Raw genomic sequence first — 57,671 nt, 5'->3', positions numbered from 1 at the left:
CCTGGGGCTTTATTAATGCGCATCGGAATGCGTTTGCTGCTGGGGTACTTCCTGATCGTCGCCATCGCCGCATGGTTTGTGCTGTCGATCTTTGTTCAGGAAGTGAAGCCCGGCGTGCGCAGGGCAACCGAGGGCACGTTGATCGATACCGCGACCTTGCTCGCCGAAGTTGGGCGTGAGGATCTTCTTTCGGGCAATGCGCAGCAGGGCAGACTGGCGCAGGCCTTTTTACAGCTCCATCAGCGGCCTTTCCGCGCCAATATCGGCGGCATTCATAAGGTGCGCAACGAGTATCACGTCTACATGACCGATGCGCAGGGCCGCGTCGTGTTTGATTCTGCCGGCCTGGCCGTGGGGCAAGATTACTCTCGCTGGAACGATGTCTGGCTGACGCTTCGCGGCCAATACGGCGCGCGCAGTACCCAGAGCCATCCCGACGATCCGGAGAGCACGGTGATGTATGTTGCCGCACCGGTTGTTGAGCAGGGCAAGATTATCGGCGTGCTGTCGGTGGGGAAACCGAACAGCGCGATGGCACCGGTGATTCACCGCAGCGAGCGACGGATATTGTGGGCAGGCGGGGCGCTGCTTGGCATTGCTTTACTGATCGGTTTTCTCGTCGCCTGGTGGATCAATCGTTCCATCAGTACGTTATCGCGCTATGCCGACTCGGTGACCACTGATACGCCTCTCCCGCTGCCTAATCCAGGCAGTAGCGAACTGCACAAGCTGGCTCAGGCGCTGGAAAATATGCGTATTCGCCTTGAGGGGAAAAACTACATTGAACACTATGTCCATGCGCTGACCCACGAGCTGAAAAGCCCAATAGCCGCCATACGCGGCGCGGCAGAAATCCTCACCGAGCAGCCGCCGCCGCAGGTGGCCGCGCGGTTTATCGATAATATTCTGGTGCAAAACGCGCGTATGCAGTCGCTGGTTGAAAAACTGCTGACTCAGGCGCGGCTTGAAAATCGGGTCGAGATTACGCCCCAGGCCGTCCGCGTCGACCTGCTGTTTACACGGCTTGCCGACGCGCGTTCGGCGCTATTGGCGGCAAAAAAGATTGCGCTGACCCTCCAGCCCGCTTCGCTTCTTGTTGAAGGCGATCCCGACCTGCTCGAACAGGCGCTCGGTAATTTACTGGATAATGCTATCGATTTTACCCCACAGGGCGGTGCCATTGAACTGGCGGCCCAGGAAGAGCAGGGGCAGATACGGCTGATCGTCACCGACAGCGGAAGCGGGATCCCGGATTATGCGCTGGAGCGTATTTTTGAGCGCTTTTATTCCCTGCCGCGCGAGAACGGGTTGAAAAGTAGCGGACTCGGGCTGGCGTTTGTTCAGGAGGTGGCGCGTCTGCACCACGGAGAGATTACATTGCGTAATCGTGATGAAGGTGGCGTGATAGCCACGCTGACACTTCACCGTCCCTTCACATAACTTCAAACTGGCCCCACACAGCCTGGTTACGCTCTCCACATCACAAAGGAGTCGTAATGATGAAATCCCCCCTGTTCTGGAAAGTAAGCACCCTGCTGGGGTGCATCCTGCTGTTGTTAGTCCCACTGTTTATGGTGAGTAACCTCATTTCAGAGCGTGAAAGCTACCGCAACGATGTCGAAAATACGCTTCGCCAGAGCACCAGCGGGCCGCAAAAATTGGTCGGCCCGCTGATTGCGATCCCGGTAACCGAGGTTTTTTACAAGTTAGAGGATGAGAAAAAAGTCGAGTACAAGAAAAGCTATATGCATTTTATCCTGCCGGAGTCTCTGCGCGTTGAGGGTAACCAGCGCGTTGAGTCGCGAAATATCGGCATCTATGACGGACAGATCTGGAATACCGACCTCAACATAAAAGCCCGATTCAACACGGAAAAAATGACGCAGCTGAAAGGGGAGTCGATGACCCTGGGGCAGCCGTTTATCGTTGTTGGCGTGGGCGATGCTCGAGGCATTGGCACGGTGAAAGTCTCCAGTATCAACGGCGAGACGCTAAGTGTGGAGCCGGGTACAGGCGTGTATGGCGCGCTTCCCGGTATCCATATCCCGCTGACTGACAAAGCGCTGGAATTAAAAACGTTTGCTATGGATATTTCGCTGAATCTGACGGGAACAGGAAGTTTTGCCGTGGTACCTGTAGGACGTAGCAGTGAAATGGCGCTGAACAGCAACTGGCCGCATCCTGGCTTTATGGGTAATTATCTGCCGGTGAAGCATAAAATTGGTGACGCCGGTTTTCAGGCGAACTGGCAGAGCAGCTGGTTTGCGAACAATCTTGAGAGCTGGTTCAACGGAAGCGAGTCGCCGTCATGGGAGTCAATCCCCGCCTTCAGCGTTACGGTAGCCACGCCCGCCGATCAGTATCAACTGACTGATCGGGCGATCAAGTACGCCATTTTGCTGATTGCGCTGACGTTTATGGCCTTCTTTGTTTTCGAGACCTTAACCGGGCTGCGCCTGCATCCGATGCAGTATCTGCTGGTGGGGCTGTCGCTGGTGCTGTTCTATCTGGTGCTGTTGGCGCTATCAGAACATGTCGGGTTTACGCCAGCCTGGATAGTTGCAAGTTTGGTTGGTGCGGCAATGAACGGAATGTACCTGCAGGCCGTGCTGAAAAGCTGGAAGCGCAGCGGACTGTTTGTGCTGGCCTTGCTGGGGCTGGACGTGGTGATGTGGTTCCTGCTGCGCTCGGAGGATAGTGCACTGCTGTTGGGGTCTGCGGTTCTCGCGCTGGCGCTGTTCGCCGTCATGTACCTGACTCGTCATTTCGACTGGTATTCGCTTTCACAGCCGAAGCGACCTGCGCCGCCCGCAGAGCCTGATAACGACACAATGCGGATCTGGAAATAAAAAAACGGCGCAAATGCGCCGTTTTTTCATGCGTTAACTGCGGGATTACTCCTGCAGATCACCGCAGAAACGGTACCCTTCGCCGTGGATGGTGGCGATGATTTCCGGCGTATCAGGCGTCGATTCGAAATGCTTACGAATACGACGGATGGTCACGTCTACGGTACGGTCATGAGGCTTCAGCTCACGACCGGTCATTTTCTTCAGCAGTTCTGCACGGGACTGAATTTTGCCCGGATTTTCGCAGAAGTGCAGCATCGCGCGGAATTCGCTGCGCGGCAGCTTATACTGCTCACCGTTCGGGCTAATCAGCGAACGGCTATTGATATCAAGTTCCCAGCCGTTGAATTTGTAGCTGTCGACGCTACGACGCTCTTCGCTGACCGTGCCCAGGTTCATGGTGCGGGACAGCAGGTTGCGTGCACGAATGGTTAACTCGCGAGGGTTGAACGGTTTGGTGATGTAGTCATCCGCACCGATCTCCAGGCCAAGAATTTTATCAACTTCGTTATCACGGCCCGTCAGGAACATTAACGCGACGTTCGCCTGTTCACGCAGTTCGCGCGCCAGCAGAAGACCGTTTTTGCCCGGCAGGTTGATATCCATGATCACCAGGTTGATATCATTTTCAGAAAGGATCTGATGCATCTCTGCGCCATCGGTCGCTTCAAAGACATCGTAGCCTTCTGCTTCGAAAATGCTCTTTAACGTGTTGCGTGTTACCAACTCGTCTTCAACGATAAGAATGTGCGGGGTCTGCATGTTTGCTACCTAAATTGCCAACTAAATCGAAACAGGAAGTACAAAAGTCCCTGACCTGCCTGATACATGTCGCAAATTAACATGATCGGCTTAACGTGACTAAAGTACGTAATTGCGTTCTTGATGCACTTTCCATCAACGTCAACAACATCATTAGCTTGGTCTTGGGTACTTTCCCTTTGGACCCGACAGTGTCAAAAACGGCTGTCATCCTAACCATTTTAACAGCAACATAACAGGCTAAGTGACACCAGACACCCAATAAAACTACGCTTCGTTGACATATATCAAGTTCAATTGTAGCACGTTAACAGTTTGATGAAATCATCGTAGCCGAATGCTAGCCTTTGTCACAATTTTTCAATAAACCAACTAGTTGCGGAGATTGATTTATAAACAAAGCGAATCCAATCAGAACAGGGTATTCACGTTGCCATTATCATTATAAAACATAGGGATAATAGGCTTCTGTTAACATTCTAACTGATTGTTCAGACACAAAATAGTTTAGCGTCTTTAATTTGTTATGAAACGCTATTTCGGTGATTTGTGTTGCAAATTTGTAAATTCGTGCTGCGTAATATGTTGAAGTGCATCACACTTTTCTCCGCTAAATGATTAAAAAGAGAGCATAAATGCATCTGTCGATTGTACTGGTCGCTCCAGCCAGAGCCGAAAATATAGGCGCTGCGGCGCGTGCCATGAAGACCATGGGTTTTACCGATTTACGTATTGTGGACAGCACTGCGCACCTGGAGCCTGCCGCCCGCTGGGTGGCGCACGGTTCGGGGGATATTCTCGATAATATAACGACTTACGCTACGCTTGCCGACGCGCTGCATGACATTTCATTTACCGTTGCCACCACAGCACGCAGCAGGGCGAAGTTCCACTACTACGCCACGCCTGCTGAACTGGTGCCCATGCTGGAAGAGAAAAGCCAGTGGCTTGAGAAAGCCGCGCTGGTATTTGGTCGTGAAGATTCCGGGCTCACCAACGAAGAGCTTGAGCTGGCGGACGTTCTCACCGGTGCGCCGATGGTAGCCGATTATCCTTCCCTGAATTTAGGCCAGGCGGTAATGGTCTATTGCTATCAATTAGCTTCCCTAATGCAAATCCCTCAATCCCAGACGGAAGCCGCCAATGAAAATCAGCTGGCCGCGCTTCGTGCTCGCGTAGAGCGTCTTTTATCGAGCCTTGGCGTTGCGGACGATCAAAAAATGGCCGACTGGCTACAGCAGCGCCTTGGACGTCTTGAGCAGCGGGACACCGCCATGTTGCACCGTTTGCTGCACGATATTGAAAAAAAATTGGCCGAGTAAAATGCTGTCATAAGTTTTTACTATGGCGAAATGGTCTGTCGTGGAGGGTTGCGGCTGGGGGATTCGGATGAAAATAAAACGTCATGCAGCGTGACGTGAACGTCCGTGGAATTGTGATCAAATTAAAAATTCATTGACTTAAGGTGCCCGATCCTTTAACCCTAAAAGAATACAGCACAGACAGATAATAATGACAGAGTACACAACATCCATGAAACGCATCAGCATCACCACCATTACCACAACCATCATCATTACCACAGGTAACGATGCGGGCTGACGCGTACAGGAAAAACAGAAAAAAGCCCGCACCTGAACAGTGCGGGCTTTTTTTTCGGCTAAAGGAAACGAGGTAGAACCATGCGAGTGTTGAAGTTCGGCGGTACATCAGTGGCAAATGCAGAACGTTTTCTGCGTGTTGCCGATATCCTGGAGAGCAACGCCAGGCAGGGGCAGGTTGCGACCGTGCTCTCTGCCCCGGCAAAAATCACAAACCATCTGGTGGCGATGATTGAAAAGACCATCGGTGGCCAGGATGCACTCCCGAACATCAGCGATGCCGAGCGTATCTTCGCCGAGCTGCTGCAGGGGCTGGCAGAAGCACAGCCTGGTTTCCCGCTCGCGCAGCTGAAGTCTTTCGTTGAGCAGGAGTTTGCTCAGATCAAACATGTGCTGCACGGCATCAGCCTGCTGGGCCAGTGCCCGGACAGCGTCAACGCGGCGCTGATCTGCCGGGGCGAAAAACTTTCCATCGCCATCATGGCGGGCGTGCTGGAAGCGCGCGGCCACAACGTTACCGTGATCAATCCGGTTGAGAAATTGCTGGCAGCGGGCCACTACCTCGAATCTACCGTTGATATTGCCGAATCAACCCGCCGTATTGCCGCGAGCAAAATCCCCTCTGACCATATGATCCTGATGGCGGGCTTTACCGCCGGGAATGAGAAGGGCGAGCTGGTTGTGCTGGGCCGTAACGGCTCCGACTACTCTGCCGCCGTGCTGGCCGCCTGTTTACGCGCTGACTGCTGTGAGATCTGGACTGACGTCGACGGCGTCTATACCTGCGATCCGCGCCAGGTGCCGGACGCCAGGCTGCTGAAGTCGATGTCCTACCAGGAAGCGATGGAGCTTTCCTACTTCGGCGCCAAAGTGCTTCACCCGCGTACCATCTCCCCGATTGCCCAGTTCCAGATCCCATGCCTGATTAAAAACACCGGTAACCCACAGGCGCCAGGCACGTTGATTGGTGCCAGCAGCGATGAAGATGGTCTGCCGGTGAAAGGCATTTCCAACCTGAATAATATGGCAATGTTCAGCGTCTCCGGTCCGGGGATGAAGGGGATGGTCGGCATGGCGGCGCGCGTTTTTGCGGCCATGTCACGCAACGGTATCTCGGTGGTGCTGATCACCCAGTCCTCTTCCGAATACAGCATCAGCTTCTGCGTGCCTCAGGTCGACTGTCTGCGCGCCCGCCGCGCGCTGGAAGAAGAGTTCTATCTGGAGTTGAAAGAGGAACTGCTGGAGCCGCTCTCTATTCAGGAGCGCCTGGCGGTGATTTCCGTGGTTGGCGACGGTATGCGCACGCTGCGCGGTATCTCCGCCAAATTCTTTGCCGCGCTGGCGCGGGCCAATATCAACATCGTGGCAATTGCCCAGGGCTCGTCCGAGCGTTCAATCTCCGTGGTGGTGGATAACGATGACGCCACTACCGGCGTGCGCGTGGTTCATCAGATGCTGTTCAACACCGATCAGGTTATCGAGCTATTCCTGATTGGCGTGGGCGGCGTCGGCGGTGCGCTGCTGGAGCAGGTGAAGCGCCAGCAGGAGTGGCTTAAGAAAAAGCACATCGATCTGCGCGTCTGCGGAATTGCGAACTCGAAAGCGCTGCTTACTAACGTTCACGGTCTGAACCTGGAGAACTGGCAGGCGGAGCTGGAAGAGGCGAAAGAGCCGTTCAACCTGGGGCGCCTGATCCGTCTGGTGAAAGAGTATCACCTGCTTAACCCGGTTATCGTTGACTGTACCTCGAACCAGGCGGTGGCCGACCAGTACGCCGACTTCCTGCGCGAAGGCTTCCACGTGGTGACGCCGAACAAAAAGGCCAACACCTCGTCGATGGATTACTATCACCAGCTGCGCCTGGCGGCGAGCAAGTCGCGCCGCAAGTTCCTGTACGACACCAATGTAGGCGCCGGCCTGCCGGTCATCGAGAACCTGCAAAACCTGCTGAACGCGGGCGACGAATTGCAGCGTTTCTCCGGCATCCTCTCCGGCTCCCTGTCGTTTATTTTCGGCAAGCTGGATGAAGGGATGAGCCTGTCGGAAGCCACCCGTGCCGCGCGCGAGCTGGGCTACACCGAGCCAGATCCGCGCGACGATCTCTCCGGGATGGACGTGGCGCGCAAGCTGCTGATCCTGGTGCGCGAAACGGGCCGCGAGCTGGAGCTTTCGGATATCGTGATTGAGCCGGTGCTGCCAGCCGAGTTTGACACCAGCGGCGATGTAAGCACCTTTATGGCGAATTTACCTCAGCTTGACGATGCCTTTGCCGCACGCGTTGCGAAAGCCCGTGATGAAGGTAAGGTATTGCGCTATGTTGGCAACATTGAAGAGGACGGCGTATGCCGGGTGAAGATTGCCGAAGTGGATGGTAACGACCCGCTTTATAAAGTCAAAAACGGCGAAAACGCCCTCGCGTTTTACAGCCACTATTATCAGCCATTGCCGCTGGTGCTTCGCGGCTATGGCGCAGGGAATGATGTGACGGCGGCGGGCGTGTTTGCCGACCTGCTGCGTACCCTGTCATGGAAGTTAGGAGTTTAAGATGGTTAAAGTATATGCCCCGGCTTCCAGCGCCAATATGAGCGTCGGATTTGACGTGCTTGGTGCGGCGGTGACGCCGGTGGATGGTTCGCTTCTGGGCGATACGGTAACGGTTGAGGCGGCAGAAAGCTTCAGCCTGAATAACGTCGGCCGTTTCGCCAGTAAGCTGCCGCCTGAACCACGCGAGAATATCGTTTATCAGTGCTGGGAGCGCTTCTGTCAGGAGATCGGCAAAAACGTGCCGGTCGCCATGACGCTGGAAAAAAGCATGCCGATTGGCTCGGGACTGGGCTCCAGCGCCTGCTCGGTAGTCGCCGCCCTGGTTGCGATGAACGAGCATTGCGGCAAGCCGCTGAACAATAGCCGTCTGCTGGCGCTGATGGGCGAGCTGGAAGGGCGCATCTCCGGCAGTATTCATTACGATAACGTGGCGCCGTGCTTCCTCGGCGGCATGCAGCTGATGATTGAAGAAAATGGCATCATCAGCCAGCAGGTGCCAGGGTTTGATGAATGGCTGTGGGTGCTGGCGTATCCGGGCATCAAGGTGTCAACCGCGGAAGCGCGTGCGATCCTGCCTGCGCAGTATCGTCGCCAGGACTGTATCGCCCACGGGCGTCATCTGGCGGGCTTTATCCACGCCTGCTACACCCGTCAGCCGCAGCTGGCGGCGAAGCTGATGAAAGACGTCATTGCCGAGCCGTACCGTACGAAGCTGCTGCCCGGCTTTAACGAGGCGCGACAGGCTTCAATGGATATCGGCGCGCAGGCGTGCGGCATCTCCGGCTCCGGCCCGACGCTGTTCGCCCTGTGCGATAAGCCAGACACCGCGCAGCGCGTGGCGGACTGGCTCTCTAAACACTACCTGCAAAATCAGGAAGGCTTTGTTCATATTTGCCGTCTGGACACGGCTGGCGCACGAGTACTGGGATAACGAATGAAACTCTACAACCTTAAAGATCATAACGAGCAGGTCAGCTTCGCGCAGGCGGTGACTCAGGGGCTGGGCAAAAATCAGGGGCTGTTTTTCCCGCACGACCTGCCGGAATTTCAGCTGACCGAAATCGATGAGCTGCTGAAGCTGGACTTTGTCACCCGCAGCACCAAAATTCTGTCTGCGTTTATTGGCGATGAAATCCCGCAGGAGCTGCTGGAAGAGCGCGTGCGTGCGGCGTTTGCTTTCCCGGCTCCGGTTAAGCAGGTTGAGCCTGACGTCGGTTGTCTGGAGCTGTTCCACGGCCCGACCCTGGCGTTTAAAGACTTCGGCGGCCGCTTTATGGCGCAGATGCTGACCCACATCAGCGGCGATAAGCCGGTGACCATCCTGACCGCCACCTCCGGTGATACCGGTGCGGCGGTGGCACACGCGTTCTACGGCCTGAAAAACGTCCGCGTGGTGATCCTCTATCCGAAAGGCAAGATCAGCCCGTTGCAGGAAAAACTGTTCTGCACCCTCGGCGGCAACATTGAAACCGTGGCGATCGACGGCGATTTCGATGCCTGCCAGGCGCTGGTCAAGCAAGCGTTCGATGATGAAGAGCTGAAGGCCGCGCTGGGGCTGAACTCGGCGAACTCCATCAACATCAGCCGCCTGCTGGCGCAGATCTGCTACTACTTCGAAGCGGTGGCTCAGCTGCCGCAGGAAGCGCGCAATCAGCTGGTAGTTTCCGTACCAAGCGGCAACTTCGGCGACCTGACGGCGGGGCTGCTGGCGAAATCTCTCGGTCTGCCGGTGAAACGCTTTATCGCTGCCACCAACGCCAACGATACCGTGCCGCGCTTCCTGAAAGACGGCAAATGGGCGCCTAACGCCACGCAGGCGACGCTCTCCAATGCCATGGACGTGTCGCAGCCGAACAACTGGCCGCGCGTGGAAGAACTGTTCCGCCGCAAGGTGTGGCGTCTGGGTGACCTGGGCTACGCTGCGGTGACGGACGAAACCACCAAAGCCACCATGCGCGAGCTGAAAGCGGTGGGCTACACCTCTGAGCCGCACGCGGCAATTGCTTACCGCGCGCTGCGCGACCAGCTTAACCCGGGTGAATATGGCCTGTTCCTGGGCACCGCGCATCCGGCGAAGTTCAAAGAGAGCGTGGAAGATATTCTGGGCGAAACGCTGCCGCTGCCAAAAGAGCTGGCCGAGCGCGCCGACCTGCCGCTGCTGTCTCATGAGCTGCCGGCGGATTTTGCGGCACTGCGGAATCTGATGATGACGCGCGCGTGATTTTGTTGCCCGGTGGCGCTACGCCTTACCGGGCCTACAACGACGAGATGACCGTAGGCCGGGTAAGCGCAGCGCCACCCGGCTTTTTTATGAAGAAATTAAGGAGAAAAATTGCAGGAAAAAAGCAGAAATTCCCAATAAATGCGGTCACTTAGCGTTTAGGATTGCAGAGAATAACATCCACCGTTCCCCTCGCGTACTCTCCTTACATCGGCCCACGTTGGGCAAGAAGAATAAGGAGTCACCTGTGTCTACACTAAAACCTGCACTCATTGCGCTTTCTCTGGTGCTGGTCGCCCCCATGGCGGTACAGGCATCTGAAATTACTCTCGTACCTGCGGTAAAACTGCAGATTGGCGATCGGGACAATAGCGGGCATTACTGGGATGGCGGCCGCTGGCGCGACCACGACTGGTGGAAGGCGCATTATGACTGGCGCGATAACCACTGGCGTCCGCATGACGAGCATCGCGATCGTGATGACCGACACGACCATCATCACGACGACCACCGTCCGGGCCCGGACTGGAAGCACCATTAACGCAAAACCCCGCCAGATGGCGGGGTTTAGTTTTACTGCTCGTGGCGCTTAAATACCAGCTCACCTTTCCCTGACGACGCCTCGTCAAAGAAATAGCCGTCGGTGTTGAATCCCATTAACTGCTCCGGCTTCGTCAGGCGGTTCTGAATGATGTAGCGGCTCATCAGGCCACGCGCTTTTTTCGCATAGAAGCTGATGACCTTGAACTTGCCGTTCTTCTCATCAAGGAAGACCGGCTTAACGATCTCCGCGTTCAGCTTTTTCGGCTTCACCGACTTGTAGTACTCATCGGATGCCAGGTTAACCACCACGTTATCACCCTGAGCATGCAGCGCCGCGTTCAGCTTGTCGGTGATGATGTCGCCCCAGAAATGGTAAAGGTCTTTGCCTTTGGCGTTTTCCAGGCGAATCCCCATCTCCAGACGATATGGCTGCATCAGATCCAGCGGGCGCAGTACGCCATACAGGCCCGACAGCATGCGCAGATGCTGCTGGGCAAAATCAAAGTCGGCTTCACTAAAATCTTCCGCCTGCAGGCCGGTGTAAACATCACCCTTAAACGCCAGGATCGCCTGGCGCGCGTTGGCGGGGGTGAAATCCGGGTGCCACTCGTGGAACCGGGTCGCGTTCAGGTCTGCCAGCTTGTCGCTGATGCTCATCAGCGAGGCGATTTGCGGCGCAGAGAGCTTGCGCGCTTCGCGGATCAGCTGTTGCGAATAGTCCAGCAGTTCTGGCTGGGTATAACGCTCGGTGGCGAGCGGGCTCTGGTAGTCGAGCGTTTTTGCAGGTGAAATCAGAATCAGCATATCCAGTCCTTGCAGGAAATTTAGAACGACTTTAACAAAAAATCGCCCTGAATTGATCGATAGCTGTTATCGCCGGGGCAAATCATCCCAGGTGCCGGGGGCAAGCTGTGACTGAATTTCGGGATAGCGTGCGGCATCAAATACCGGGGGAACGCCCAGCTTGCGCTGGCGAAGATAATCCCTGGCAATAAGGTTCACAACGGGCGAGAGCAGCAGGATCGCCGTCAGGTTAGTGATTGCCATTAGCGCCATAATGACATCCGCCAACTGCCAGACCAGCGGCATATTCAGAAGGGAGCCCGCGATCACCATCAGTACTACGCCCAGGCGAAGCAGGAGGATGGCCGGACGAGAGTCGTATTTCAGGAAGATAAGGTTATTTTCGGCGTACAGGTAATTCACCACAATCGAACTGAAGGCGAACAGCATCAGAATGAGCGAGACAAATCCCGAACCCCAGCCGCCGGTCAGGTTCACCAGCGCCTGCTGGAGAAGCTGTATTCCGTCGATATCCGAGTCATGCGCCACAGGACCGGCCAGCAGGAGGATCATGGCGCTGGCGGAACAGATAATAACGGTATCCATAAACACGCCTATCATCTGCACGATACCCTGCGCTGCCGGGTGCGGCGGCCAGGAAGAGGCGGCCGCGGCGGCATTGGGAGTGGAGCCCATCCCGGCTTCATTGGAGAACATGCCTCGCTGAAAACCTGCCATCAGCGCCTGGCTCAGGGTGTAACCCAGCGCGCCTGATGCCACCTCACGCCAGCCAAAGGCGCTTTTAAAGATGGTCGCAATCACGCCCGGAACCTGGTCGGCATGCAGCCCAGCGACGACCAGGCTCGCGGCAACCCAGAGCAGCGCCATGATGGGAACCAGCCACTGCATCAGGCGGGCAACGCCTTTCAGGCCGGCAGAAATGGTGAGCAAAACAAAGAGGGCTAAACCGATGCCGGTGATCCACTCCGGGCAGGAGAAGGTGTAGCGCAGGGCATGGGCGACGGAGTTTGACTGCACGGTATTAAAAATAAGACCGTACGCGAGCAGTAAAAAAAGCGAGAACAGAACGCCCATCCAGCGCATTCCTAAGCCACGCGCCATATACCAGGCCGGACCGCCGCGAAACTGCCCGTTTCTGTCTTTCTCTTTGTAGAGTTGCGCCAGCGAACTTTCGGCAAAAGAGGTAGCCATTCCGAGAAGCGCCGTGACCCACATCCAGAACACCGCGCCTGGCCCACCGGCGCTGATGGCCAGCGCAACGCCCGCCAGGTTTCCGCTACCGAGGCGGGCAGCCAGGCTGGTACACAGCGCCTGAAACGACGTTAATCCGCCCGGCTGGGGCGTGACGCTGTTTTTCAGACTTCTGCCAAACTTGCGAATATAGCGAAACTGGATAAACCCACTGCGTAGCGTAAACCAGATACCTGCTCCCAGAAGCAGGTAGATCATTATCGAACCCCAGAGGACTTCGTTAATAAAGAAAAGGAAATCAGGCATTAACGTCCCTCTTGTTGATGCCAACGTGAATATGTAAGCGCTACCACTGATTGGGCATGCTGTTGCTTAGCAGCCTGTTAATATTTTGAGTTTATCATACTCTGCCTAAGCGCACTGTCTGCGGTTGCGCTACCCCTCCGTCGTGTTATCATCAGGGCAGACCGGTTACATCCCCCTAACAAGTAAACCTGTCATTTTTCCGCTGCAGGCATGCTGTCGGTAGCGTGAATTATCCAGGGCACGTTAAAAGAGAAACACTATCATGACGGATAAATTGACCTCCCTTCGTCAGTTCACCACTGTCGTAGCTGACACCGGAGATATCGCGGCAATGAAGCTGTACCAGCCGCAGGATGCCACAACTAACCCTTCTCTGATCCTTAACGCCGCACAGATCCCTGAGTATCGCAAACTGATCGACGAGGCTGTGACCTGGGCGAAAGCACAGAGCAATGACCGTGCGCAGCAGGTTGTGGATGCTACCGATAAACTGGCAGTGAACATCGGTCTGGAAATCCTGAAGCTGGTTCCGGGCCGTATCTCTACCGAAGTGGATGCACGTCTCTCCTACGACACCGAAGCGTCAATCGCGAAAGCAAAACGCCTGATCAAACTGTACAACGACGCGGGCATCAGCAACGACCGTATCCTGATCAAACTGGCGTCGACCTGGCAGGGCATTCGCGCTGCCGAGCAGCTGGAAAAAGAAGGCATCAACTGTAACCTGACCCTGCTGTTCTCCTTCGCGCAGGCGCGTGCATGTGCGGAAGCAGGCGTGTACCTGATTTCTCCGTTCGTGGGCCGTATTCTGGACTGGTACAAAGCCAACACCGACAAGAAAGAGTACGCGGCGTCTGAAGATCCAGGCGTGATTTCCGTGACTGAAATCTACGAATACTACAAACAGCATGGCTATGAGACCGTGGTTATGGGTGCAAGCTTCCGTAACGTGGGCGAAATCATTGAGCTGGCTGGCTGTGATCGTCTGACCATCGCCCCTGCGCTGCTGAAAGAGCTGGCAGAAAGCGAAGGTGCTATCGAGCGTAAGCTGTCTTACACCGGCGAAGTGAAGGCGCGCCCGGAGCGCATCACCGAATCCGAGTTCCTGTGGCAGCACAACCAGGATCCAATGGCTGTAGACAAACTGGCGGACGGTATCCGTAAGTTTGCTATCGACCAGGAAAAACTGGAAAAAATGATCGGCGACCTGCTGTAATCATTCTGCGTGACCGGGCTCCCGGTCACGCGTCTTCTTCTGTCCTCTGTCTGAATTTTCCCTCTGCGTGTATCATTCCCTTTAATCAGTACTTTTTGAATGGAATGGATATGAATACCTTACGCATCGGCTTAGTGTCGATTTCTGACCGCGCCTCCAGCGGCGTTTACCAGGATAAAGGCATCCCCGCTCTGGAAGAGTGGCTGGCAAGCGCGCTGACCACCCCGTTTGAGATCCAGACTCGCCTTATCCCTGACGAACAGCCGATCATTGAGCAGACCCTGTGCGAGCTGGTGGATGAGATGAGCTGTCACCTTGTGCTCACCACGGGTGGAACCGGCCCCGCGCGTCGTGATGTGACGCCGGACGCGACGCTGGCTATCGCCGACCGTGAAATGCCGGGCTTCGGCGAACAGATGCGCCAGATCAGTCTACACTTTGTCCCGACGGCAATCCTTTCTCGCCAGGTGGGGGTGATCCGCAAACAGGCGCTGATACTGAACCTGCCGGGGCAGCCAAAGTCGATCAAAGAGACGCTTGAAGGATTAAAAGCCGAGGACGGTCGCGTCATCGTGCACGGCATATTTGCAAGTGTACCGTATTGTATACAGTTGCTTGACGGGCCGTACGTGGAAACTGACGATAAAGTGGTAGCAGCATTTCGTCCTAAAAGCGCACGCCGCGAGACAATCTCCTGAAATTTACTAAAATGTGACATTAGCGCCAGCCGCAGTAGCGTGTAAATGGATTTACGATATAGTAATTTTTTCTTTACGATTGCTGTAAAAAATAATCCACAACACATGCACAATGGTTCGCTATGTCACATAACACCCGACCTCTGAATCGACAGGACTACAAAACGCTTACGCTCGCCGCCTTAGGTGGCGCACTGGAGTTTTACGACTTCATCATCTTTGTCTTCTTCGCCGCCGTGGTGGGGGCGCTCTTCTTCCCGGCGGATATTCCGGAATGGCTGCGTCAGGTGCAAACCTTCGGCATCTTTGCTGCCGGGTATCTGGCACGTCCGCTGGGCGGCATCGTCATGGCTCACTTTGGCGATCTTGTCGGGCGTAAGAAGATGTTTACCCTGAGCATCCTGCTGATGGCGTTGCCGACGCTGGTCATCGGCCTGCTGCCCACCTATGCCTCCATGGGCATTCTCGCCCCGCTATTGCTGCTGCTGATGCGCATTCTTCAGGGCGCTGCCATCGGCGGGGAAGTGCCGGGGGCCTGGGTGTTTGTGGCGGAGCACGTTCCTGCACGCCGCATCGGGATCGCCTGCGGAACGTTAACGGCGGGGCTGACCGTCGGGATCCTGTTGGGGTCGGTGGTGGCGACGATAGTCAACACCAGCATGACGCAGCAGGCCGTGCACGACTGGGGCTGGCGTATTCCGTTCCTGCTGGGCGGGGCGTTTGGCCTGGTGGCAATGTACCTGCGCCGCTGGCTGCAGGAGACGCCGATTTTCCTCGAAATGCAGCAGCGTAAAGCGCTGGCGCAGGAGTTGCCGGTCAAAGCCGTTGTGGTGCGTCATAAAAAAGCGGTGGTGGTGTCGATGCTGCTCACCTGGCTGCTGTCGGCGGGCATCGTGGTGGTGATTTTGATGTCGCCGGTGTGGCTGCAGAAACAGTACGGTTTCGCCCCTGCCGTGACCTTACAGGCAAACAGTATTGCGACAATTATGCTCTGCTTTGGCTGTCTGGCCGCCGGACTAGCGGCGGATCGTTTCGGTGCCAGCCTGACCTTTTTTGTCGGCAGCCTGCTGCTGGCCGCGTCGAGCTGGGCGTTTTACCATCTTGCGGGCAGTCATCCTGAACAGCTGTTCCTGCTGTACGGCGTGGTCGGACTGTGCGTGGGCGTCGTGGGGGCTGTGCCTTACGTCATGGTGCGCGCCTTCCCGCCGGAGGTTCGCTTCACCGGGATATCGTTCTCTTATAACGTCGCGTATGCCATTTTCGGCGGGCTGACGCCGATAGTGGTCACGGTGATGATGGGGGTGTCGCCGATGGCGCCTGCCTGGTATGTACTCGCGCTCTCGCTGATGGGGCTGGGATTAGGCGTTTGGCTTCGTCAGGCGGGGGAATATCGTGCCCGCGAGGCGGGCACGACAGAGGGATCAGTGTTTTTCACCAATAGGTAAAATGGTGCGGTCAAACTGTTCGTTCAGCACTTCACCCATTGCCAGGTAGATAGCGCTTGCGCCGCACACCAGGCCAATCCAGCCTGCTACGTGAACGATGCCTTCGTTATCCGCCAGGTGGCCAATTGCCAGCAGAGCGAACAATACGGTCAGGCTCAGGAAGACGAACTGCAGCGCGCGGTTGCCTTTCAGGGTGCCGAAGAACATGAACAGGGTAAAGACGCCCCACAGGCCCAGATAGACGCCCAGAAAGTGGGCGTTTGCCGCGTCTGCCAGGCCCATTTTAGGCATCAGCAGGATGGCGACCAGGGTCAGCCAGAACGAGCCGTAAGAGGTGAAGGCGGTTAAGCCGAAGGTGTTGCCTTTCTTATATTCCAGCAGGCCCGCGAAGATTTGCGCGATACCGCCGTAAAAAATGCCCATCGCCAGGATTACGCCGTCCATCGGGAACATCCCGATGTTGTGCAGGTTCAGCAGAATGGTGGTCATGCCAAACCCCATCAGGCCCAGCGGAGCCGGATTAGCCAACTTAGTGTTGCCCATAAGTCCTCAAAAAAAATCATCATTAAAATGGTGAAATGGTTAAACCCGCGTCAATACTCCCTGACGGGGCGCGGCATCATAATGGGCGGCATCGACGCCGTCTATGATCTCATCAGGGTGAAATTAAAATTTTTTTTATGCTTGCCCCTTGATGGATGCCGTCGCGACCCCATCTTGTAGTCAACCGCAGTGTGTGGACCTGAAAAAAAATCAAATCTGGGCAGTTGAAAAAGCACGTTCTGCCCTTATTACAGGTACACAACCACATGTTGACTGAATTTTTAGTGGAGACGTTTAGATGGGTAAAATTATTGGTATCGACCTGGGTACTACCAACTCTTGTGTAGCGATTATGGACGGCACTACTGCACGCGTGCTGGAGAACGCCGAGGGCGATCGCACCACGCCTTCTATCATTGCTTATACCCAGGATGGTGAAACTCTGGTTGGTCAGCCGGCTAAACGTCAGGCAGTGACAAACCCGCAAAACACCCTGTTTGCGATCAAACGCCTGATTGGCCGCCGCTTCCAGGACGAAGAAGTTCAGCGTGACGTTTCTATCATGCCTTACAAAATCATCGCAGCAGATAACGGCGATGCGTGGCTTGATGTGAAAGGCACCAAAACGGCACCACCGCAGATCTCTGCTGAAGTGCTGAAAAAAATGAAGAAAACCGCTGAAGATTACCTGGGTGAGCCGGTAACTGAAGCTGTTATCACCGTTCCTGCTTACTTCAACGATGCTCAGCGTCAGGCAACCAAAGATGCTGGCCGTATCGCAGGTCTGGAAGTAAAACGTATCATCAACGAACCAACCGCGGCTGCACTGGCTTACGGTCTGGATAAAGAAGTCGGCAACCGTACTATCGCGGTTTACGACCTGGGTGGTGGTACCTTCGATATCTCTATTATCGAAATCGACGAAGTTGACGGCGAAAAAACCTTCGAAGTTCTGGCAACCAACGGTGATACCCACCTGGGTGGTGAAGACTTCGATACCCGTCTGATCAACTACCTCGTTGACGAGTTCAAGAAAGATCAGGGCATTGACCTGCGTAACGACCCGCTGGCGATGCAGCGCCTGAAAGAAGCCGCTGAGAAAGCGAAGATCGAACTGTCTTCTGCTCAGCAGACCGACGTGAACCTGCCGTACATCACCGCAGACGCGACCGGTCCTAAACACATGAACATCAAAGTGACCCGTGCGAAACTGGAAAGCCTGGTAGAAGACCTGGTGAACCGTTCTATCGAGCCGCTGAAAGTTGCACTGCAGGATGCTGGCCTGTCCGTATCTGACATCCAGGACGTTATCCTGGTGGGTGGTCAGACCCGTATGCCAATGGTTCAGAAGAAAGTGGCTGAATTCTTTGGTAAAGAGCCACGTAAAGACGTGAACCCGGACGAAGCGGTAGCTATCGGTGCGGCGGTTCAGGGTGGTGTATTGACCGGTGAAGTGAAAGACGTACTGCTGCTGGACGTTACCCCGCTGTCTCTGGGTATCGAAACCATGGGCGGTGTGATGACTGCGCTCATCAACAAAAACACCACCATCCCAACCAAGCACAGCCAGGTGTTCTCTACCGCTGAAGACAACCAGTCTGCGGTAACCATCCATGTGCTGCAGGGTGAGCGTAAGCGTGCGTCTGATAACAAGTCTCTGGGTCAGTTTAACCTGGACGGCATCAACCCGGCACCGCGCGGCATGCCGCAAATCGAAGTTACCTTCGACATCGATGCTGACGGTATCCTGCACGTGTCTGCGAAAGACAAAAACAGCGGTAAAGAGCAGAAGATCACCATCAAGGCATCTTCTGGCCTGAATGAAGCGGAAATCGAAAAAATGGTTCGCGATGCCGAAGCTAACGCGGAATCCGACCGTAAGTTCGAAGAGCTGGTTCAGACCCGTAACCAGGGTGACCATCTGCTGCACAGCACCCGTAAGCAGGTTGAAGAAGCGGGCGATAAACTGCCAGCGGAAGACAAAACTGCTATCGAAGCTGCACTGACCGCGCTGGAAACGTCTCTGAAAGGCGAAGACAAAGCGGATATCGAAGCGAAGATGCAGGAGCTGGCACAGGCTTCCCAGAAGCTGATGGAAATCGCTCAGCAGCAGCACGCACAGCAGCAGGCAGGCGCTGACGCTTCTGCGAACAACGCGAAAGACGACGACGTTGTCGACGCTGAGTTCGAAGAAGTTAAAGACAAAAAATAATCGCCCTGATGCAGGGTAATTAATCGGCACGGGCGTAGGAGAACTCTCCACGCCCGTGCTCGCATGTTAAGGGGCTTAAAAAAACCAATGGCAAAGCAAGACTATTACGAGATTTTAGGCGTTCCGAAAACTGCGGAAGAGCGTGAAATCAAAAAGGCGTATAAGCGCCTGGCCATGAAATTCCACCCGGACCGTAACCAGGGTGACAAAGAGGCTGAAGCAAAATTTAAAGAGATCAAAGAAGCCTACGAAGTCCTGACCGATGCACAAAAACGTGCGGCCTATGACCAGTACGGCCACGCGGCCTTTGAACAGGGCGGCATGGGCGGCGGTGGATTCGGTGGCGGCGGCTTTGGCGGCGGTGCGGATTTCAGCGACATCTTTGGCGACGTGTTCGGCGATATCTTTGGCGGCGGTCGTGGTCGTCAGCGCGCAGCGCGCGGCGCAGACCTGCGCTACAACATGGATCTCACTCTTGAAGAGGCCGTTCGTGGCGTCACGAAAGAGATCCGTATCCCGACGCTGGAAGAGTGTGACGTTTGCCACGGCAGCGGCGCGAAAGCGGGTACCCAGCCACAGACCTGTCCAACCTGTCATGGCTCCGGCCAGGTACAGATGCGCCAGGGCTTCTTCGCGGTACAGCAGGCCTGTCCGCACTGTCACGGTCGCGGTACGCTGATTAAAGATCCGTGCACCAAGTGTCACGGCCACGGTCGCGTTGAGAAAACCAAAACCCTGTCCGTTAAGATCCCGGCTGGCGTTGATACGGGCGACCGCATCCGTCTGGCGGGTGAGGGCGAAGCAGGCGAGCACGGCGCGCCGGCAGGCGATCTGTACGTTCAGGTTCAGGTGAAGCAGCACGCCATCTTCGAGCGTGAAGGCAATAACCTGTATTGTGAAGTGCCGATCAACTTCGCGATGGCGGCTCTCGGCGGTGAAATCGAAGTGCCGACGCTGGACGGTCGCGTCAATCTGAAAATCCCTGGTGAAACCCAGACCGGCAAGCTGTTCCGCATGCGCGGCAAAGGCGTGAAATCCGTTCGCGGTGGTGCGCAGGGCGATCTGCTGTGCCGCGTCGTCGTGGAAACGCCGGTTGGCCTGAACGACAAGCAGAAACAGCTGTTGAAAGAGCTTCAGGAGAGCTTTGGCGGCCCAACGGGTGAGAAAAACAGCCCGCGCTCCAAAAGCTTCTTTGATGGCGTCAAAAAATTCTTCGATGATTTGACCCGCTAATTCGTTAGCTGGTGTCTAACTTCAAAAAGCCCGGAAGCGATTCCGGGCTTTTTTTTGCAGTTATAGATCGGTAAAACTGAGTCTATACCCAATATTAATCTGTTTTTGCCGAGCTATTTGGCTTGGTATTATGGTTTTATCGAGGTATCGTTGTAAAAGAGAGAACATAAATGAAATTACTACACCGTTTCTTTAGCAGTGAGGCGTCCGGTGGTGTGATCCTGATTATTGCCGCGGCCGCCGCGATGGTGCTGGCTAACCTGGGCATGACCCGCGATCTCTATCACGCATTTCTGGAAACGCCCGTCGAGCTGAAGGTCGGAGCGCTGGAAATTAACAAGAACATGCTGCTGTGGATCAACGATGCGCTAATGGCGGTGTTCTTCCTGCTCGTTGGTCTTGAGGTTAAGCGCGAGCTGGTGCTAGGTTCGCTAGCCAGCCGCCAGCGCGCGGCGTTCCCGGTTATTGCCGCGCTCGGGGGGATGGTCGTTCCAGCGCTGCTCTTCCTCGCATTTACCTGGCAGGATCCTGTCGCGCGTGACGGCTGGGCGATCCCGGCCGCAACGGATATCGCCTTTGCGCTCGGTGTCTTAGCTCTGCTCGGCAGCCGCGTGCCGGTTGCGCTGAAAATCTTCCTGATGGCGCTGGCGATCATTGATGACCTGGGCGCCATTGTGATTATCGCGCTGTTCTACACCAGCGATCTGTCGATCCTGTCCCTGAGCGTGGCCGCAGGGGCGATTGCGGTGTTGGCGGTGCTGAACATCTTCAACGTTCGCCGCATCGGTATCTATATCCTGGTGGGGATGGTGCTGTGGACAGCGGTGCTGAAATCCGGCGTGCACGCCACGCTGGCCGGCGTGATTGTGGGCTTCTTCGTGCCGCTTAAGCCGCAGGACGGTAAGTCACCCGCTAAACAGCTGGAACACGTGCTGCACCCGTGGGTCGCCTTTATGATCCTGCCGCTGTTTGCGTTTGCCAACGCGGGCGTTTCCCTGCAGGGGGTCACGCTGGACGGGCTGACGTCTGTCCTGCCGCTGGGCATTATTGCCGGGCTGTTTATCGGTAAGCCGCTGGGGATCAGCCTCTTCTGCTGGCTGGCGTTGAAGATGAAGCTGGCATCGTTGCCGAACGGTACAACCTTTAGTCAGATCATGGCCGTCGGCATACTGTGCGGTATTGGATTCACCATGTCGATCTTTATCTCGACGCTGGCGTTTGGTGCAAACGCGCCAGAGCTCATCGTCTGGGCGAAGCTCGGCATTCTCATCGGGTCATTACTGGCGGCAGTGATTGGGTATACTTTGTTGAAGGTGAAGTTGTCCGGACAGGCCGTCCAGGCATAACGGAACACCGGGAGAAGGTCACTCTTCTCCCGATACACACTCAGGGAGCGAAGACGCGATGCCTCATTTGAATTACAACCATCTTTACTACTTCTGGCACGTTTACAAACAGGGCTCGGTCGTGGGGGCTGCAGAGGCGCTTTACCTGACGCCGCAAACCATCACCGGGCAAATCAAAGCCCTTGAAGAACGGCTGCAGGGTAAGCTCTTCAAGCGCAAGGGCCGTGGAATTGAGCCCAGCGAACTGGGTGAACTGGTTTTCCGCTATGCGGACAAAATGTTCACCCTCAGCCAGGAGATGCTGGATATCGTCAACTACCGCAAAGAGTCGAACCTGCTCTTTGATGTGGGGGTGGCGGATGCACTATCCAAACGGCTGGTAAGCGGCGTGCTGGATGCCGCTGTGGTAGAGGATGAACAAATCCATCTGCGCTGCTTTGAATCCACCCACGAGATGCTGCTGGAGCAACTGAGCCAGCACAAGCTGGACATGATTATCTCGGATTGCCCCATCGACTCCACGCAGCAGGAGGGGCTGTTCTCGGTGAAAATTGGCGAATGTGGCGTGAGCTTCTGGTGCATCAATCCACCGCCGGAGAAACCTTTCCCGGCCTGTCTGGAAGAGCGTCGCCTGCTGGTGCCGGGCAGGCGTTCCATGCTCGGACGCAAGCTGCTGAACTGGTTTAATTCGCAGGGGCTGAACGTGGAGATCCTCGGTGAGTTCGACGATGCGGCGCTGATGAAAGCCTTTGGCGAAGCGCATAATGCGATCTTCGTGGCGCCAACGCTCTACGCGCACGATCTCTATTCAGACGATAAGATTACGGAGATTGGCAGAGTAGATAACGTGATGGAGGAGTACCACGCCATATTCGCCGAAAGGATGATTCAACACCCGGCGGTGCAGCGAATCTGCAACCGTGACTACTCGGCGCTGTTTACGCCACCGGCATTCTGAAGACATAAAAAAACCCGCGTTAAGCGGGTTCTTTAAACAAGCAACAACAAGTAGCGATTAAGCCAGTTTGTTGATCTGCGCGGTCAGGTTTGCTTTATGACGCGCTGCTTTGTTTTTGTGGATCAGACCTTTAGCAGCCTGACGATCCACGATTGGTTGCATTTCGTTAAATGCGTTCTGCGCTGCAGCTTTGTCGCCAGCTTCGATTGCTGCGTATACTTTCTTGATGAAAGTACGCATCATAGAGCGACGGCTTGCGTTGTGCTTACGAGCCTTTTCAGACTGAACGGCACGTTTCTTAGCTGATTTGATATTAGCCAAGTCCAACTCCCAAATATGTTCTATGTGGACAATTCAAAGGCCGAGGAATATGCCCTCTTTGCCTTCTTTTGTCAATGGATTTGTGCAAATAAGCGCCGTTAATTAGCGACGCTACGTTACGTAGTGATGGCGCAGGATTCTACCAGCTTGTCTTTCGTGAATACAGCCTTTCGGCGTAAAAATCGCAGTTCACGGGCAGATTTTTTCGCTGTGAAAGGTCAGCCTGATGAAATCATTACGGCTTTCTGTTTTGCGCGAACAATCGCCGGTTAACCTTAACCGCTGTACAAGGTATACTTTGGCGATTTTCACTGTTTTGAGCCAGACATGAAGCTGATACGCGGCATACATAATCTCAGCAGAGCGCCACACGGGTGCGTGCTGACCATTGGTAATTTCGACGGCGTGCATCGTGGTCATCAGGCGCTGTTGCAGGGATTGCGTAAAGAAGGGGAGGCCCGTGGCCTGCCCGTTGTGGTGATGATTTTCGAGCCACAGCCGCTGGAGCTGTTCGCGGGCGATAAATCTCCCGCTCGGCTCACTCGCCTGCGCGAAAAGTTGCGCTACCTGGCGGAGTCCGGCGTGGACTACGTATTGTGTGTGCGTTTCGATCGCCGCTTTGCCGCACTGACAGCACAAAATTTTGTCAGCGACCTGCTGGTTAAGCGTCTTGGCGTTCAGTTTCTCGCCGTGGGGGATGATTTCCGCTTTGGCGCTGGTCGTCAGGGCGATTTCTTGCTATTACAGAAGGCTGGTCTGGAGTACGGTTTTGACGTCACCAGCGCGATGACCTTCTGTGAAGGCGGCGTGCGCGTCAGCAGCACGGCGGTGCGGCAGGCGCTGGCTAATGATGAACTGGAGACGGCAGAAAATTTGCTGGGCCATCCGTTCACCATCTCTGGCCGCGTGGTTCATGGCGATGCGCTGGGCCGCACGATTGGTTTCCCGACGGCGAATATACCGCTGCGTCGTCAGGTTTCCCCGGTTAAAGGGGTCTATGCGGTGGAAGTGGCAGGACTGGGCGATAAGTCGTTTTACGGCGTTGCCAACATTGGCACGCGTCCTACCGTTGCCGGTGTGCGTCAACAGCTAGAAGTGCACCTGCTGGACGTTGTAATGGACCTTTATGGTCGCCATATAGATGTAATACTGCGTAAAAAAATACGCAACGAGCAGCGATTTGCTTCGCTGGATGAACTTAAGGCGCAAATCGCGCGAGATGAATTAACGGCCCGCGAGTTTTTTGGGCTTTAGAACCGGCTTAACTGCCTACGTGATAAATACGGAACCGAGAATCTGATGAGTGACTATAAATCAACCCTGAATTTGCCGGAAACAGGGTTCCCGATGCGCGGCGATCTCGCCAAGCGTGAACCGGGAATGCTGGCGCGTTGGACCGATGATGACCTGTACGGCATCATTCGTGCAGCCAAAAAAGGCAAAAAAACCTTCATTCTGCATGATGGCCCTCCATATGCGAATGGCAGCATTCATATTGGTCACTCTGTAAACAAGATTCTGAAAGATATTATCGTGAAGTCCAAAGGACTCGCGGGATTTGACTCGCCTTACGTGCCGGGCTGGGACTGCCACGGTCTGCCGATCGAGCTGAAAGTGGAGCAAGAGTTTGGCAAGCCAGGTGAGAAGTTCACCGCTGCAGAGTTCCGCGCGAAGTGCCGCGAATACGCGGCCACCCAGGTTGAAGGCCAGCGCGCTGACTTTATCCGTCTGGGCGTGCTGGGCGACTGGTCGCACCCGTACCTGACCATGGACTTCAAAACCGAAGCCAACATCATCCGTGCGCTGGGCAAAATCATCGGTAACGGTCACCTGCATAAAGGCGCCAAGCCTGTGCACTGGTGCGTGGACTGCCGTTCTGCGCTGGCAGAAGCGGAAGTGGAATATTACGACAAAACTTCACCTTCTATCGACGTGGCCTTCGAAGCGGTCGATCAGGATGCCATTAAAGGTAAATTCGGTCTGCCTGGCGTTAGCGGCCCGATCTCTCTGGTGATCTGGACCACTACCCCGTGGACGCTGCCAGCCAACCGTGCAATCTCTCTCTCCGGCGAGTTCGAATATGCGCTGGTGCAGATTGATGGCCGCGCGGTTATCCTGGCGAAAGATCTGGTTGAAAGCGTGCTGAAACGCGCGAATATCACCGACTACACCGTGCTGGGCACCGTAAAAGGCGACGCGCTGGAGCTGATGCGCTTCAAACACCCGTTCCTGGACTTCGACGTTCCGGCGATCCTGGGCGACCACGTCACGCTGGACGCGGGTACCGGTGCGGTACATACCGCCGGTGGCCACGGTCCTGACGACTACAACATCAGCCTGAAATACGGCCTGGAAATTGCCAACCCGGTAGGCCCGGACGGTTCTTACCTGCCTGGCACCTACCCGGCGCTGGATGGTATCAACGTCTTCAAAGCCAACGACATCATCGTTGACATGCTGCGCACCAGCGGTGCGCTGCTGCACGTTGAGAAAATGCAGCACAGCTATCCGTGCTGCTGGCGCCACAAGACGCCGATCATCTTCCGTGCGACCCCGCAGTGGTTCGTCAGCATGGATCAAAAAGGCCTGCGCGAGCAGTCTCTGAAAGAGATCAAAGGCGTGCAGTGGATCCCGGACTGGGGCCAGGCGCGTATCGAATCCATGGTGGCTAACCGTCCTGACTGGTGTATCTCTCGTCAGCGTACCTGGGGCGTGCCGATGTCGCTGTTCGTGCATAAAGAGACGCATGAGCTGCACCCGAACACCCTGGAACTGATGGAAGAAGTGGCGAAGCGCGTCGAAGTTGACGGCATTCAGGCGTGGTGGGATCTCGACGCCCGTGACATCCTGGGCGCGGACGCGGACAACTATGAGAAAGTGCCAGACACCCTGGACGTGTGGTTCGACTCCGGGTCGACTCACGCCTCCGTAGTTGACGTGCGTCCGGAGTTTGCCGGTCACGCGGCCGACATGTATCTGGAAGGTTCCGACCAACACCGCGGCTGGTTCATGTCATCCCTGATGATCTCCACCGCGATGAAAGGTAAAGCGCCTTACCGTCAGGTACTGACCCACGGCTTCACCGTGGATGGTCAGGGCCGTAAGATGTCTAAATCTATCGGCAACACCGTTTCGCCGCAGGACGTGATGAACAAGCTGGGCGCGGACATCCTGCGTCTCTGGGTAGCCTCAACCGACTACACTGGCGAAATGGCGGTGTCTGACGAGATCCTGAAGCGTGCTGCCGACAGCTATCGTCGTATCCGTAACACCGCGCGCTTCCTGCTGGCGAACCTGAACGGGTTCGATCCAGTGAAAGACATGGTGAAACCGGAAGAGATGGTCGTGCTGGACCGCTGGGCGGTAGGCTGCGCGAAAGCGGCGCAGGAAGATATCCTGAAAGCCTATGAGTCTTACGACTTCCACGAAGTGGTGCAGCGCCTGATGCGCTTCTGCTCCATCGAGATGGGCTCGTTCTACCTCGACATCATCAAAGATCGCCAGTACACCGCGAAGGCGGACAGCGTGGCGCGCCGTAGCTGCCAGTCCGCGCTGTTCCACATCGCAGAAGCGCTGGTACGCTGGATGGCGCCGATCATGTCCTTCACCGCGGATGAAATCTGGGGTTATCTGCCGGGCGACCGTGAGAAGTATGTCTTCACCGGCGAGTGGTATGAAGGTCTGTTCGATCTCTCCAGCACCGAAGCAATGAACGATGCCTTCTGGGACGAGCTGCTGAAAGTGCGTGGCGAAGTGAACAAGGTTATCGAGCAGGCGCGTGCGGATAAGAAAGTTGGTGGCTCTCTGGAAGCGGCAGTGACCCTGTACGCCGAACCGGAGCTGGCGGCGAAGCTGACCGCGCTGGGCGATGAATTACGATTTGTCCTGTTGACCTCCGGAGCAAAAGTTGCGGATTATGCCGAGGCTTCTGCTGATGCTCAGCAGAGCGAGTTGCTCAAAGGCCTGAAAGTCGCACTGAGCAAAGCCGAAGGTGAGAAGTGCCCGCGCTGCTGGCATTACACTACCGATATCGGCCAGGTGGCGGAACACGCAGACATCTGCGGACGCTGTGTAAGCAACGTCGCCGGTGACGGCGAAAAACGTAAGTTTGCCTGATGAGTAAAACTCTCTGTTCAACAGGACTGCGCTGGCTGTGGCTGGTTGTGGTGGTGCTGATTATCGATCTGGGCAGCAAGTTCCTGATCCTCCAGAATTTCGCTCTGGGGGAGACGGTTTCGCTGTTCCCGTCGCTTAACCTGCACTATGCGCGCAACTACGGCGCGGCGTTTAGCTTCCTTGCCGACAGCGGTGGCTGGCAGCGCTGGTTCTTCGCGGGTATCGCTCTCGGTATCTGCGTGGTACTGGCTGTGCTGATGTACCGCTCGAAGGCCACGCAAAAGCTGAATAACATCGCCTACGCGCTGATCATTGGCGGCGCGCTGGGCAACCTGTTTGACCGCCTGTGGCACGGCTTTGTGGTCGATATGATCGACTTCTACGTCGGCGACTGGCACTTCGCGACCTTTAACCTGGCCGATACCGCCATCTGCATCGGTGCGGCGTTAATCGTGCTGGAAGGCTTCTTGCCTAAACCCGCAGCGAAAGAGCAGGCGTAATTGTCAATGCCGGGTGATGCGCTGCGCCACCCGGCACAACATTAAAGAGCAATGTGTATGTCTAAATCCGTACAGAGCAACAGCGCGGTTCTCGTTCACTTCACGCTGAAGCTAGATGACGGCTCCACGGCTGAATCCACCCGCAATAACGGCAAACCTGCCCTGTTTCGTCTCGGCGATACCTCCCTGTCTGAAGGTCTTGAGCAGCAGCTCCTGGGCCTGAAAGAGGGTGAGAAAAAAGCGTTCTCGCTGGAGCCGGATGCCGCGTTTGGCGTGCCAAGCCCGGACCTGATTCAGTATTTCTCGCGCCGCGAGTTTATGGACGCGGGCGAACCGGAAATCGGGGCGATTATGCTCTTTACCGCTATGGACGGCAGCGAAATGCCTGGCGTGATCCGCGAGATTAACGGCGACTCTATCACCGTTGACTTCAACCATCCGCTTGCCGGGCGTACCGTTCATTTTGATGTTGAAGTGCTGGAGATCGATCCGGCACTGGAGGCCTGAAATGCAGATCCTGTTGGCTAACCCGCGCGGCTTCTGCGCCGGTGTAGACCGCGCTATCAGCATTGTTGAAAACGCGCTGGAGATTTACGGCGCGCCGATTTACGTGCGTCACGAAGTGGTGCATAACCGCTACGTGGTCGACAGCCTGCGCGAGCGCGGTGCTATTTTCATCGAGCAGATCAGCGAAGTGCCGGACGGTGCGATCCTGATCTTCTCTGCGCACGGCGTCTCTCAGGCGGTCCGTAACGAAGCGAAAAGCCGCGATCTGACCGTATTCGATGCCACCTGTCCATTAGTGACAAAAGTGCATATGGAAGTGGCGCGCGCCAGCCGTCGCGGTGAAGAGTCGATTCTGATTGGCCACGCCGGTCACCCGGAAGTTGAAGGCACCATGGGCCAGTACAGCAACCCGGAAGGGGGAATGTACCTGGTGGAGTCGCCGGAAGATGTCCTGACGCTGAACGTGAAAAACGAAGCGCGTCTGTCGTTTATGACCCAGACCACGCTCTCCGTAGACGACACCTCAGACGTGATTGACGCCCTGCGCCAACGCTTCCCGAAAATCGTCGGGCCACGTAAGGATGATATCTGCTACGCCACCACTAACCGTCAGGAAGCGGTGCGCGCGCTGGCTGAACAGGCGGACGTGGTGCTGGTTGTCGGCTCTAAAAACTCCTCTAACTCCAACCGTCTGGCCGAACTGGCGCAGCGTATGGGGAAAGCGGCGTTTTTAATCGACGACGCGACGGACATCCAGGAAGCGTGGGTGAAAAATGCGGCCTGCGTTGGCGTTACCGCAGGCGCTTCCGCGCCGGATATCCTGGTGCAGAACGTGATTGCTCGTCTGCAGGAGCTGGGCGGGGGCGAAGCGGTTCCGCTGGAAGGACGCGAAGAGAATATCGTCTTCGAAGTGCCGAAAGAGCTGCGTATCGACGCCCGCGAAGTGGAATAATTTCTTTTCTGATGAAAGGCCAGCACCTCCTGTGCTGGCCTTTTTTTTGCCCCGGACTTTATCGTGACGACAAAATCATGTCTTTTACTGATATCTGAGTCGGTTTCACGTTAAATTCTAATTATTGGTGTTTTCAGTTGGCAGCCTTTATGAAGGCTGGTTAATCTGAAAACGGTTTACATCATTTTAACGTAAGAGAATAACTATGCATGATGCACAGATCCGTGTCGCCATTGCGGGCGCGGGTGGACGTATGGGTCGCCAGCTGATTCAGGCGGCAATACAAATGGATGGCGTGGCACTCGGCGCGGCGCTGGAGCGTGAAGGTTCATCCCTGCTGGGATCCGATGCGGGTGAACTGGCCGGCGCGGGCAAGACAGGTGTTACCGTTCAGAGCAGCCTTGATGCGGTGAACGATGACTTTGACGTGTTCATCGACTTTACCCGTCCCGAAGGCACCCTGACTCACCTGGCGTTTTGCCGCCAGCACGGTAAAGGGATGGTGATTGGCACCACCGGCTTCGATGATGCGGGTAAACAGGCCATTCAGGATGCAGCCACCGACATTGCGATTGTCTTTGCCGCGAACTTTAGCGTAGGCGTTAACGTCATGCTGAAGCTGCTGGAAAAAGCGGCGAAGGTGATGGGCGACTACACCGACATTGAGATTATTGAAGCGCACCACCGCCATAAAGTTGATGCTCCATCAGGCACGGCGCTGGCGATGGGCGAAGCGATTGCTTATGCAATGGATAAAGATTTAAAAGACATCGCAGTCTATTCCCGTGAAGGGCATACCGGAGAACGCGTGCCGGGCACCATTGGTTTCGCAACCGTCCGGGCGGGCGATATCGTCGGCGAACACACGGCGATGTTCGCCGATATTGGCGAACGTGTTGAGATTACGCACAAAGCGTCAAGCCGCATGACGTTCGCCAATGGCGCAGTACGCTCAGCATTGTGGCTGAAATCGAAAGAAAAGGGTCTTTTTGATATGCGAGATGTGCTGGAACTCCACAATTTGTAAGCTTTATTACCCATCGTGATGTGGTTATTGCAGTCGTAATATATTGATTGCATAGGGCAATAATTTATTGCCCTCTTATTTTATTTGTTTTAGATATATTTTGGTTGTTAATGGTCATAAATCTGAGTTTTATGCCATTATTATGTGAATTGAATGTAAATTTTGACCATTTGGTCCACTTTTTGTCGCTCTCGTCTCTTAATTTGCATAAAACCTACCGCGCAAGCGTTTTCCAGGATGATTTACCTGATCTTTTTGCCCATTAAATCCCATTCAAGCCGCCAGTCATGCAAAAGAGTAAACAAAATATCCGTTTTAAGTTGACTTTTACCCACCAAATCTCCAGAATGCCGCCGTTTGCCAAAAATCCGCTGGCAACACATTTGCATTGATCTATGACATAGTCATGAATTAATATGCAAATAAAGTGAGTGAATATTCTCTGGAGGGTGTTTTGATTAAGTCAGCGCTATTGGTTCTGGAAGACGGAACCCAGTTTATCGGTCGGGCCATAGGGGCAACGGGTTCGGCGGTTGGGGAAGTCGTTTTCAATACTTCAATGACCGGTTATCAAGAAATCCTCACTGATCCTTCCTATTCTCGCCAAATCGTTACTCTTACTTATCCTCATATCGGCAATGTCGGCACCAATGCGGCTGACGAAGAATCCTCTCAGGTACATGCGCAAGGCCTGGTCATTCGCGACCTGCCGCTGATTGCCAGCAACTTCCGCAACACTGAAGACCTCTCTTCTTATCTGAAGCGCCATAACATCGTGGCGATTGCCGATATCGATACCCGTAAGCTGACGCGTCTGCTGCGCGAGAAGGGCGCACAGAACGGCTGCATCATCGCAGGGGATAACCTCGATGCGGCCCTGGCGCTGGAAAAAGCGAAAGCCTTCCCGGGCCTGAACGGTATGGACCTCGCGAAAGAAGTGACTACCGCCGAAGCCTACAGCTGGACGCAGGGGAGCTGGACGCTGGAAGGCGACCTGCCGGAAGCGAAAAAAGAGAACGAACTGCCGTTCCACGTGGTGGCCTATGATTTTGGTGCCAAGCGCAACATCCTGCGCATGCTGGTTGACCGCGGCTGCCGCCTGACGGTGGTACCGGCGAAAACCTCCGCTGAAGAGGTGCTTAAGATGAACCCGGACGGCATCTTCCTCTCTAACGGCCCAGGCGACCCGGCACCGTGCGATTACGCTATCGACGCCATCAAGTCCTTTCTGGAAACCGACATCCCGGTATTCGGCATCTGCCTCGGCCATCAGCTGCTGGCGCTGGCGAGCGGTGCGAACACCGTCAAGATGAAGTTCGGCCACCACGGTGGTAACCACCCGGTGAAAGACATTGATAACAATACGGTGATGATTACCGCGCAGAACCACGGTTTCGCCGTCGATGAAGCCTCTATGCCGGCTAACCTGCGCGTGACGCACAAATCACTGTTCGATGGCACCCTGCAGGGTATCCACCGTACCGATAAGCCAGCGTTCAGCTTCCAGGGCCACCCGGAAGCCAGCCCGGGCCCGCACGACGCCGCGCCGCTGTTCGATCACTTCATCGAACTTATCGAGCAATACCGTAAGACCGCTAAATAATCAGGAGCCGAGAAGACCATGCCAAAACGTACAGACATAAAAAGCATCCTGATCCTTGGCGCTGGCCCGATCGTCATCGGCCAGGCCTGCGAATTCGACTACTCCGGCGCGCAGGCGTGTAAAGCGCTGCGCGAAGAGGGTTACCGCGTTATCCTGGTGAACTCTAACCCGGCGACCATCATGACCGACCCGGAAATGGCGGATGCCACCTACATCGAGCCGATTCACTGGGAAGTGGTACGTAAAATCATTGAAAAAGAGCGCCCGGACGCGGTGCTGCCAACCATGGGCGGCCAGACGGCGCTGAACTGCGCGCTGGAGCTGGAGCGTCAGGGCGTGCTGGCTGAATTTGGCGTCACCATGATTGGTGCGACCGCCGACGCGATTGATAAAGCAGAAGACCGTCGCCGCTTCGACGTGGCGATGAAGAAAATCGGCCTCGACACCGCGCGTTCCGGTATTGCGCATAACATGGAAGAGGCGCTGGCCGTTGCGGCAGAAGTGGGCTATCCGTGCATCATCCGTCCATCGTTCACCATGGGCGGCACCGGTGGCGGTATCGCCTACAACCGCGAAGAGTTCGAAGAGATTTGCGAGCGCGGTCTGGATCTATCCCCAACCAAAGAGCTGCTGATTGATGAATCGCTGATTGGCTGGAAAGAGTACGAGATGGAAGTGGTGCGTGATAAAAACGACAACTGCATCATCGTCTGCTCCATCGAAAACTTCGATGCGATGGGTATACACACCGGCGACTCCATCACCGTTGCGCCAGCCCAGACGCTGACCGACAAAGAGTATCAAATCATGCGTAACGCCTCGATGGCGGTACTGCGTGAAATCGGCGTGGAAACCGGCGGTTCTAACGTGCAGTTCTCGGTGAACCCGAAAACCGGCCGTCTGATTGTTATCGAAATGAACCCGCGCGTGTCCCGCTCCTCCGCGCTGGCCTCCAAAGCCACCGGCTTCCCGATTGCGAAAGTAGCGGCGAAGCTGGCAGTGGGTTACACCCTCGACGAGCTGATGAACGACATCACCGGTGGCCGCACGCCTGCGTCCTTCGAGCCGTCCATCGACTACGTTGTGACTAAAATTCCTCGCTTTAACTTCGAGAAATTCGCGGGCGCGAACGACCGTCTGACGACCCAGATGAAATCTGTGGGTGAAGTGATGGCGATTGGCCGCACGCAGCAGGAATCCCTGCAAAAAGCGCTGCGCGGTCTGGAAGTGGGCGCCACCGGCTTTGACCCGAAAGTGAGCCTGGACGACCCTGAAGCGCTGACAAAAATCCGCCGCGAGCTGAAAGACGCGGGCGCAGAGCGTATCTGGTACATCGCCGATGCCTTCCGCGCGGGCCTGTCCGTCGACGGCGTATTTAACCTGACCAACATCGACCGCTGGTTCCTGGTGCAGATTGAAGAGCTGGTGCGTCTGGAAGAGAAAGTGGCGGAGCTGGGCATCAACGGCCTGGACGCAGATTTCCTGCGCATGCTGAAGCGTAAAGGCTTCGCCGATGCGCGTCTGGCTAAACTGGCGGGCGTGCGCGAAGCGGAAATCCGCAAGCTGCGCGACCAGTATGACCTGCACCCGGTTTACAAGCGCGTGGACACCTGTGCGGCCGAGTTCTCGACCGATACCGCGTACATGTACTCCACCTATGAAGACGAGTGCGAAGCGAATCCGTCCGTCGACCGCGACAAGATTATGGTGCTGGGCGGCGGTCCAAACCGTATCGGCCAGGGCATTGAGTTCGACTACTGCTGCGTGCACGCCTCGCTGGCGCTGCGCGAAGACGGTTACGAGACCATCATGGTCAACTGTAACCCGGAAACCGTTTCTACCGACTACGACACCTCTGACCGTCTCTACTTCGAGCCGGTTACCCTGGAAGACGTGCTGGAAATCGTGCGCATCGAGAAGCCAAAAGGCGTTATCGTGCAGTACGGTGGTCAGACCCCGCTGAAGCTGGCGCGCGCGCTGGAAGCGGCTGGCGTACCGGTTATCGGCACCAGCCCGGACGCGATTGACCGCGCGGAAGACCGTGAGCGTTTCCAGCAGGCGGTTGACCGTCTGAAGCTGAAGCAGCCGGCGAACGCCACCGTGACGGCCATTGAAATGGCCGTTGAGAAGGCGAAAGAGATTGGCTACCCGCTGGTGGTGCGCCCGTCCTACGTGCTGGGCGGCCGCGCGATGGAAATCGTCTACGACGAAGCCGACCTGCGTCGCTACTTCCAGACGGCGGTGAGCGTTTCCAACGATGCGCCAGTGCTGCTTGACCGCTTCCTCGACGACGCGGTTGAGGTGGACGTGGATGCCATCTGCGACGGCGAAATGGTGCTGATTGGCGGCATCATGGAGCATATCGAGCAGGCTGGCGTGCACTCCGGCGACTCCGCCTGTTCTCTGCCGGCCTACACGCTGAGCCAGGAAATTCAGGACGTGATGCGCCAGCAGGTGCAGAAGCTGGCCTTTGAGTTGCAGGTTCGTGGCCTGATGAACGTTCAGTTCGCGGTGAAAGACAACGAAGTTTATCTGATTGAAGTCAACCCGCGTGCGGCGCGTACCGTACCGTTCGTCTCTAAAGCGACCGGTATTCCGCTGGCGAAAGTGGCGGCGCGCGTGATGGCTGGCCAGACGCTGGCTCAGCAGGGCGTAACCAAAGAGATCATCCCGCCGTATTACTCGGTGAAAGAGGTGGTGCTGCCGTTCAACAAATTCCCGGGCGTTGACCCGCTGTTAGGGCCAGAGATGCGCTCGACCGGGGAAGTAATGGGCGTGGGCCGCACCTTCGCAGAAGCGTTTGCCAAGGCGCAGCTGGGCAGCAGCTCTACCATGAGAAAATCGGGCCGTGCGCTGCTCTCCGTTCGCGAAGGCGATAAAGAGCGCGTGGTTGACCTGGCCGCCAAGCTGCTGAAACAGGGCTTCGAGCTGGACGCAACCCACGGTACGGCGATTGTGCTGGGTGAAGCCGGTATTAACCCGCGTCTGGTGAACAAAGTGCATGAAGGTCGTCCGCACATTCAGGATCGTATCAAGAATGGCGAATATACCTACATCATCAACACCACCGCAGGACGCCAGGCGATTGAAGACTCCAAGCTGATTCGCCGCAGCGCGCTGCAATACAAAGTGCACTACGACACCACCCTGAACGGCGGTTTCGCAACAGCGATGGCGCTGAATGCGGATGCCACCGAAAAGGTGATTTCGGTGCAGGAAATGCACGCGCAGATTAGCAAGTAACCCCCATTGCCCGGTACCGTTCGGTAACCGGGCATCTTTCCCCATCTTCAGAACCTTCTGGTTTTTCATCCGCTTTCAGTCAGTTAGCCTAAAATAGTTAGGTCGATAACGAAAATTCAACTGAGAGCAGGGGAAAACACCATGCAAAATAAATTACTGATCGCTTCCGTTCTGGCTGCCACCGCAATGTTTACCGTCGCGGGCTGTTCGTCCAATCAGGCCGTAAAAACCACCGATGGCAAAACGATTGTCACCGACGGGAAACCGCAGGTGGATGACGATACCGGCCTGGTGTCGTACAAAAACGCCGAAACCGGTCAAACTGAACAGATTAATCGCGACCAGGTGAAATCCATGGGCGAGCTGGATAACTAATTCAGTTTTCTGACGCTAGCCCGTCAATAATATTCACTATTAGCCTGTTGAATTACTGTCTACACTCTTCTGGTAAAAGAAGGCAGTAAAACAACAGGCTACTCAATGATTCTGATAATTTATGCGCACCCTTATCCGCAGCACTCGCATGCGAATAAGCGGATGCTTGAGCAGGTAAGGACGCTGGATAACGTAGAGATACGTTCCCTCTATCAACTCTATCCCGATTTTAATATCGATATCGCCGCTGAACAGGAGGCGCTCTCCCGTGCCGATCTGATCGTCTGGCAACATCCTATGCAGTGGTACAGCACGCCGCCGCTCCTGAAGCTGTGGATTGATAAAGTCTTCTCCCACGGCTGGGCGTATGGTCACAACGGCCATGCGCTAAAAGGCAAAAGCCTGATGTGGGCGGTTACCACCGGCGGTGGGGAAAGCCACTTTGATATCGGTTCCTTCCCGGGGTTTGACGTCCTGGCGCAGCCGCTGCAGGCTACGGCGCTTTACTGCGGGCTGAACTGGCTCCCGCCTTTTGCGATGCATTGCACCTTTGTTTGCGACGATGAAACGCTGCAGGCGCAGGCTCGCCATTATAAACAACGCTTGCTTGAGTGGCAGGAGACGCATCATGGATAGCCATACGCTGATACAGGCGCTGATTTATCTCGGCGCGGCGGCGCTGATTGTGCCGGTGGCGGTACGTCTGGGGCTGGGGTCGGTTCTCGGCTACCTGATTGCGGGCTGCGTCATTGGGCCCTGGGGCTTTCGACTGGTAACGGATGCGGAGGCGATCCTCCATTTCGCTGAAATTGGCGTCGTGCTGATGCTGTTTGTGATTGGTCTGGAGCTGGATCCGCAGAGGTTATGGAAACTTCGCGCCTCGGTATTTGGTGGAGGCGCGCTGCAGATGGTGGCCTGCGGCCTGCTGCTCGGTGGGTTCTGCATCCTGTTGGGCATGGACTGGAAAGTGGCGGAGCTTATCGGCATGACGCTGGCGCTCTCCTCGACGGCCATTGCCATGCAGGCGATGAACGAGCGAAATCTGACGGTCTCGCAGATGGGACGCAGCGCGTTCTCGGTGCTGCTGTTCCAGGATATCGCCGCTATTCCGCTGGTGGCGATGATCCCACTGCTGGCGGCAAGCGGCTCATCCACGACGCTGGGGGCGTTTGCGCTGTCGGCATTAAAAGTCGTGGGGGCGCTGGCGCTGGTGGTCCTGCTTGGCCGCTACGTGACCCGCCCGTTACTGCGGTTTGTTGCCCGTTCAGGCCTGCGCGAAGTGTTCAGCGCCGTGGCGCTGTTCCTGGTGTTTGGCTTTGGTTTGCTGCTGGAGGAAGCCGGGCTGTCGATGGCGATGGGGGCGTTCCTTGCAGGCGTTCTGCTGGCGAGCTCTGAATATCGTCACGCCCTGGAAAGCGATATCGAGCCGTTCAAAGGGCTGCTGCTGGGGCTGTTTTTCATCGGCGTAGGGATGTCCGTCGACTTCGGTACGCTGGTCACGCACCCGCTGCGGATCGTCATCCTGCTAGTCGGTTTCCTGGTGATTAAAATGGCGATGCTGTGGCTAATTGCGCGTCCATTGAAGGTGCCGAACAAGCAGCGCCGCTGGTTTGCCGTACTGCTGGGTCAGGGGAGCGAATTTGCATTCGTGGTATTTGGTGCCACGCAGATGGCAAACGTGCTCGATCCCGAGTGGGCGAAAGCGCTGACGCTGGCGGTCGCGCTGTCGATGGCGGCAACGCCTGTTCTACTGGTGGTGCTGACGCGTCTGGAAAAATCAGGCAGCGAGCAGGAGCGCGAAGCCGACGAGATCGATGAGGAGCAGCCGCGCGTCATCATCGCCGGATTTGGTCGCTACGGGCAGATCGTCGGGCGTTTACTGCTGTCAAGCGGGGTGAAAATGGTGATTCTCGATCACGATCCTGACCATGTCGATACCTTGCGTAAATTTGATATGAAGGTGTTTTACGGCGATGCGACTCGCGTCGATCTGCTGGAATCCGCCGGGGCGGCAAAAGCCGAGGTATTGATTAACGCCATTGACGATCCTGAGACCAGCATGCAGATGGTGGAGCTGGTAAAAGAGCATTTTCCGGGGCTGACCATTATCTCCCGCGCGCGCGATGTGGATCATTACATCCGGCTGCGTCAGGCGGGCGTAGAGGCGCCGGAGCGTGAAACGTTCGAAGGCGCGCTGAAGTCTGGCCGCCTGGCGCTGGAGAATCTGGGGCTCGGCGCGTATGAAGCCCGCGAACGGGCGGACCTGTTCCGCCGCTTTAACACCGGGATGGTGGAAGAGATGGCGGCGATGGCCGGCAGTACGGCCACGGAGCGTGCGGCGGTGTTTAAACGCACCAGCGCCATGCTGACAGAAATCATTAACGAGGATCGCAATCACCTGTCGCTGATCCAACGTCATGGCTGGCAGGGCACGGAAGAGGGCAAGCATACCGGCGATCCGGCTGACGAGCCCGAGAGTAAACCTTCCGCGTGAAGTGGAGTTGCCAGCAATAATAAAAAATTTCTTTATCTTTACTCTGCCGCCAGTCGACGAAAGATTAAGCTTTCCGTATAGTGGCGGCAATTTTTTGCATCCGGGAAATTTTCAATGATCAGTCTGATTGCAGCGCTGGCGGTGGACCGCGTTATCGGTATGGAAAATGCCATGCCGTGGAACCTGCCTGCCGATCTCGCATGGTTTAAACGTACTACGTTAAACAAGCCGGTAGTGATGGGCCGCCTGACCTGGGAGTCGATTGGTCGTCCATTGCCGGGCCGTAAGAATATCGTTATCAGTAGCCAGCCGGGCACTGACGATCGCGTCGAATGGGTTAAGTCCGTTGATGAAGCGATTGCCGCCTGCGGTGACGCCGAAGAGATCATGGTGATCGGCGGCGGCCGCGTGTATGAGCAGTTCCTGCCAAAAGCGCAGAAGCTGTATCTGACCCACATTGATGCGGAAGTGGAAGGGGACACCCATTTCCCGGATTACGATCCGGACGAGTGGGAATCGGTATTCAGCGAGTTCCACGACGCGGATGCACAGAACTCCCACAGCTACTGCTTCGAGATTCTGGAACGTCGTTAAGTGATGTCCCTCTCCCGCCCGGGAGAGGGAATGATTCAGGAGGCAACGGCCTCACTTCCCCCTAAGTCCAGCTGTCGGTTGGACGGCTGAACAAAGTAAGTTTTATCTTCCCAGCGTAAGCAGGTCAACTCTCCGCCCCAGCAGCATCCGGTATCCAGACCGTAGATCCCGTCCGGCGTGCCTTTTCCTTCCAGCGCAGCCCAGTGGCCAAAGACGACGTTGTACTCGCTTGTCACGGGTCCAGGAATGGCAAACCACGGTTTGAGCGGGGCAGGCGCGCTTTCCGGCGTCTCTTTGGAATACATGTCCAGCTGCCCGTTCGGGAAGCAGAAACGCATGCGCGTAAAAGCGTTGGTAATAAAACGCAGGCGGGCCAGACCGCTGAGATCCTCGCTCCAGTGATTCGGCATATCGCCGTACATGGCATCAAGGAAGAAGGGGTACGAGTCGCTCGCCAGCACCGCCTCAACGTCACGCGCGCAGGTTTTAGCCGTCTCAAGATCCCATTGCGGGGTGATCCCGGCATGGGCCATAACCAGCTTTTTCTCCTCATCGACCTGCAGTAAAGGCTGGCGGCGCAGCCAGTTAATCAGTTCGTCCGCGTCTGGCGCATCCAGCAGGGGAGAGAGGCGATCTTTAGGTTTGTTGCGACTGATCCCGGCAAATACGGCCAACAGGTGAAGATCGTGATTGCCCAGCACCATGCGCACGCTGTCGCCCAGAGATTTGACGAAACGTAAAACCTCAAGCGAGCCCGGGCCACGCGCGACTAAATCGCCCGTCAGCCAGAGCGTGTCCTGTCCTGGCGTAAAGTCGACCTGTTTTAACAATGCGATCAGTTCATCGTAGCAACCGTGAACGTCGCCAATCAGATATGTAGACATTAGATTAATGAATGAGTGTGGTTACGGCGAGACGGAACACAGGAATAGCAACGCGGAACACATTGCCATCGACGTCGACCATTTCATAATGGCCTTGCATGGTACCCAGCGGCGTTTCAATTACCGCGCCGCTGGTGTACTGATACTCTTCGCCAGGGGCGATGTGGGGCTGTTCACCGACCACACCTTCACCCTGAACTTCAATTTCGCGGCCATTGCCGTTGGTGATAAGCCAGTAGCGCCCGCGCAGCTGCACAGGCATCCGCCCCAGATTGCGAATGGTCACGGTGTAAGCAAAGACAAAACGCTCTTCATCCGGCGAGGATTGCGATTCAACATAGACGCTTTGTACATGGACACATACGCGGGGCGAATCAATCATGGCTTAACTCTCCTTCGGCGGCGCATTTTCGCTGATGTAATTAGCCAGCTTGCAGTACTGCTCTACGGAAATGTTTTCCGCACGCATTGCCGGGTCGATCCCCAGCTCTGCTAACACCTCAACGGTAAACGAATTGCTGAGGCTGTTACGGATCGTTTTACGGCGCTGGTTAAAGGCTTCAGTCGTAATTCGGCTCAGTACACGCAGATCTTTAACCGGGTACGGTTTCGTTTTGTGCGGCACAAGGCGCACAACCGCAGAATCTACTTTCGGTGGCGGCGTGAACGCTGATGGCGGTACTTCGAGTACCGGGATCACGTTGCAGTAATATTGTGCCATCACGCTTAAACGACCATACGCTTTACTGTTCGGCCCTGCAACCAGACGGTTAACAACCTCTTTTTGCAACATGAAGTGCATGTCGGCAATGGCATCAGTATAGCTAAAGAGGTGGAACATTAGCGGCGTGGAGATGTTATACGGCAGGTTGCCGAACACGCGCAGCGGCTGGCCCATTTTTTCCGACAGTTCGCCAAAGTTCATGGTCATGGCATCCTGCTGATAGATGGTCAGCTTTGGTCCGAGGAACGGGTGCGTTTGCAGGCGTGCGGCAAGGTCGCGGTCCAGTTCGATAACGGTCAGCTCGTCGAGGCGTTCGCCTACCGGCTCGGTCAGTGCGGCAAGGCCCGGGCCGATTTCGACCATAGCCTGACCCTTCTGCGGATTAATAGCAGACACGATGCTGTCGATCACGAATTGATCGTTGAGAAAGTTTTGCCCGAAGCGTTTACGGGCTAAGTGGCCCTGATGGACTCGATTAGTCATTGAGTATTAACAATCATTTTGATGGCGAGATTAAGCGCCGTAATAAAACTGCCGACATCCGCTTTGCCCTGGCCTGCCAGATCCAGCGCAGTGCCGTGGTCAACGGACGTTCGAATAAAGGGTAAACCGAGGGTGATATTCACCCCGCGGCCAAAGCCCTGGTATTTTAGCACGGGCAGACCCTGATCGTGGTACATCGCGAGGACGGCGTCGGCATTATCCAGGTATTTTGGCTGGAAAAGGGTGTCCGCAGGCAGCGGCCCGCTGAGATTCATCCCTTTGGCGCGCATTTCTTCAAGCACCGGAATAATGGTGTCGATCTCTTCGGTGCCCATGTGACCCCCTTCACCCGCGTGCGGATTCAGGCCGCAGACCAGAACGTGCGGCCGCTTGATGCCGAACTTCGTTTGCAGGTCGTGATGCAGGATCTCGATGATCTCCCGCAGCAGTTCCGGGGTGATGGCATCAGGAATGGCCTTGATCGGTAGATGGGTGGTCACGAGAGCAACGCGCATCGCTTCCGTCGCCAGCATCATCACCACTTTCGGGCTGTGCGAGCGCTCTTCGAAAAACTCGGTATGCCCGGTAAAAGGGATGCCCGCTTCGTTGATGACGCCCTTATGCACGGGGCCGGTGATCAGAGCGGCAAATTCGCCCTTCAGGCAACCGTCGCAGGCGCGGGCAAGGGTTTCCACGACGTAGTGGCCATTTTCCGTGCTGAGCTTGCCTGGAACAACGGGTGTACGAAGGGGAACAGAAAGAAGAGTGAGCGTACCGGCCTGCTGTGGTGCGGGCTGTTGGCCTTCAACGTAAGGGATGAGCGTTAAGGGCAGACCGAGCAGATTCGCCCGGTCTTGTAACAGTGTTGCATCCGCGCAGACAACCAATTCTACTGGCCAGCTGCGCTGGGCGAGCTGGACAACGAGGTCAGGCCCAATCCCGGCAGGTTCGCCGGGAGTGATAACAACACGATGCTGTTTCATTAGTTGCTCAGGACTTTCACGTAAGCACTGGCGCGCTGTTCCTGCATCCAGGTTGCCGCTTCTTCGGAGAACTTACGGTTAAACAGCATACGATAGGCTCTGTCTTTCTGCGCCGCATCCGTTTTGTCCACGTTGCGGGTGTCCATCAGCTCGATCAGATGCCAGCCAAATGAAGAGTGAACCGGGGCACTGATCTGGCCTTTATTCAGTTTCATCAGCGCATCGCGGAAGGCAGGATCGTAAATGTCCGCAGCCGCCCAGCCCAGATCGCCGCCCTGGTTCGCAGAGCCAGGATCCTGAGAGAACTCTTTCGCTGCATTGGCAAACGACGTTTTACCGCTCTTAATATCTGCGGCAATTTGCTCCAGCTTCGCACGCGCCTGATCGTCAGTCATGATCGGTGACGGCTTCAGCAGAATGTGGCGAGCGTGAACTTCAGTCACGGAGATATTCTGGCTCTGACCGCGCAGATCGTTCACTTTCAGAATGTGGAAGCCCACCCCTGAACGGATTGGACCGACGATATCGCCTTTCTTCGCCGTGCTCAGCGCCTGAGCAAAGATAGATGGCAGCTCCTGGATACGTCCCCAGCCCATCTGGCCGCCTTTCAGGGCCTGTTGGTCAGCAGAGTAGGTGATAGCCAGCTTGCCAAAGTCGCCGCCGTTACGCGCCTGGTCGACAATTGAACGTGCCTGACTTTCTGCTTCAGCAGCCTGATCTGACGTTGGGTTCTCTGGCAGTGGGATCAGAATGTGGCTCAGGTTCAGCTCTGTGCTCGCATCGTTCTGGTTGCCCACCTGTTTTGCCAGCGCATCCACTTCCTGCGGCAGGATCGTGACGCGACGACGCACTTCATTGTTACGCACTTCCGAGATCAGCATCTCTTTACGGATCTGGTTACGGTAGGTAGCGTAGCTGATGCCGTCATAGGCCAGACGGCTGCGCATCTGGTCCGGCGACATGTTGTTCTGCTTTGCAATGTTAGCGATAGCCTGATCGAGCTGCTCGTCAGTCACCTTCACGCCCATTTTCTGACCCATCTGCAGGATAATCTGATCCATGATCAGACGCTCCAGGATTTGGTGGCGCAGCGTGGCGTCATCCGGAAGTTGCTGACCCGCTTCGCCCGAATTGAGCTTCACGGATTTCATCAGACCATCAACGTCACTTTCGAGCACGACGCCGTTGTTAACGACAGCGGCGACCTTATCAACAACCTGGGGGGCCGCGAAGCTGGTATTCGCAACCATAGCGACACCAAGCAGCAGCGTTTTCCAGTTCTTCATACTTTTTCCATTTCAATTAACCGCAAAGCGGATTACGTTGTAAATCAAGCACATTACAAAGAACTACTGTACGGCAGAATGTTCGAACGCAGCATCTGATGCGTGCCCAGGCCGTAGTTGGAGCTCAGGCCGCGCAGTTCGACATTAAAGCCAATCACGTTATCGTATTTGCTCTGATTGTTTACAGTGTCCCAGCCGTTAAGCTTACGCTCGTAACCGACGCGCAGCGCGTAACAGCAGGAGTTATATTGCAGACCAACCATCTGGTCCGCTGGCTTATTCGCGTTGGTGTCAAAGTAGTAAGCGCCTACGATTGACCAGCGGTCGGCGATAGGCCAGCTTGCTGCACCACCAACCTGCGAGATGCCGTCTTTATACTGTTCTGCGCCTGCATAAGAAGGCAATGTTGCCTGAATATATTCCGGGCTGGCATAACGATACGTCAACTGTACCATGCGGTCTTCATCGCGACGGTACTCAATAGCGGCACTGCTTGTGGCGATATTATCGAGGCGAGTGTCATATTGCACACCACCACGCAGGCCCCAACGGTCAGTCATGCGCCAGTACGTGTCTCCCGCCCAAACCAGCGAGCCCGTTTTGTTGTCCTTCTCCCAGTTAATGTTGTCATCACCGGTACGTGACTCGGTGAAATAGTAGATTTGACCAACAGAAACGTTAAAACGTTCAACGGCGGCATCGTCATAAACGCGTGTTGTGACGCCGGTCGTTAACTGGTTAGCGGAGGCGATACGGTCCAGACCGCCGTAAGTACGATCGCGGAACAGGCCGCTGTAGTCAGACTGCAGTAAAGACGAGTCGTAGTTTTGAATATTGCTCTGATCGCGGTACGGTACGTACAAATACTGCATACGTGGCTCAAGCGTCTGGGTATAACCATCCGCCAGCAGGCCCATATCACGCTCGAAGATCAGCTTCCCGTCCATTTTGAACTGCGGGAGCGTTCGGTTAACCGACTCTTCCAGATGCGCATTCTTCGTGGTGTTGTAATTATCAATATTTTTTTGCTGATAGTGCGTCGCCATCAGCTTGGCTTCGGTATTCAGGCTTGCCCAGTCGTTAGACCACGGCAGATTGATCGTCGGCTCCAGGTGAACACGCGTAGCTTCCGGCATGTCCGAATCCGTGTTCACGAAATGTACCGCCTGAGCGTAAACCCGGGTGTCGAATGGACCTACATTATTCTGATACCAGTTAACGTCCAGCTGCGGCTCTGCACCATAGGTAGGCGTGGACTGGTCAGAGAATACCTGGAACTGCTTGGTTGAGACGGTTGCATCAAAGTTCTGCACCGCATAGCCTACGCTGAACTTCTGCGTGGCATAGCCATCCGTGCTCGAACCGTATTTAGACGAGAAGTCGTTAAAATAAGATGAGTCGCTAACTTTGGTATAGTCAACGTTAAAGCGCCACACCTGATCCATCACTCCGGCATGCTGCCAGTAGAATAGCCAGCGGTGTTTATCGCCTTCTGTAGGGTGCTCATCCTGGAAGACCTTATCCGACGGCAGATAATCCAGCTCCATCAGGCCAGCACCGGCCTGAGTCAGATAGCGGAACTCGTTCTCCCACATGATGTTGCCGCGCTTGTGGATATAGTGCGGCGTGATCGTGGCGTCCATGTTGGGCGCGATGTTCCAGTAATACGGCAGGTAGAACTCAAAGTAGTTCGTGGTGCTGTATTTGGCATTCGGGATCAGGAAGCCCGAGCGACGCTTGTCACCCACGGGAAGCTGGAGATAAGGGCTGTAGAATACCGGCACCGGACCCAGCTTAAAGCGTGCGTTCCAGATCTCTGCGACCTGCTCTTCACGGTCATGGATAACTTCGCTCCCGACCACGCTCCAGGTATTTGAACCCGGCAGACATGATGTAAAGGAGCCATTCTCCAGAATCGTATAGCGGTTTTCACCGCGCTGTTTCATCAGGTCCGCTTTACCGCGTCCCTGGCGACCCACCATCTGGTAATCACCTTCCCAGACGTTAGTATCTTTGGTATTCAGGTTTGACCAGGCTTTCGGACCTTTCAGGATGACCTGATTGTCGTCATAGTGCACATTACCTAGCGCATCCACCGTTCGTACCGGCTCGACCGCGCCTTCCGGCTGCTTCTGGTGCAACTGCACTTCATCAGCCTGCAGGCGGCTATTGCCCTGGTTAATATCCACATTGCCCGTAAACGTGGCATTGTCAGGATAAGTACCTTTGGAGCTATCGGCAGTAATGGTTACCGGCAAGCTATTTGTATCGCCCTCCACCAGTGGGCGATTATAACTTGGGACGCCAAGCATACACTGCGAGGCGAGATCGGCCGCCAGCCCCTGTTGACTGTACAGGGCGGAGCCAATCATTGTGGCCAGGAGGGTGGGGATACGTTTTTTCATACGTTATATTTTATTGTTCCGTCATCAGTGGCTACGGCTTACAAACGCTCAGAGACTATCTTACTCATCAGCGCAGTACCAGCGTTAATCCTGCCCGTTTGCGCGCCAGAGTGTTAGGCTCGCTATCGAATGACGAGTATGATAAAGCAAATTATAGGCGATGTCCTTCAATTGACCGTGGCTTGAACACTGTGATGATGACGTTGCGTCGGCAGGGAATATGACTATCCGGGGAGTATATGCAGTATTGGGGTAAAATAATCGGCGTTGCGTTCGCCATCTTCATGGGTGCCGGGTTCTGGGGAATTGTGCTTGGGCTTATCATTGGCCATATGTTTGATAAAGCACGCAGCCGCAAAATGGCCTGGTTTGCCAATCAGCGCGAGCGCCAGTCGCTCTTTTTCTCCACCACCTTTGAGGTCATGGGGCACTTAACCAAATCCAAAGGCCGCGTGACCGAAGCGGATATTCAGATTGCCAGCGTTTTTATGGATCGCATGAACCTACATGGTGAGTCCCGCCTGGCGGCGCAGAATGCGTTTCGCATCGGTAAATCGGATAACTATCCGCTGCGTGAAAAGATGCGCCAGTTCCGCAGCATCTGCTTCGGACGTTTTGATTTAATTCGGATGTTTCTGGAAATCCAAATCCAGGCGGCGTTTGCCGACGGCTCGCTTCACCCCAATGAACGCGATGTCCTGTACGTTATTGCGGAAGAGCTGGGTATCTCCCGTATGCAGTTTGACCAGTTCCTGCGCATGATGCAGGGCGGCGCCCAGTTTGGCGGCGGCTATCACCACCAGTCTTCCGGCGGTGCATGGCAGCAGGCGCAGCGTGGCCCGACGCTGGAAGATGCCTGCAACGTGCTTGGCGTGAAGCCCACGGACGATCAAACCACGATTAAACGTGCCTACCGTAAGCTGATGAGCGAGCATCATCCTGACAAGCTGGTGGCGAAAGGTTTACCGCCGGAAATGATGGAGATGGCGAAGCAAAAAGCGCAGGAAATCCAGAAGGCGTACGAGCTCATTAAAGAGAAGAAAGGTTTCAAATAAGAAAAAGCCCGACAATGTCGGGCTTTTTTTTTCAGAAGTCCACTGGGGCTTTAAACGTCATCGCGTTACCGAAAGTAGGGTGGGTGATGGTGAGCGTCTGCGCATGGAGCTGCAGGCGTGGCGCTAACGCCAGGGCCTCCGGCGGGGCGTAGAAGCGGTCACCCAGAATCGGGTGACCCAGCGCAAGCATATGCACGCGCAGCTGGTGTGAACGTCCGGTAATCGGCTTAAGCAGGACGCGCGCAGTGTTATCCGGCGCGTACTCCAGCACTTCATATTCGGTTTGCGCGGCCTTGCCGGTTTCATAACACACCTTCTGCTTTGGCCTGTTCGGCCAGTCGCAAATCAGCGGTAAATCCACCAGCCCTTCCGCCTGCGCCGGGTGGCCCCAGACGCGGGCAACATACTGCTTCTTCGGCTCGCGCTCGCGGAACTGACGCTTCAGCTCGCGCTCCGCCGCTTTATTCAGCGCCACCACAATCACGCCGCTGGTGGCCATGTCCAGGCGATGGACGGATTCGGCCTGCGGATAATCGCGCTGAATACGCGTCATCACGCTGTCCTTGTGCTCATCCAGACGGCCCGGCACGGACAATAGGCCGCTGGGCTTGTTGACCACCATAATGTGTTCATCCTGATACAGAATGACCAGCCAGGGATCCTGCGGCGGATTATACGGCTCCATCACCATCTTGCGCTCCGTTTACTGATGCGTCACAACGATAAGACGCAGGGCATCGAGACGCCATCCCGCCTGATTCAGGCTTTCCAGCACCTGCTGACGGTTGCTTTCAATTGCTGCCAGTTCGTCGTCGCGGATGTTCGGGTTGACCGCTTTTAACGCTTCCAGACGGGACAGCTCGGCAGACAGTTTCTCGTCGGCTTCATTGCGCGCGGCGTCAATCAGGTCTCGGGCCGCTTTTTCGATCTGGATTTCGCCCTGCTGGAGAATGGCGTGCACGTCCTGCTGGACCGCGTTCACCAGCTTGCTGCCGGTATGGCGGTTCACCGCGCTCAGCTGGCGGTTGAAGCTTTCGAACTCCACCTGTCCTGCCAGGTTCGTACCGTTTTTATCCAGCAGCAAACGCACCGGCGTTGGCGGCAGGAAGCGGTTGAGCTGCAGCTGTTTCGGCGCCTGCGCTTCCACAACATAGATCAGCTCCAGTAGCAGCGTGCCTACGGGCAGCGCCTTGTTTTTCAACAGGGAGATGGTGCTGCTGCCGGTATCACCGGAGAGGATCAGATCCAGCCCGTTGCGGATCAGCGGGTGTTCCCAGGTGATGAACTGAGCATCTTCGCGGGACAGCGCCACGTCACGCTCGAAGGTGATGGTACAGCCATCTTCCGGCAGGCCCGGGAAATCGGGCACCAGCATGTGGTCTGACGGGGTTAACACGATCAGGTTCTCGCCACGATCGTCCTGGTTAATCCCGACAATGTCGAACAGGTTCATGGAGAAGCCGATCAGGCTGGTGTCGTCATCTTGTTCTTCAATGCTCTCGGCAAGCGCCTGCGCTTTTTCGCCACCGTTGGAGTGGATCTCCAGCAGGCGGTCGCGCCCCTGTTCAAGCTGCGCCTTCAGCGCTTCATGTTTCTCGCGGCAGGATTTAATCAGATCGTCAAAACCGTCGGTATTTTCCGGCGCGGCGAGGTAACCGATCAGATCGCCATGCACCTGGTCATAAATGGTGCGACCCGTTGGGCAGGTATGCTCAAACGCATCCAGACCTTCGTGGAACCAGCGCACCAGCACGGACTGAGCGGTTTTTTCCAGGTACGGCACGTGGATCTGAATATCATGCGCCTGGCCGATACGATCCAGACGGCCGATACGCTGCTCCAGCAGATCCGGGTTGAACGGCAGATCGAACATCACCAGATTGCTGGCGAACTGGAAGTTACGCCCTTCAGAACCGATTTCGGAGCACAGCATCACCTGCGCGCCGCTGTCCTCTTCACTGAACCACGCCGCCGCGCGGTCGCGCTCGACGATGGACATGCCTTCGTGGAACACGGCGGCACGAATGCCTTCGCGCTCGCGCAGAACTTGTTCCAGCTGCAGCGCGGTGGCGGCTTTGGCGCAGATCACCAGCACCTTCTGGGAGCGGTGCGCGGTCAGGTAGCCCATCAGCCACTCCACGCGCGGGTCGAAGTTCCACCAGGTGCCGGTATCGCCTTCAAATTCCTGATAAATCTGTTCCGGGTAGAGCATGTCACGTGCGCGCTCTTCCTGAGTTTTGCGCGAGCCCATAATGCCGGAGACTTTAATCGCCGTCTGATACTGCGTCGGCAGCGGGAGCTTGATGGTGTGCAGTTCGCGTTTAGGGAACCCCTTCACGCCGTTACGGGTGTTGCGGAACAGCACGCGGCTGGTGCCGTGACGGTCCATCAGCATGTCGATCAGCTCTTTACGCGCGGATCCCGCATTCTCGCTGTCGCTGTTCGCAGCCTGCAGAAGCGGCTCGATATCCTGCTCGCCAATCAGATCGCTCAGGGTGTTGAGTTCATCGTTTGAAAGACGTTTACCCGCCAGCAGCAGCGCGACGGCATCCGCAACCGGACGGTAGTTGTTCTGCTCTTCCACGAACTGAGCGAAGTCGTGGAAACGGTTTGGATCGAGCAGGCGCAGACGGGCGAAGTGACTTTCCAGACCGAGCTGCTCCGGCGTTGCGGTCAGCAGCAGGACGCCGGGCACGCGCTCGGCAAGCTGTTCAATCGCCATATATTCGCGGCTTGGGGCATCTTCGCGCCACACCAGGTGGTGCGCTTCGTCGACGACCATCAGGTCCCATTCGGCATCGCACAGATGCTCAAGACGCTGCTTGCTGCGGCGCACGAAATCCAGCGAGCAGATTACCAGCTGTTCGGTTTCAAACGGGTTATCCGCGTCGTGCTGCGCTTCGGCATAGCGCTCGTCGTCGAACAGGGAGAAGCGCAGGTTAAAGCGGCGCAGCATCTCCACCAGCCACTGGTGTTGCAGCGTTTCCGGCACGACAATCAGCACGCGCTCGGCAGCGCCGGAGAGCAGCTGCTGGTGCAGGATCATGCCCGCTTCGATGGTTTTACCCAGGCCCACTTCGTCAGCAAGCAGCACGCGGGGCGCATGGCGACGGCCCACGTCATGGGCGATATTCAGCTGGTGGGGGATCAGGCTGGTGCGCTGACCGCGCAGGCCGCTCCACGGCATGCGGTACTGTTCGCTCTGGAACTTACGCGCGCGGTAGCGCAGGGAGAAGCGATCCATACGGTCGATTTGCCCGGCAAACAGGCGGTCCTGCGGCTTGCTGAACACCAGTTTGCTGTCGAGCAGCACTTCACGCAGGATGACGTTCGTCTCGTCGGTATCAAGACGCGTTCCGATGTAGGCGAGCAGTCCATTCTCTTCTTTTACGTCTTCAACCTTTAGCTGCCAGCCTTCGTGGCTGGTCACGGTGTCGCCCGGATTGAACATTACGCGGGTCACAGGGGAGTCATTGCGGGCGTACAGGCGGTTTTCACCGGTAGCAGGGAAGAGGAGGGTAACCATGCGCGCATCGACGGCAACGACGGTTCCTAATCCAAGTTCGCTTTCTGTATCGCTGATCCAGCGTTGACCAAGTGTAAAAGGCATAGTTGTTCGGCTCTAATCTTTAATTGCAGGCAATAGTTCGACCCCCGTCAAAAAAGACGGTCATCGAAAAATGGGTCCGGGAATGGAAAGGGCGCTATGGTACTGGATGGCAGCCATTTCGTCACGCGTCAAAATAGGCCAAGTTGCCCTGTCACAAGTGTAGCAAAATCGTCGTCCATGAACGGTAAAATTCCCTCCGCAACCGGCTGAAGCTGGCGGGTCAGGTAGTGATCGTAATCGAGAGGCGACTGCTGGTAATCAACGGGCTCCGGCCCGTTCGTTGTCCAGACGTATTTTATCGTCCCCCGGTTCTGATACTGCGGCGCGCGTCCCCGGCGTACATTCTCTTCGTCCGCCAGGCGCGCGGCGCGCACGTGGGGCGGGACGTTGCGCTGGTACTCCGCCAGCGGGCGGCGCAGGCGCTTGCGATACACCAGCTGGTCATCCAGTTCGCCGGCCATCAGGCTGGCGATGGTTTCGCGGATGTAGTCCTGATAGGGCTCGTTGCGGAAGATCCGCAGATAGAGCGTCTGCTGGAACTGCTGGGCCAGCGGCGTCCAGTCAGTGCGCACCGTCTCCAGGCCTTTAAAGACCATTCTCTGCTTTTCACCCTCCTGGATCAGCCCGGCGTAGCGCTTCTTGCTGCCCTGGTCGGTACCGCGGATGGTGGGCATTAAAAAACGGGCAAAATGGGTTTCAAATTCCAGTTCTAATGCGCTGGTTAACCGCTCTTTTTGCAAATGTTCCTGCCACCAGTCGTTTACGAAGGCCACCAGCTCTTTGCCGATTCGTGAGGCGTCGTCTTCTGAATGTGCGCCCTTAAGCCACACAAAGGTTGAATCCGTGTCGCCGTAGATAACGTCATAGCCCCGGGATTCAATCAGCGCTTTGGTCTGACGCATAATGTCGTGTCCGCGCATGGTGATGGACGACGCCAGACGCGGATCGAAGAAGCGGCAGGCGCTGGTACCCAGCACGCCGTAGAAAGCGTTCATAATAATTTTCAGGGCCTGCGAGAGCGGCTTGTTGCCATGACGTTTCGCCTCGTCGCGGCCGTGCCAGATGTTTCCCACAATCTCCGGCAGACAGTGTTTTTCGCGCGAGAAGCGTGCTCCGAGAAAACCTTCGGTGCTGTGCGCGTCGTCTGGCTGCGCCATCCCCTCCACCAGCCCCACCGGGTCAATAAGGAAAGTGCGGATAATTGACGGGTAGAGGCTTTTGTAGTCCAGCACCAGAACCGAATCATACAGTCCTGGGCGGGAGTCCATCACGTAGCCGCCGGGGCTGGCCTGCGGCGGTACGTCCCCGAGGTTGGGCGCAACATAGCCCGCACGGTGCATTCGTGGGAAATAGAGGTGGCTAAAGGCGGCTACCGAGCCGCCGTGCCTGTCAGCCGCGAGGCCATTTACCGTCGCGCGCTCCAGCAGGAACGGCATGATCTCGGTTTTGTGGAATATCTGCGTCACCAGCTCGCAGTCTTTCAGGTTATAGGTGGCGAGCGCCGGTTTGTCTTCGTTGAAGCGCCGGTCAATCTCGTCCATGCGGTCCCACGGATTGTCGATGGATTTGCCTTCACCGAGCAATTCCTGCGCTACCGCTTCCAGAGAGAAGGAGGAGAAATTCCAGAACGCGGATTTCAGCGCCTCGATGCCGTCGATAATCAGGCGGCCGTTGGCCTGCGCAAAGAACACACCGTTCTTAAAGCCGTGCTCACGCCACTCCAGCTCCGTATTTCCGCGCCCGAGCATCAGTGGGATGCGATACCGCTCTGCGTGTTTTTGCAGTACGCGCAGGTCAAACTGCACCACGTTCCAGCCGATCAGCACGTCCGGGTCGTGCTCGGCAAACCACTGGTTAAGCTTCTCCAGCAGCTGCGGTCGGCTGTTGACGTACTCAAGCTGAAAATCGAGCGCGGACGCATCGCCGTTCGGCGGTCCGAGCATATAGACAACCCGCTGCCCGCAGCCTTCCAGGCCGATGCAGTACAGCTCGCCGTGACGGGTGGTTTCGATATCCAGGGAAACCCACTTTAGCGGGGGGCGATAATGCGGATTAGGCTTGAGGCGAGCGTTGATAAGGGTGCCGTTTTGCTCAGTGCCGTCAACCCAGACGGGGGCGGTAATAAACCGCTCCATCAGAAAGCGTTCCGGCGGACGAATGTCCGCTTCGTAGAGCGTCACGCCCGCTTCGCGCAGCAGTTTTTCGTAGCGCATCAGCTGGCGATGGGCGCGGCAGTAAAGGCCATACACCGGCTGACGATGGAAATCTTTTAGCTCAAGAGGCGTGAGGCGCCAGCCGTTCTCATCGCGCAGCAGTTGTTTTACCTTCTCGACGTAATGTTCAGGGATAAACGCCACGGATTCCTGAGGAGGAAGCGTAACGTGCAGCGGGCCGTTATCTGTCGCCAGCCAGAACGCAACCTCGGTGCCCTGAGGGGTATCCCGCCAGTGTCGGGTCAGTAAAAAGCCTTCTTGCGCCTGTGCCACGCCGTTATCCCAAAAACAAAACCAGGCCTGATTATAGCCTGGTTGAATGTTTTATGCTGGGGATATATACAGTTTATTGTCCGTAATAGGCCTTCGCGCCGTGCTTGCGCAGGTAGTGTTTATCCAGCAGGGTTTGCTGCATATCCGGCAACTGAGGTGCCAACTGGCGGCAGAAGATCCCCATGTAGGCGATTTCCTCCAGCACTATCGCGTTATGCACCGCGTCTTGCGCGTTTTTACCCCAGGCAAACGGGCCGTGGGAATGCACCAGTACGCCGGGCATTTGCGCCGCGTCGATACCCTGTTTTTCAAAGGTTTCGACGATCACGTTCCCGGTTTCCCATTCGTACTCACCGTTAATCTCCGCATCGGTCATCAGACGCGTGCAGGGAATGGTGCCGTAAAAGTAGTCCGCGTGGGTGGTGCCGGTGGCCGGAATGGACTGGCCCGCCTGCGCCCAGATGGTCGCGTGACGCGAATGGGTATGCACGATGCCGCCGATAGTCGGGAAGGACTGATACAGCAGACGGTGGGTGGGCGTATCGGACGACGGCTTTTTGTTACCTTCCACCACTTCACCCGTTTCGATGCTGACCACGACCATATCCTCTGCGGTCATCACCGTGTAATCCACGCCCGAAGGCTTGATCACGAATACCCCTTTTTCCCGGTCAACGGCGCTGACGTTGCCCCAGGTCAGGGTCACCAGGTTATGTTTTGGCAGCGCCAGGTTGGCTTCAAGTACCTGACGTTTGATATCTTCTAACATCGTTGTCTCCCTGCCCGGCGAGCGCAGCGCCACCGGGCATTACGTACTTAGCGTTTTGAACCGTAATAGACTTCGTTCCAGCGCAGCGCGTCTTTAAAGGCTGGCAGACGGGTGTCGTTATCAATCACGGTCAGCTCGATATCGTGCAGCTCGGCAAACTGGCGCATATCGTTCAGGTCCAGCGCGTGGCTGAAGACGGTGTGGTGCGCGCCACCCGCCAGGATCCACGCCTCTGACGCGGTTGGCAGGTCCGGCTGCGCTTTCCACAAGGCATTGGCGACCGGCAGCTTCGGCAGAGAGTGCGGAGTTTCAACCGCATCGACGCAGTTCACCAGCAGGCGGAAGCGGTCGCCGAGGTCGATCAGGCTGGCGTTGATGGCCGGACCGGTACGGGTGTTGAAGATCAGACGGGCCGGATCCGCTTTGCCGCCGATGCCGAGGTACTGCACGTCAAGGATCGGTTTCTCTTCAACCGCGATGGAGGGACACACTTCCAGCATGTGCGAACCGAGCACCAGATCGTTGCCGTTCTCGAAGTGGTAGGTGTAGTCCTCCATAAAGGAGGTGCCGCCCTGCAAACCGGTCGACATCACCTTCATGATGCGAAGCAGAGCGGCAGTTTTCCAGTCGCCTTCACCCGCAAAGCCGTAGCCCTGCTGCATCAGACGTTGTACGGCCAGACCCGGCAGCTGTTTCAGGCCGTGCAGGTCTTCAAATGTAGTGGTAAAGGCGTGGAAGCCGCCCTGTTCCAGAAAACGCTTCATGCCCAGCTCAATGCGCGCTGCATCCAGCACGTTCTGGCGCTTGTCGCCGTTGATTTGCGCCGCAGGCGTCAGGCGGTAGCTGCTTTCGTACTCGTCCACCAGCGCGCTCACGTCGCCGTCGCTGATGTCATTCACCACCTGCACCAGGTCGCCCACCGCCCAGGTATTCACGGAGAAGCCGAACTTGATCTGCGCCGCGACTTTATCGCCGTCGGTCACCGCCACTTCACGCATGTTGTCGCCGAAACGCACCACTTTCAGGTGGCGGGTATCCTGCTTAGAGACCGCCTGACGCATCCAGGAGCCAATGCGTTGTTGCGCCTTGCCGTCCTGCCAGTGGCCGGTGACCACAGCGTGCTGCTGGCGCATGCGCGCGCCGATGAAGCCGAACTCGCGGCCGCCGTGCGCGGTCTGGTTCAGGTTCATGAAGTCCATGTCGATGCTGTCCCAAGGCAGGGAGGCATTGAACTGAGTGTGGAACTGCAGCAGCGGTTTGTTGAGGATTGCCAGGCCGTTGATCCACATTTTGGCCGGTGAGAAGGTGTGCAGCCACACGACCAGGCCGGCGCATTTGTCGTCGTAGTTGGCGTCACGGCAGATATTGGTGATTTCGTCCGGCGTCGTACCCAGCGGCTTCAGCACCAGTTTGCACGGCAGTTTGGCTTCCGCGTTCAGCGCGTTAACCACGTGCTCCGCGTGTTTCGTTACCTGCTGTAGCGCTTCCGGTCCGTACAGATGCTGGCTGCCAATTACAAACCACACTTCATAATTATTAAAAATGGTCATCATCGTGTCCTTAATGGGTCAGGGTTGCCGTAGTGTCCGCGGTGCTTTTGGCCGGGGCGGCGACAGGGAGATAGTGAAGCTCGGCGCTTTTTGCCCATTGCTGGTAGCGCTGATAAAGCTGTTCAAAGCGTTGTGCCTGCTGGACACGTGGCTGGAGTGTGTTTTCGACGGCGCTTGCCATGTGCTGCTGCGCGGTCGGGATATCCGCATGAACGCCTGCGGCCACGGCAGCGAAAATCGCGGCGCCCAGCGCGCAGCACTGATCGGAGGCCACAATCTGCAGCGGACGGTTCAGCACGTCGCAGCAGGCCTGCATAATCACCGGGTTTTTACGAGCGATACCGCCCAGCGCCATCACGTTGTTCACGTCGATGCCCTGTTCGGTGAAGCAGTCCATAATGGCGCGCGCGCCGAACGCGGTGGCGGCAATCAGACCGCCGAACAGCGCCGGGGCATCGGTCGCCAGGTTGAGATCGGTAATCACCCCTTTCAGGCGCTGGTTGGCAAACGGCGTGCGGCGACCGTTAAACCAGTCCAGCACCACCGGCAGGTGGTCGAGAGACGGATTTTTTGCCCAGGCTTCGGTGAGCTGCGGCAGGAGCTGTTTTTTGCTCGCGGTAATCTGCGTTTTCAGCTCAGGATGCGCGGCAGCCAGCTGATCCAGCGGCCAGCCGAGCACCCGGCCAAACCAGGCGTAGATATCGCCAAACGCGGACTGACCGGCTTCGAGGCCGATAAAATCTGGCACCACGCTGCCGTCAACCTGGCCGCAAATCCCTTTCACCGCGCGGTCTCCGACGCTGGTTTTATCTGCCGTCAGGATGTCGCAGGTGGAGGTGCCGATCACTTTCACCAGCGTGTTAGGCTGCGCACCCGCGCCCACGGCACCCATGTGGCAGTCGAACGCGCCGCCGGAAATGGTCACGTTTTGCGGCAGGCCGAGACGCGTCGCCCACTCTTCGCAGAGCGTGCCGACCGGAATATCGGCGGTGAAGGTGTCGGTAAAGAGCGGGTATTTCAGGTTTTTGTTGATGATCGGGTCAAGTTCATCGAAGAACGCTGCCGGAGGAAGACCGCCCCAGCCTTCATGCCACAGGGATTTATGCCCGGCGCTGCAGCGGCCGCGGCGGATATTCTGCGGGCGAGTGGTGCCGGAGAGCAGGGCGGGAACCCAGTCGCACAGCTCAATCCATGATGCCGCGGCCTGGGCGACCGAAGCGTCCGCGCGGGTAACGTGCAGGATTTTGGCCCAGAACCATTCGCTGGAGTAGATGCCGCCGATGTAGCGCGAGTAGTCGGTTTTGCCCGGCTGATGGCATAAGCGGGTGATGGCTTCCGCCTCTTCCACGGCGGTATGGTCTTTCCAAAGCACGAACATGGCGTTCGGGTTGTCGGCAAACTCCGGGCGCAGCGCCAGCACGCGGCCTTCAGCGTCCACCGGGGCTGGCGTTGAACCGGTGCTGTCGACACCAATCCCCACGACGTCGGCCCGCTGGGCGTCAGTCAGTTCAGCCAGCACGGTTTTGATCGCCGCTTCCATCGATTCAATGTAATCGCGCGGGTGGTGACGGAACTGGTTGTTTGGCGCGTCGCAGTAGCGCCCCTCTTGCCAGCGCGGATACCACTCAACGCTGGTTGCTATCTCCTGGCCAGTCGTACAGTCCACTGCCAGCGCGCGAACCGAGTCGCTGCCAAAATCGAGGCCAATTGCAATTGCCATGGTGTTGCTCCATCCGAAACAGGTATGGAAGAACATTAGAGACTGGGGATAAAAATCGTCAGGCAGGATCCGCTAATCTTATGGACTAAATTGCTGTTACGACGGAAAGTGTGACGCCGTGCAAATATTCAATGTGGACATTTCTGCCGCACTTATAGACACTTTTGTTACTGCTTCTCTGCCCGTGTCGGCAGAAAAATCAGGGGAAAAGGCTGAAACATGGCGGACGTAAAAGAGGCGTGATGCTTTTTGGATCTTTTCGCAGGCCATTTTTATACTGCTTTTATCGATATGGACAAATGGTTTCCTTCAGGACCCTTGGGAGAACTGAATCTATGGCCGAACCGCAAAACGATCCCCTGCTGCCGGGATACTCATTTAACGCCCATCTGGTGGCGGGGCTGACGCCAATTGAGGCCGAGGGGTATCTCGATTTTTACGTCGACCGGCCGCTCGGCATGAAAGGGTATATTCTGAACCTGACCGTACGCGGGGAAGGGGTGATCAAAAACGGCGATCGGCAGTTTGTTTGCCGCCCGGGCGATATGCTGCTGTTCCCGCCGGGGGAGATCCACCACTACGGGCGTCACCCGGACGCCAAAGAGTGGTATCACCAGTGGGTCTATTTCCGTCCGCGCGCCTACTGGCAGGAGTGGCTCTCATGGCCGGCTATTTTCGCGCAAACGGGTTTTTATCGTCCGGATGAGGCGCATCTGGCGCAGTTTCGTGAACTGTTCGCACAAATTATTGAGGCGGGGCAGGCGGGCGGGCGCTATGCCGAACTGCTGGCGATCAACCTGCTTGAGCAGGTGCTGCTGCGCCGCATGGAGGCGATCAACGAGTCGCTTAACCCGCCGCTGGATAACCGCGTCCGCGACGCCTGCCAGTACATCAGCGACCATCTGGCCGACAGCCAGTTTGATATCGCCAGCGTTGCCCAGCACGTCTGTCTTTCGCCGTCCCGCCTGTCACACCTGTTCCGCCAGCAGCTTGGCGTGAGCGTGCTGAGCTGGCGTGAGGATCAGCGCATCAGCCAGGCAAAGCTGTTGCTCAGCACCACCCGGATGCCTATCGCGACCGTCGGACGCAACGTGGGCTTTGAAGATCAGCTCTATTTCTCTCGCGTGTTTAAGAAGTGCACCGGCGCCAGTCCCAGTGAATTCCGCGCGGGATGTGAATAAACGGTAAACATTCAGGTGAACTTCAGGAGCATCCTGTAAACTATTCAGACAATTGATGCCTTGACGCGGTGCGGGGCGCTAAGCAGAATCGCTGATTCGTTTTCTGACCGGAATAGTTATGCAGGCATTGCTGGAACACTTTATTACCCAGTCCGTTATGTACTCGCTCATCGCCGTGGCGCTGGTGGCGTTTCTGGAATCGCTGGCGCTGGTTGGGCTGATCCTGCCTGGCACCGTGATGATGGCGGGGCTTGGGGCGCTTATCGGCAGCGGTGAGGTCAATTTCTGGCAGGCGTGGCTGGCCGGGATTATCGGCTGCCTGCTGGGAGAC

General features: G+C 56.3%; 49 protein-coding genes, 1 pseudogene and 1 other annotated feature (2 of these 51 cut by a window edge). Of the genes and pseudogenes, 33 read left to right on the top strand and 17 right to left on the bottom strand.

All coding sequences use genetic code 11. The annotated features are described in order from the left end of the window. The 3 genes in view from creB to creD are tightly spaced (at most 56 nt apart) and all read left to right on the top strand, a layout consistent with a single transcriptional unit that may run on beyond the window. Positions 1 to 16, top strand: partial view of a two-component system response regulator CreB gene (gene creB, locus INF77_RS02310; protein ID WP_049137697.1) — the 3' end only. 674 nt of this gene lie to the left of the window's left edge; only the last 16 of its 690 coding nucleotides appear in the window; its start codon lies beyond the left edge, outside the window; it ends in the stop codon at positions 14 to 16. Next, positions 16 to 1,440, top strand: a complete 1,425-nt coding sequence (gene creC / locus INF77_RS02305; RefSeq protein WP_028015452.1) for a two-component system sensor histidine kinase CreC — start codon at positions 16 to 18, stop codon at positions 1,438 to 1,440. Before creB ends, creC begins: the two co-directional genes overlap by 1 nt. A 56-nt stretch (positions 1,441 to 1,496) precedes the next feature. Then, positions 1,497 to 2,849, top strand: coding sequence for a cell envelope integrity protein CreD (gene creD / locus INF77_RS02300; protein WP_028015453.1), 1,353 nt, complete (start codon positions 1,497 to 1,499; stop codon positions 2,847 to 2,849). 45 nt (positions 2,850 to 2,894) lie between these two features. Here creD and arcA read toward each other — a convergent pair whose 3' ends face one another. Continuing rightward, complete coding sequence (gene arcA, locus INF77_RS02295) at positions 2,895 to 3,611, bottom strand: two-component system response regulator ArcA (protein ID WP_003856501.1); 717 nt, start codon at positions 3,609 to 3,611, stop codon at positions 2,895 to 2,897. A gap of 95 nt (positions 3,612 to 3,706) precedes the next feature. On the opposite strand from arcA, the gene yjjY reads away from it, so the two are divergent. The 7 genes from yjjY (at position 3,707) to INF77_RS02260 (ending at position 10,518) form a co-directional block, all read left to right on the top strand. After that, positions 3,707 to 3,847: a protein YjjY gene (gene yjjY / locus INF77_RS02290; protein WP_085928893.1), complete on the top strand. Its 141-nt coding sequence runs from the start codon at positions 3,707 to 3,709 to the stop codon at positions 3,845 to 3,847. A gap of 399 nt (positions 3,848 to 4,246) precedes the next feature. Continuing rightward, complete coding sequence (locus tag INF77_RS02285) at positions 4,247 to 4,933, top strand: tRNA/rRNA methyltransferase (protein ID WP_059355609.1); 687 nt, start codon at positions 4,247 to 4,249, stop codon at positions 4,931 to 4,933. Positions 4,934 to 5,144: 211 nt separating this feature from the next. Beyond that, positions 5,145 to 5,213, top strand: coding sequence for a thr operon leader peptide (gene thrL / locus INF77_RS02280; RefSeq protein WP_015572623.1), 69 nt, complete (start codon positions 5,145 to 5,147; stop codon positions 5,211 to 5,213). Continuing rightward, positions 5,152 to 5,269: a sequence feature (Thr leader region), on the top strand. Its footprint overlaps the gene before it by 62 nt. A 24-nt stretch (positions 5,270 to 5,293) precedes the next feature. Beyond that, positions 5,294 to 7,756 carry a bifunctional aspartate kinase/homoserine dehydrogenase I gene (thrA, locus tag INF77_RS02275; protein ID WP_028015456.1) on the top strand — a complete coding sequence of 821 codons (2,463 nt, stop codon included), beginning with the start codon at positions 5,294 to 5,296 and terminating at the stop codon, positions 7,754 to 7,756. Position 7,757: 1 nt separating this feature from the next. After that, positions 7,758 to 8,687, top strand: a complete 930-nt coding sequence (thrB, locus tag INF77_RS02270; protein WP_041911275.1) for a homoserine kinase — start codon at positions 7,758 to 7,760, stop codon at positions 8,685 to 8,687. Positions 8,688 to 8,690: 3 nt separating this feature from the next. Continuing rightward, a complete protein-coding gene (gene thrC, locus INF77_RS02265) occupies positions 8,691 to 9,977 on the top strand; it encodes a threonine synthase (protein ID WP_045259424.1) in 1,287 nt (428 codons plus the stop codon). Positions 9,978 to 10,224: 247 nt separating this feature from the next. Then, positions 10,225 to 10,518 carry a DUF2502 domain-containing protein gene (locus tag INF77_RS02260; RefSeq protein WP_028015459.1) on the top strand — a complete coding sequence of 98 codons (294 nt, stop codon included), beginning with the start codon at positions 10,225 to 10,227 and terminating at the stop codon, positions 10,516 to 10,518. A 32-nt stretch (positions 10,519 to 10,550) separates the two neighbouring features. Here the strand turns inward: INF77_RS02260 and yaaA are convergent, their stop codons facing one another. Then, complete coding sequence (gene yaaA / locus INF77_RS02255) at positions 10,551 to 11,324, bottom strand: peroxide stress protein YaaA (RefSeq protein WP_045259426.1); 774 nt, start codon at positions 11,322 to 11,324, stop codon at positions 10,551 to 10,553. 66 nt (positions 11,325 to 11,390) lie between these two features. Continuing rightward, positions 11,391 to 12,821 (bottom strand): sodium:alanine symporter family protein, encoded by a 1,431-nt coding sequence (locus INF77_RS02250; protein ID WP_193532398.1) that lies wholly within the window; start codon positions 12,819 to 12,821, stop codon positions 11,391 to 11,393. Positions 12,822 to 13,083: 262 nt separating this feature from the next. Between INF77_RS02250 and tal the strand changes: the two genes are divergently transcribed. From tal to INF77_RS02235, 3 genes are all read left to right on the top strand, one after another. Next, the gene (tal, locus tag INF77_RS02245; RefSeq protein ID WP_003856481.1) at positions 13,084 to 14,037 is read left to right on the top strand and encodes a transaldolase; all 954 of its coding nucleotides are present in this window, start codon (positions 13,084 to 13,086) and stop codon (positions 14,035 to 14,037) included. A gap of 110 nt (positions 14,038 to 14,147) precedes the next feature. After that, a complete protein-coding gene (gene mog / locus INF77_RS02240; RefSeq protein WP_028015462.1) occupies positions 14,148 to 14,735 on the top strand; it encodes a molybdopterin adenylyltransferase in 588 nt (195 codons plus the stop codon). 122 nt (positions 14,736 to 14,857) lie between these two features. Then, positions 14,858 to 16,180: an MFS transporter gene (locus INF77_RS02235; protein ID WP_193532397.1), complete on the top strand. Its 1,323-nt coding sequence runs from the start codon at positions 14,858 to 14,860 to the stop codon at positions 16,178 to 16,180. On the opposite strand, the gene satP is transcribed toward INF77_RS02235, so the two are convergent. After that, a complete protein-coding gene (satP, locus tag INF77_RS02230) occupies positions 16,157 to 16,723 on the bottom strand; it encodes an acetate uptake transporter (RefSeq protein WP_041911269.1) in 567 nt (188 codons plus the stop codon). The genes INF77_RS02235 and satP overlap by 24 nt on opposite strands. A 298-nt stretch (positions 16,724 to 17,021) precedes the next feature. Here satP and dnaK point away from each other — a divergent pair, with 298 nt between their 5' ends. The 4 genes from dnaK (at position 17,022) to nhaR (ending at position 22,472) form a co-directional block, all read left to right on the top strand. Next, positions 17,022 to 18,935, top strand: a complete 1,914-nt coding sequence (dnaK, locus tag INF77_RS02225) for a molecular chaperone DnaK (protein ID WP_028015465.1) — start codon at positions 17,022 to 17,024, stop codon at positions 18,933 to 18,935. Between the two features lie 87 nt (positions 18,936 to 19,022). After that, entirely contained in the window at positions 19,023 to 20,168 is a 1,146-nt protein-coding gene (gene dnaJ, locus INF77_RS02220; RefSeq protein ID WP_008502040.1) for a molecular chaperone DnaJ, read from the top strand. A 170-nt stretch (positions 20,169 to 20,338) separates the two neighbouring features. Next, complete coding sequence (nhaA, locus tag INF77_RS02215; RefSeq protein WP_041911268.1) at positions 20,339 to 21,514, top strand: Na+/H+ antiporter NhaA; 1,176 nt, start codon at positions 20,339 to 20,341, stop codon at positions 21,512 to 21,514. A 58-nt stretch (positions 21,515 to 21,572) separates the two neighbouring features. Further along, the gene (nhaR, locus tag INF77_RS02210) at positions 21,573 to 22,472 is read left to right on the top strand and encodes a transcriptional activator NhaR (protein WP_028015467.1); all 900 of its coding nucleotides are present in this window, start codon (positions 21,573 to 21,575) and stop codon (positions 22,470 to 22,472) included. A 57-nt stretch (positions 22,473 to 22,529) separates the two neighbouring features. Here the strand turns inward: nhaR and rpsT are convergent, their stop codons facing one another. Further along, positions 22,530 to 22,793 (bottom strand): 30S ribosomal protein S20, encoded by a 264-nt coding sequence (gene rpsT, locus INF77_RS02205; RefSeq protein WP_003856458.1) that lies wholly within the window; start codon positions 22,791 to 22,793, stop codon positions 22,530 to 22,532. A gap of 101 nt (positions 22,794 to 22,894) precedes the next feature. On the opposite strand from rpsT, the pseudogene INF77_RS23165 reads away from it, so the two are divergent. From INF77_RS23165 to folA, 13 genes and pseudogenes are all read left to right on the top strand, one after another. After that, a pseudogene (locus INF77_RS23165) lies at positions 22,895 to 23,113 on the top strand (DUF2575 domain-containing protein). 7 nt (positions 23,114 to 23,120) lie between these two features. After that, entirely contained in the window at positions 23,121 to 24,047 is a 927-nt protein-coding gene (ribF, locus tag INF77_RS02200; RefSeq protein WP_028015468.1) for a bifunctional riboflavin kinase/FAD synthetase, read from the top strand. Positions 24,048 to 24,092: 45 nt separating this feature from the next. Beyond that, positions 24,093 to 26,909 carry an isoleucine--tRNA ligase gene (gene ileS, locus INF77_RS02195; RefSeq protein WP_045631133.1) on the top strand — a complete coding sequence of 939 codons (2,817 nt, stop codon included), beginning with the start codon at positions 24,093 to 24,095 and terminating at the stop codon, positions 26,907 to 26,909. Beyond that, positions 26,909 to 27,409 (top strand): signal peptidase II, encoded by a 501-nt coding sequence (gene lspA / locus INF77_RS02190; RefSeq protein WP_028015470.1) that lies wholly within the window; start codon positions 26,909 to 26,911, stop codon positions 27,407 to 27,409. Before ileS ends, lspA begins: the two co-directional genes overlap by 1 nt. A 57-nt stretch (positions 27,410 to 27,466) precedes the next feature. Next, positions 27,467 to 27,916 carry an FKBP-type peptidyl-prolyl cis-trans isomerase gene (gene fkpB / locus INF77_RS02185; protein ID WP_003856450.1) on the top strand — a complete coding sequence of 150 codons (450 nt, stop codon included), beginning with the start codon at positions 27,467 to 27,469 and terminating at the stop codon, positions 27,914 to 27,916. Between the two features lies 1 nt (position 27,917). Then, positions 27,918 to 28,868 (top strand): 4-hydroxy-3-methylbut-2-enyl diphosphate reductase, encoded by a 951-nt coding sequence (ispH, locus tag INF77_RS02180; protein WP_028015471.1) that lies wholly within the window; start codon positions 27,918 to 27,920, stop codon positions 28,866 to 28,868. A 205-nt stretch (positions 28,869 to 29,073) separates the two neighbouring features. Continuing rightward, positions 29,074 to 29,895, top strand: coding sequence for a 4-hydroxy-tetrahydrodipicolinate reductase (gene dapB, locus INF77_RS02175; RefSeq protein ID WP_193543065.1), 822 nt, complete (start codon positions 29,074 to 29,076; stop codon positions 29,893 to 29,895). Between the two features lie 454 nt (positions 29,896 to 30,349). Beyond that, positions 30,350 to 31,498 (top strand): glutamine-hydrolyzing carbamoyl-phosphate synthase small subunit, encoded by a 1,149-nt coding sequence (gene carA / locus INF77_RS02170; protein ID WP_028015473.1) that lies wholly within the window; start codon positions 30,350 to 30,352, stop codon positions 31,496 to 31,498. Positions 31,499 to 31,516: 18 nt separating this feature from the next. Continuing rightward, positions 31,517 to 34,741: a carbamoyl-phosphate synthase large subunit gene (gene carB / locus INF77_RS02165; RefSeq protein ID WP_041911263.1), complete on the top strand. Its 3,225-nt coding sequence runs from the start codon at positions 31,517 to 31,519 to the stop codon at positions 34,739 to 34,741. A 141-nt stretch (positions 34,742 to 34,882) separates the two neighbouring features. Continuing rightward, a complete protein-coding gene (locus INF77_RS02160) occupies positions 34,883 to 35,116 on the top strand; it encodes a YgdI/YgdR family lipoprotein (RefSeq protein ID WP_003856439.1) in 234 nt (77 codons plus the stop codon). A 105-nt stretch (positions 35,117 to 35,221) separates the two neighbouring features. Further along, positions 35,222 to 35,752 carry a glutathione-regulated potassium-efflux system oxidoreductase KefF gene (gene kefF / locus INF77_RS02155; protein ID WP_193532395.1) on the top strand — a complete coding sequence of 177 codons (531 nt, stop codon included), beginning with the start codon at positions 35,222 to 35,224 and terminating at the stop codon, positions 35,750 to 35,752. Continuing rightward, positions 35,745 to 37,610, top strand: coding sequence for a glutathione-regulated potassium-efflux system protein KefC (kefC, locus tag INF77_RS02150; RefSeq protein WP_193532394.1), 1,866 nt, complete (start codon positions 35,745 to 35,747; stop codon positions 37,608 to 37,610). Before kefF ends, kefC begins: the two co-directional genes overlap by 8 nt. Before the next feature lie 114 nt (positions 37,611 to 37,724). Continuing rightward, positions 37,725 to 38,204: a type 3 dihydrofolate reductase gene (gene folA / locus INF77_RS02145; protein WP_006173915.1), complete on the top strand. Its 480-nt coding sequence runs from the start codon at positions 37,725 to 37,727 to the stop codon at positions 38,202 to 38,204. Positions 38,205 to 38,239: 35 nt separating this feature from the next. Here the strand turns inward: folA and apaH are convergent, their stop codons facing one another. Genes apaH through lptD form a run of 6 tightly spaced genes read right to left on the bottom strand, consistent with a single transcriptional unit; the run spans position 38,240 to position 44,969 of the window. Then, entirely contained in the window at positions 38,240 to 39,088 is an 849-nt protein-coding gene (gene apaH / locus INF77_RS02140) for a bis(5'-nucleosyl)-tetraphosphatase (symmetrical) ApaH (RefSeq protein WP_048957865.1), read from the bottom strand. A 4-nt stretch (positions 39,089 to 39,092) separates the two neighbouring features. Further along, entirely contained in the window at positions 39,093 to 39,470 is a 378-nt protein-coding gene (gene apaG, locus INF77_RS02135) for a Co2+/Mg2+ efflux protein ApaG (protein WP_014882505.1), read from the bottom strand. Between the two features lie 3 nt (positions 39,471 to 39,473). Beyond that, entirely contained in the window at positions 39,474 to 40,295 is an 822-nt protein-coding gene (rsmA, locus tag INF77_RS02130) for a 16S rRNA (adenine(1518)-N(6)/adenine(1519)-N(6))-dimethyltransferase RsmA (RefSeq protein ID WP_028015479.1), read from the bottom strand. Further along, positions 40,292 to 41,278, bottom strand: coding sequence for a 4-hydroxythreonine-4-phosphate dehydrogenase PdxA (gene pdxA, locus INF77_RS02125; protein WP_193052419.1), 987 nt, complete (start codon positions 41,276 to 41,278; stop codon positions 40,292 to 40,294). The genes rsmA and pdxA overlap by 4 nt, the downstream gene beginning before the upstream one ends. After that, a complete protein-coding gene (gene surA, locus INF77_RS02120; protein ID WP_028015481.1) occupies positions 41,278 to 42,564 on the bottom strand; it encodes a peptidylprolyl isomerase SurA in 1,287 nt (428 codons plus the stop codon). Before surA ends, pdxA begins: the two co-directional genes overlap by 1 nt. A gap of 53 nt (positions 42,565 to 42,617) precedes the next feature. Further along, positions 42,618 to 44,969 (bottom strand): LPS assembly protein LptD, encoded by a 2,352-nt coding sequence (gene lptD, locus INF77_RS02115; protein WP_193532393.1) that lies wholly within the window; start codon positions 44,967 to 44,969, stop codon positions 42,618 to 42,620. A gap of 239 nt (positions 44,970 to 45,208) precedes the next feature. Here lptD and djlA point away from each other — a divergent pair, with 239 nt between their 5' ends. Beyond that, a complete protein-coding gene (gene djlA, locus INF77_RS02110; protein ID WP_193532392.1) occupies positions 45,209 to 46,024 on the top strand; it encodes a co-chaperone DjlA in 816 nt (271 codons plus the stop codon). A 31-nt stretch (positions 46,025 to 46,055) separates the two neighbouring features. Here djlA and rluA read toward each other — a convergent pair whose 3' ends face one another. The 6 genes from rluA to araB form a co-directional block, all read right to left on the bottom strand. Beyond that, a complete protein-coding gene (gene rluA / locus INF77_RS02105; protein WP_028015484.1) occupies positions 46,056 to 46,715 on the bottom strand; it encodes a bifunctional tRNA pseudouridine(32) synthase/23S rRNA pseudouridine(746) synthase RluA in 660 nt (219 codons plus the stop codon). A gap of 12 nt (positions 46,716 to 46,727) precedes the next feature. Beyond that, positions 46,728 to 49,634 carry an RNA polymerase-associated protein RapA gene (gene rapA, locus INF77_RS02100; RefSeq protein WP_193532391.1) on the bottom strand — a complete coding sequence of 969 codons (2,907 nt, stop codon included), beginning with the start codon at positions 49,632 to 49,634 and terminating at the stop codon, positions 46,728 to 46,730. A 128-nt stretch (positions 49,635 to 49,762) separates the two neighbouring features. After that, complete coding sequence (gene polB, locus INF77_RS02095; RefSeq protein WP_193532390.1) at positions 49,763 to 52,120, bottom strand: DNA polymerase II; 2,358 nt, start codon at positions 52,118 to 52,120, stop codon at positions 49,763 to 49,765. A 73-nt stretch (positions 52,121 to 52,193) separates the two neighbouring features. Then, positions 52,194 to 52,889 (bottom strand): L-ribulose-5-phosphate 4-epimerase, encoded by a 696-nt coding sequence (gene araD / locus INF77_RS02090; protein ID WP_193532389.1) that lies wholly within the window; start codon positions 52,887 to 52,889, stop codon positions 52,194 to 52,196. A gap of 47 nt (positions 52,890 to 52,936) precedes the next feature. Next, a complete protein-coding gene (gene araA / locus INF77_RS02085; protein ID WP_048960667.1) occupies positions 52,937 to 54,439 on the bottom strand; it encodes an L-arabinose isomerase in 1,503 nt (500 codons plus the stop codon). Between the two features lie 10 nt (positions 54,440 to 54,449). Next, positions 54,450 to 56,159, bottom strand: a complete 1,710-nt coding sequence (gene araB / locus INF77_RS02080; protein ID WP_193532388.1) for a ribulokinase — start codon at positions 56,157 to 56,159, stop codon at positions 54,450 to 54,452. A 335-nt stretch (positions 56,160 to 56,494) separates the two neighbouring features. Here araB and araC point away from each other — a divergent pair, with 335 nt between their 5' ends. Both araC and INF77_RS02070 read left to right on the top strand, forming a co-directional pair. Beyond that, positions 56,495 to 57,340 carry an arabinose operon transcriptional regulator AraC gene (araC, locus tag INF77_RS02075; RefSeq protein ID WP_028015490.1) on the top strand — a complete coding sequence of 282 codons (846 nt, stop codon included), beginning with the start codon at positions 56,495 to 56,497 and terminating at the stop codon, positions 57,338 to 57,340. A gap of 118 nt (positions 57,341 to 57,458) precedes the next feature. Continuing rightward, on the top strand, positions 57,459 to 57,671 hold the 5' end (the start) of the coding sequence (locus INF77_RS02070; RefSeq protein WP_045259445.1) for a DedA family protein. It continues 555 nt past the right edge of the window; the window shows 213 of its 768 coding nt (coding positions 1–213); the start codon lies at positions 57,459 to 57,461; the stop codon falls past the right edge of the window.

It is taken from the genome of Enterobacter cloacae complex sp. P1B (assembly GCF_014982345.1).
Classification (GTDB): Bacteria; Pseudomonadota; Gammaproteobacteria; order Enterobacterales; family Enterobacteriaceae; genus Enterobacter; species Enterobacter bugandensis.
The sequence above is the reverse complement of the archived record's forward strand: the minus strand, read 5'-3'. Positions and strand labels throughout refer to the sequence as shown.

Bases quoted from the DNA above. Each gene is read 5' to 3' on its own strand.
- creC (WP_028015452.1), top strand. From the start codon at position 16: ATGCGCATCGGAATGCGTTTGCTGCTGGGGTACTTCCTGATCGTCGCC.
- creD (WP_028015453.1), top strand. From the start codon at position 1,497: ATGATGAAATCCCCCCTGTTCTGGAAAGTAAGCACCCTGCTGGGGTGC.
- arcA (WP_003856501.1), bottom strand. From the start codon at position 3,611: ATGCAGACCCCGCACATTCTTATCGTTGAAGACGAGTTGGTAACACGC.
- INF77_RS02285 (WP_059355609.1), top strand. From the start codon at position 4,247: ATGCATCTGTCGATTGTACTGGTCGCTCCAGCCAGAGCCGAAAATATA.
- thrA (WP_028015456.1), top strand. From the start codon at position 5,294: ATGCGAGTGTTGAAGTTCGGCGGTACATCAGTGGCAAATGCAGAACGT.
- thrB (WP_041911275.1), top strand. From the start codon at position 7,758: ATGGTTAAAGTATATGCCCCGGCTTCCAGCGCCAATATGAGCGTCGGA.
- thrC (WP_045259424.1), top strand. From the start codon at position 8,691: ATGAAACTCTACAACCTTAAAGATCATAACGAGCAGGTCAGCTTCGCG.
- yaaA (WP_045259426.1), bottom strand. From the start codon at position 11,324: ATGCTGATTCTGATTTCACCTGCAAAAACGCTCGACTACCAGAGCCCG.
- INF77_RS02250 (WP_193532398.1), bottom strand. From the start codon at position 12,821: ATGCCTGATTTCCTTTTCTTTATTAACGAAGTCCTCTGGGGTTCGATA.
- tal (WP_003856481.1), top strand. From the start codon at position 13,084: ATGACGGATAAATTGACCTCCCTTCGTCAGTTCACCACTGTCGTAGCT.
- mog (WP_028015462.1), top strand. From the start codon at position 14,148: ATGAATACCTTACGCATCGGCTTAGTGTCGATTTCTGACCGCGCCTCC.
- INF77_RS02235 (WP_193532397.1), top strand. From the start codon at position 14,858: ATGTCACATAACACCCGACCTCTGAATCGACAGGACTACAAAACGCTT.
- satP (WP_041911269.1), bottom strand. From the start codon at position 16,723: ATGGGCAACACTAAGTTGGCTAATCCGGCTCCGCTGGGCCTGATGGGG.
- dnaK (WP_028015465.1), top strand. From the start codon at position 17,022: ATGGGTAAAATTATTGGTATCGACCTGGGTACTACCAACTCTTGTGTA.
- dnaJ (WP_008502040.1), top strand. From the start codon at position 19,023: ATGGCAAAGCAAGACTATTACGAGATTTTAGGCGTTCCGAAAACTGCG.
- nhaA (WP_041911268.1), top strand. From the start codon at position 20,339: ATGAAATTACTACACCGTTTCTTTAGCAGTGAGGCGTCCGGTGGTGTG.
- nhaR (WP_028015467.1), top strand. From the start codon at position 21,573: ATGCCTCATTTGAATTACAACCATCTTTACTACTTCTGGCACGTTTAC.
- ribF (WP_028015468.1), top strand. From the start codon at position 23,121: ATGAAGCTGATACGCGGCATACATAATCTCAGCAGAGCGCCACACGGG.
- ileS (WP_045631133.1), top strand. From the start codon at position 24,093: ATGAGTGACTATAAATCAACCCTGAATTTGCCGGAAACAGGGTTCCCG.
- lspA (WP_028015470.1), top strand. From the start codon at position 26,909: ATGAGTAAAACTCTCTGTTCAACAGGACTGCGCTGGCTGTGGCTGGTT.
- fkpB (WP_003856450.1), top strand. From the start codon at position 27,467: ATGTCTAAATCCGTACAGAGCAACAGCGCGGTTCTCGTTCACTTCACG.
- ispH (WP_028015471.1), top strand. From the start codon at position 27,918: ATGCAGATCCTGTTGGCTAACCCGCGCGGCTTCTGCGCCGGTGTAGAC.
- dapB (WP_193543065.1), top strand. From the start codon at position 29,074: ATGCATGATGCACAGATCCGTGTCGCCATTGCGGGCGCGGGTGGACGT.
- carB (WP_041911263.1), top strand. From the start codon at position 31,517: ATGCCAAAACGTACAGACATAAAAAGCATCCTGATCCTTGGCGCTGGC.
- INF77_RS02160 (WP_003856439.1), top strand. From the start codon at position 34,883: ATGCAAAATAAATTACTGATCGCTTCCGTTCTGGCTGCCACCGCAATG.
- kefF (WP_193532395.1), top strand. From the start codon at position 35,222: ATGATTCTGATAATTTATGCGCACCCTTATCCGCAGCACTCGCATGCG.
- kefC (WP_193532394.1), top strand. From the start codon at position 35,745: ATGGATAGCCATACGCTGATACAGGCGCTGATTTATCTCGGCGCGGCG.
- folA (WP_006173915.1), top strand. From the start codon at position 37,725: ATGATCAGTCTGATTGCAGCGCTGGCGGTGGACCGCGTTATCGGTATG.
- apaH (WP_048957865.1), bottom strand. From the start codon at position 39,088: ATGTCTACATATCTGATTGGCGACGTTCACGGTTGCTACGATGAACTG.
- apaG (WP_014882505.1), bottom strand. From the start codon at position 39,470: ATGATTGATTCGCCCCGCGTATGTGTCCATGTACAAAGCGTCTATGTT.
- rsmA (WP_028015479.1), bottom strand. From the start codon at position 40,295: ATGACTAATCGAGTCCATCAGGGCCACTTAGCCCGTAAACGCTTCGGG.
- pdxA (WP_193052419.1), bottom strand. From the start codon at position 41,278: ATGAAACAGCATCGTGTTGTTATCACTCCCGGCGAACCTGCCGGGATT.
- surA (WP_028015481.1), bottom strand. From the start codon at position 42,564: ATGAAGAACTGGAAAACGCTGCTGCTTGGTGTCGCTATGGTTGCGAAT.
- lptD (WP_193532393.1), bottom strand. From the start codon at position 44,969: ATGAAAAAACGTATCCCCACCCTCCTGGCCACAATGATTGGCTCCGCC.
- djlA (WP_193532392.1), top strand. From the start codon at position 45,209: ATGCAGTATTGGGGTAAAATAATCGGCGTTGCGTTCGCCATCTTCATG.
- rluA (WP_028015484.1), bottom strand. From the start codon at position 46,715: ATGGTGATGGAGCCGTATAATCCGCCGCAGGATCCCTGGCTGGTCATT.
- rapA (WP_193532391.1), bottom strand. From the start codon at position 49,634: ATGCCTTTTACACTTGGTCAACGCTGGATCAGCGATACAGAAAGCGAA.
- araD (WP_193532389.1), bottom strand. From the start codon at position 52,889: ATGTTAGAAGATATCAAACGTCAGGTACTTGAAGCCAACCTGGCGCTG.
- araA (WP_048960667.1), bottom strand. From the start codon at position 54,439: ATGACCATTTTTAATAATTATGAAGTGTGGTTTGTAATTGGCAGCCAG.
- araB (WP_193532388.1), bottom strand. From the start codon at position 56,159: ATGGCAATTGCAATTGGCCTCGATTTTGGCAGCGACTCGGTTCGCGCG.
- araC (WP_028015490.1), top strand. From the start codon at position 56,495: ATGGCCGAACCGCAAAACGATCCCCTGCTGCCGGGATACTCATTTAAC.